The sequence below is a fragment of the Bradyrhizobium sp. 14AA genome (assembly GCF_054185205.1).
In genome coordinates this window covers 230,529-286,961 of record NZ_JAVAYM010000001.1, presented here as the reverse complement: position 1 = coordinate 286,961, position 56,433 = coordinate 230,529, and the positions used below count along the sequence as shown (strand labels likewise).

The window sequence follows — 56,433 nt, the reverse complement described above, 5'->3', positions numbered from 1 at the left end:
CACTCCGGATTGCGGACAGGAAGCATCGCCTCAGAGACTTGCGATGACCGGCGCGAGCTCGAGCGAGCCGCGATAGATCATCTCGAAGGCGACGTAAATGATGATGGCGAGACCGACATAGGCGATCCAGCGCTGCTTCTGCAACACGCGGCCGAGCAGGTCGGCGGCCACGCCCATCATCGCGACCGACAGCAAGAGGCCGAAGGCGAGGATGTAGGGATGCTCGCGCGCAGCGCCCGCGACCGCGAGCACGTTGTCGAGCGACATTGAGACGTCGGCCGCGACGATCTGCAACGCCGCCTGCCCGAAGGTCTTGCGCGGCGCCGCCTCAGGGCTTGCGCCGCCGGCGTGGCCGAACGCCAGCTCGCGCGAATGCGCCGCCTGCTCGCGCAGCTCGCGCCACATCTTCCAGCAGACCCACAGCAGCAGCACGCCGCCGGCGAGCAACAGGCCGATCACTTGCAGGAGCTGGGTCGCGACACCGGCAAAGACGATGCGCAGCGCAGTGGCGGCGGCGATGCCGACGATGATGGCACGCCGACGCTGCCCGGCCGGCAGACCCGCGGCGGCCAGTCCGATGACGACGGCATTGTCGCCGGCGAGCACGAGGTCGATCAGGACGACCTGAACCAGCGCGCTCAGCGCGTCTGCGGTGATGAACTCAATCATGATCGATCATTTTTCGATGCGGACGGATCGAGCCATTGCGGCTTCTTCCGCTCGATCCAGTCGAAGACTTTTGAACGGGAGGAACGCAGCGCGGGCACGTCCTCGGCGAGCAATGCCAGGCCCAGCGGCAGCATCCAGATGCCGAGCACCGGCAGGAAGGAGAACACGCCGCCGACGACGAGCAGCGCGCCGGAGGGAATCCTGACCCAGCGGCTGGACGGCTTCAGCAGATAGGTAACGGTGTCGCCCATGCGCGGTGGCAGGCGATGGACGAGCTTGTCGAGGCGCGGGTCCCCGCCGGCCATCTGGCCGGCACCACCCTCGGCTCCTGTCGTACGCTCGTCCGATGTTGCGCTCATGCTCACTCCGTTGCACTTGTGCGTTGTTCCGCACGCGAGGCGACCGGCTTTGCGCGCGGCAACACCAGCGTCAGCAGGCGCAACAGCTTGATGGCCTGCACTTCATGCGGATGCACGTCCTCGTCGGCCGCAGCAACGCGCTCCGACAATTCCATCAGATGGGATGACAGCGGCAGATCCGAGACCGGACGCAGCGTGTCGATCACCACATTGGCAAAGTCCGGCTCTTCGAGCCGTTCCGCCAGTTCGTCGAAAATCGCGAACAGCCGGTCGTCGCTCATGTGCGGCGCCAATCCGCGGTCGCGGATGAACCGGATCACCTCGTCGCGCTCGACCGGCGAGACGCGTCGGTCGGCGACAGCGACGAGCGCGCCGGCGATGACCAGCGCCACCGCAGCCTGCTCGTTGAGGCTGGACGGTTCCGTGATGTCGAGTTCAATCGGGTTGGAAGTGGTGGCGTCAGACATCGTTGCTCCTCAATTTGCGAAATGGCCGCACGGAGCTGCGATGGGGACGATTGGGTCGGAGAGAACATCAAAGGGCCCGACGATCGGCCGATCCATCCATTCGCGCGGGACAGGTCATCCGACATCGCGAGGTTTGCCGACATTGTCGGCGTCCTCGCCAGAGGGGCCCGGATTCTTGTTCGCCTCAGAGATAAAGATGGGTCTGTCGGAATCAAGGCGACGAGACTGCGACCAGCCGCCGCATCGGTTCCATGGTGCTGTTGTGGCGAGCGACGCTCATCGTCCCGCATCTTCATCGTCATCCCGGCGATGGTGGAAACGTTGGCGCAATGCTTCAATTCGCATTTACGCGCAACTACCCCGCCCGCTCGACAAGATGCGCGCGTGAGGGCGCCGGATCGAACCGGTCGCCGAAATATTGCGTCTCGTGCGACACCAGGCCGTCGCGGAATTCCATGATGCTCACCACGTAGGACGGCACCCCGTCATAGCTCAGGACGAACTCGCTCACCCAGAGATCGCCGCCGCCGAGAATCCGCCGGACCGTGAAGCGCTTCCTGTTCGGCTGCACGAACCGGCTCTCCTGGATGTTGCTGCGGCCACGGATGCGCTCGCCGGACTGCGGATAGTCGAGCACCGCGTCCTCGCGATAGATGTCGTGCTCGGCCTCGAAATCGTTTGCGTCCGAGGCCTCCCAATGACGCCGGAGCGCCACCAGCTTGCTTGCGTCATCCATCGTGAGCTCCGATCCCCCTTCCCACTTTAGCACCGAAGCCGGTCCTGGTCGCGCTCACGGAACACGCGTCGGGGAACAATGCGGCAGCCGGGACTGTTGGTGCTTCTCACGACCCGCCGCCTCACAGGAACTCCCATGTGCCGCTGGATCGCATACCGGGGCGAGACCACCTCGTTCGAGCCCTACGTCTCCGAGCCCGAGCATTCGCTGATCGCGCAGAGCATCCGTTCGCTTCAGTCGACGGCGGGCTCGAATGGCGACGGCTTTGGTCTCGGCTGGTATGGCGAGCATCCGGAACCAGGCCTTTTCCGTGAGACCCGCCCGGCCTGGTCGGATGAAAACCTGCGCTATCTCTGCCGCCATCTGCGCTCGCATTTGTTCTTCGCTCACGTGCGTGCCGCAACCGGCACGGCGGTGACGCGGCAGAATTGTCATCCCTTTGCCTGCGGCCAGTGGATGTTCATGCACAATGGATTCGTCGGGAGCTGGAATCGCCTGCGGCGAAAGGTCGAGGCGCTGATCCCCGATGCCTATTACCCCTCGCGGCTGGGCACGACCGACTCGGAGGCCGTGTTCCTCGCCATGATGGGGGCGGGCCTCGAGAGCGATCCGCTCGGCGCAACGCAGCGCGTGCTGCAAGCCCTCGTCGACCTCGTCAACGAAGGCCAGCTCCGCGAACGGCTGCGCTTCACCAGTGCGATCGCCAACGGCCGCGATCTCTACGCGTTCCGGATAGCGGTGAACGATGCCGCGAACACGCTCTATTTCCGCGAGGACGGCGGCCAGGTGATCGTCGTGTCCGAACCGTTCGACAAGGAATCGGACTGGACGGAAGTGCCGCCGAATCACGCCCTGATCGCACGCGCGTCCGAAAGCACGAAAATTGTTCCGTTCGATCTTGCAATTTCCGGTGCAGCCGACGCGGAACCCGCCATGGCCAGACGGATTATCGCTCGCAGGTAATTCCTTTGGCTGGGTGGGGACGATGACAGACGTTTTGAAACTGCTGCGACTCGACCCTTCCGAGGACAGGCAACACCTCGTCATTCGCTCCGCCGGCGGAGGCGGCAAGGCGGCCGAATATTCCTTCGGCATCGAGGAGGAATATTTCCTCGCCGATCGCCACAGCCTCGAAGTCGCGATCGAAACGCCCAACGAGCTGTTCGAGTCGGCGAACTGGTCGACCGGCGGCCAGGCCATGCGGGAGATGCTGCAATCCCAGCTCGAAGTCGCCACCAACGTCCATGTCGACGTCAACGACGCGCGCGAAGAGCTGCGCTTCCTGCGCCGCGAGGTCGCGGGCGTCGCCGCGCAGTACGGTTTCGTCATCATGGCCTGCGGCACGCATCCGACTGCGGTGTGGCGGATGTCGCAGCCGAGCCCGAAGCCGCGCTACGAGGAGATGATCGAGGATCTGCGCAGCATCGGCCATCGCAACATGATGTGCGGCATGCATGTTCACGTTCAATTGCCCGATCCCGAGAAGCGCATGGCGGTGATGCGGGCGATGCTGCCGCATCTGCCGCTGTTCATCGCGCTCTCGGCGTCCTCCCCGTTCTGGAATTCGCACAAGACCGGGCTGAAGGGTTACCGGCTCGCCGCCTATTCCGAGCTGCCGCGCACGGGTCTGCCGGAATTGTTCGAAAGCCGGCACGATTACGACGACTATGTCGGCGCCCTGCAGCGCTCCGGCGTGATTCCCGACGAGAGTCACATCTGGTGGGCGATGCGCCCCTCCTTGAAGCACCCCACGCTGGAGCTCCGCGCGCCCGATACATGCACCTTCGTCGACGACGCCGTGGCCATCGCCTCGCTCTATCGCTGCCTGACACGGCATCTCTATCGGCGCCCTCATCTGTCGAAGGAGGTCACGGCGGTCGAACGCGCGATCGCGGTCGAGAACAAATGGCGCGCCCAGCGCTACGGCACCGATTGCATCTTCGCTTCCAAGGACGGGCCCGTCACGATCTCCGAGCTGCTCGCCCGCGTGATCGACGACGTGGCCGAGGACGCAGCCGCGCTGAATTGCACCGCCGAGGTCGAGCACTGCCGGACCATCGTGGAACGCGGCAGCTCCGCCGAATTCCAGCTTCGCGCCTATCGCGAGAATGCGGAAGACATCGGGGCGGTCTCGCGCTGGATCGCAGCCTCGACGATCTCGGGCACGAGCGCGCCGATCGGAAGCGTTCGTGCGCCCTCATAGCGCCCGCGCAAGCTTGGTCGACGAAAATGCCGGTCCTGAATTCGCTGATCCCGGAGGAAAGCATGAATCGCGTCACGTCCTGCGCCGGCTGCGGCCACGGACTCATTCCGATGCTTTCGGCCAAAGGTCACGCGGAGCTCAGCTGCCTCTGGTGCGAACTCATCGACGCGCGGGCGGTGGAGATGGCGAAGTGGGCGGACAGCCCGTCCGGCAAGCCCGAGCGGACCGCCCGCCGGTCGTTCGAATGAGCGGCTTCGGACACCTGGTCGGCCTTTGCTGATCCGCGCGGCTGCACGTCCGCGCCCGGGCTTGCCGACAAATTAGACAGCACACGTCACTTCAGCGCAATTGCCGGCTCGGCGAAGAGAGCTGGGAAGGCCGGTGAAGCGTGTCATCTAACCTCCGGTGCAATCTCGATTTTTCTTCGTGCCGCTTGGGGCCGAGAGGTTGCGTGCCGCGCTGCACCTCAACTGGCCCAAAATTCGCAAGACGGCATCAGGCCTGATTCCCTGCCCTCCCACCGAGTGGAGCAGCAAGACGCGCGCGCCCAGCTCCGGGTTGAATGGCCTAGAAGCGGAGAATGCCATGAACGTGCATGCTGCGGGCGACCTCAAATTCACCGGCCTCACCCGCCCGAACGGTTCACCCCTTCGCCTCAATGATCAGGACTTCGTCGCGATCGATCGCGACCGCAACGCGAAGTTCGAGGCAACGTACCGGCCGCAAGCCCTCTACAACCGCGCCAACGAAGGCTTCCACGCCAACAACGAAACCTTCCTCCTGCACGAAGTCGCGACCAATTTGCCGATCTACCGCCCGGACACCGGCCCCACCGATTTCCATCTTCATCTGCCGCCCGGCGGCTTTCAGCTCGTGCTGGTGACCTCGGGCGCCTTCACCTTCGACTATGACGGGCGCTTCTACAATGTCGGCCCGGGCGCGGTGATGCTGCAAAGCGCGATCGTCCATCGCCAGCTCTTCTACACATGGTCGGGACTGTCGACCGAAGAGAATTTGAAGACGCCGCAGACCGTGGTGCCCGACCCGATCTCCATGGGCTATTCGGGGAAATTCCTCGAAGCCTTCATCACCGATCCCACGACCTTTCCGAACCCGACCATCGTCGGTCCGGACCAGATCGACGAGGCCGAGACGCCGCGTGTCGCCTGGAGCCACTCCCTGCACAATCGTCCGGCGGATGCGGGCTTCTGGCTTCAGGATCCGCTGGCGCTGGGTGCGCTGTACAAGCCGCTCACCGACGGCGCGGTCAAATCGGCGATGCCGGTTTACCTGCGCGATATCGGTATCGAGGCTCCGAGCGGCCATCTCGTCACCGGCCACATCATCGCAACCGACCCGCGCGGCCAGTCGCTGCTGCCGAAGAGCACCTCGGCCGCAGCCGATGGCACCTGTCTTGCCAAGGGCGAGGTTGCGATCTACCGCGTCATTCGCGGCACCGCCGAATTCAAGAACAAGGCCGGCGACACTTTTGAACTTGCTGCTGGTGACGTCGTGACGGCGGGCAAGAGCTCGATCAGCCTCATTGGCCTCGGCGAGAACACCCAGGTCCTCCGGCTCGGCCTTCTCAAGGGCATGAACGATCTGCGCGGCTGGACGGCGACGCAGCGCGACGAGATCGACGGCCTCGCCGGCCAGATCATCACGCACAAGGACATCCGCCCCCTGCGCACCGAAGGCAACCCGGTTGGGTATTTGTACGGTTAGGCGGTTTACAGCTAGGCGCCCGAGGTTTCTTCCTTCTCCCCTTGTGGGAGAAGGTGGCGCGAAGCGCCGGATGAGGGGTTCTCTCCGCTCGATACACCATTCGTGAGGAAAGATACCCCTCACCCGGCTTCGCCGTTCCGCGAAGCCCCCCTCCCCCACAAGGGGGGAGGGTTAGCACGCACCAATTAAGAACCGAACATCGTCCGGCAGACGACAATCCTACTCCGCCGCCTGACGCACGTGGCGCGCGGTCGGCGTGCGCATGGTGACGAGCTCTTCGGCCGCGGTCGGATGCAGCGCGATGGTCGCGTCGAAATCGGCCTTGGTCGCCTTCATCTTCACCGCGATCGCCACGGCTTGCGTGATCTCGGCGGCGGCATCGCCGACGATGTGGCAGCCGAGCACGCGGTCGGTCGAACCGTCGACGACGAGCTTCATCAGCACGCGGGTGTCGCGGCCGGACATCGTCGCCTTGATCGGGCGGAACGTCGCCTTGTAGATGTCGACGTGGCTGAATTGCGCGCGCGCCTCGGTTTCCGTCAGACCAACCGTGCCGACCTCCGGCTGCGAGAACACCGCCGTCGGGATGTTGGCGTGGTCGACCCTCACCTCGCGCTTGCCGAACACGGTATCGGCGAAGGCATGGCCCTCGCGGATCGCGACCGGCGTCAGGTTGAAGCGATGGGTGACGTCGCCGATCGCATAGATGCTGTCGACTGAGCTCTTCGAGAAATGATCGACCGCGATGCCGCCATTCTTCGGATTGATGGCGACGCCGGCGTTCTCCAGACCGAGATTGGCAACCGCCGGATGGCGGCCGATCGCGAACATCACCTGGTCCGAGGCGATGCTCGAGCCGTTCGACAGATGCGTGGTGAACTCCTCGCCGTGGCGATCGACCTTGGCCACCGTGCAGCCGGTGAGGATGGTGATGCCCTGCTTCTCCATCTCGGCGCGGACGTGGGCGCGGACGTCCTCATCAAAACCGCGAAGGATGTTGTCGCCGCGATAGATCACGGTGACGTCGGAGCCGAAGCCGGCGAAGATGCCGGCGAATTCCAATGCGATATAGCCGCCGCCCTGGATCACGATCCGCTTCGGCAGCTTCTTGAGATGAAACGCCTCGTTGGAGGAGATCACGTGCTCGATGCCCGGGATCGAGGCGCCGTGGTTGGGCGCGCCGCCGGTGGCGATCAGAATGTATTTTGCGGTGATCTTCCGGTCGTTCTCGAGCAGGCGGACGGTGTGCTTGTCTTCGATCACCGCGCGGCTCTTGACGACCTGCGCGCCCGACTTCTCGACATTGGCGGTGTAGGCCGCCTCCAGCCGCGCGATCTCCTTGTCCTTGTTGGCGATCAATGTCGCCCAGTCGAAACTCGCGGGCGGAATGGTCCAACCGAAGCCGGCGGCGTCCTCGAGCTCGTGGCGGACATGCGAGCCGATCACGAACAGCTTCTTCGGCACGCAGCCGCGGATCACGCAGGTGCCGCCCATGCGGTACTCTTCCGCGATCATCACGCGGGCGCCGTAACCGGCCGCGATGCGGGCGGCACGCACGCCGCCCGACCCACCACCGATGACGAAGAGGTCGACGTCGAATTCAGCCATTGTCCACTCCGACCTCTTGAATGACAGCCTAAAGCGCGACGACGCGCTTTAGGGGGTGCTGATCAGATAGTATCGATCAGATCTCCTTGCCACGCTTGCGCATCTCGGCGCGGAAGGCACCCATCACGGTCTCGGCGAAGTTCTGGGCCCAGGAGTTCATGAAGGCCATGCTGAGCCCGATGGCGCGCGGCTCGGCGTCGATCAGCTTCTTGCCCAGCGGCGACCTGTAGAAGGTGACGAGATCCTTCAGCTCCTGCTCGGTGAACTCGCTGGCATAGATCTGCGCCATGCCTTCGCCGATCTCGTTCTGGCGGCCGTTGAGCTGCTGGGCGACGATCTGGGCAACCTCGTTGAGGTCCTTCTGGTAGTTGAGGTTCTGCTGGGTCAGCGCGATCTTGGTCTTCTCGACGAGACCCGGCACGGCGCCGGCATACATCGCGGTGGCGTTCTTGATCTGCAAGATTTCCTTGGCCGCTGCAATCGCCGCCGGCGAAGCCTTGGGCTGAGCCGGCTGGGCCGGCGCCGCAGCCTTGGGCGCTGCCGGCTGCTGCGCGATGGCCGGAGCGGCCGAAAGCGCCACAGCGATAGCCGCGGCCGGCAAGAATTTCAAAACACTCGTCATTCCTAGTCTCCTTTCGGCTTACGCCGTTCAATCACGCGAATTCCCTCGCCGCCCGCCAGAACGGCCGAGCTGGCCAAGCCGATGAACAACCCATGCTCGACCACGCCCGGGATCACGCTCAACGCCTTGGCGAGGCTGGGCGGATCCACGATACGTCCGAGCTGGGCATCGAGGATCCAGTGGCCGCCATCGGTGACGAAAACGTGGCCGTCCTTGTCCCCACCCTTGGCCTTGCGGACCGCCATTTGCCCGGAAACGCCGCAGTCCGCAAACGCCTTCTCGATCGCCCGGCGTGTCGCGCCAAGCCCGAACGGGATGACCTCGATCGGCAGCGGAAAACGGCCGAGCGTCGGCACCCATTTGGTGTCGTCGGCAATCACGATCATGCGGTCGGATGCGGCCGCCACGATCTTCTCGCGCAGCAACGCCCCGCCACCGCCCTTGATCAGGTTGAGCTCGGGATCGATCTCGTCGGCACCGTCGATCGTGATGTCGAGATGATCGACCTCGTCCAGCGTGGTCAGCGGCACGCCGCAGCGCTCCGCGTCAGCGCGCGTCGCTTCCGAGGTCGGTACGCCGATCACCTTGAGCCCGGCGGCGACGCGCTCGCCGAGCAGCTCGACGAAATGCTTGGCGGTTGATCCGGTGCCGAGCCCGAGCTGCATGCCGTCGCGCACCTCCTCGAGGGCGCGCGCCGCAGCCTGCCGCTTCAACTGGTCCATGTTCACGTTTGCACCCGCCTCTGAATCAAGAGTGTGCCGCCCTGATGGCCGCTCGCGGCGGCCTATGTAGCCTCGTTTTCCTCGCGGGAACAGGCCTCTGGGCCGATCTTATAAGGTGAACTTATGGCTTCGGCCCTTGCGCCGATCCGGCCGGCCCGATAGCGCTGGACCATGACCTCCCCCTACACCCTCGTCTTCGATCTCGACGGCACGCTTGTGGATACGGCGCCCGACCTGATCACCGCGCTGAATCACGTGCTCGACCGCGAAGGGCTGCCGCCCGTGCCGATGGCCTCGGCCCGCAACATGATCGGCGCCGGCGCCCGCAAGCTGATCGAGCGGGGGCTGGAGGCCGAGGGCCGCAGCGTGACGCCCGCCGACATGGACCGGATGACGGCGGATTTCATCGCCTATTACGCCGACCATATCGCGGTCGAATCCCGCCCCTTCGAGGGGCTCGAGGCCGCGCTCGACCATTTTGCCGCGCAGGGTCATCGCCTCGCGGTCTGCACCAACAAGCTGGAATGGCTGTCCAAGCGCCTCCTGGACCAGCTCGACCTGAGCCGCCGTTTCGCGGCGATCTGCGGCGCGGACACTTTTGGCGTCCAGAAGCCGGACCCGACCATCTTCCGGGAGACGGTGGCGCGCGCCGGCGGTGAGGTGAAAGCCAGCATCATGGTCGGCGATGCCGGAACCGATGTCGGGGTGGCCCGGCGGGCCGGGGTGCCCGTGATCGGGGTGAGCTTCGGCTATACGGACGTGCCGATCGCCGAGCTGAAGCCGGACCGGCTGATCCATCACATGCGTGACCTGCCGGATGCAGCCCACAGCCTGATGACGACCTAGGCGCTCTCAAGGCACTGACATAGCTCGGTTATTCCGCGGAACCCTGCATTAACCATCTATTATCTATGCGCAGCCCGCCGGTTGCCTGCCCTAAACGACACTCCTAAGGTCCGCCTGGGTGTGGCGGTTCGTCGCAGTAGATGTGGGTGGTTCATGCGTCGTGTCATCGCGATTGCGCTCGCGGGAGCGAGCATCCTGGGGGCAACAAGTCTTGGCGGCTGCTCCTCGATGTCTTGGGACGTTTTCAAATCAGCCCCGCCGACCGTCCAGGTTCGCCTCGAATCCAATCCGCCGGGCGCCGACGCCAGCACCTCGCTCGGGCCGGGATGCAAGACCCCCTGCTCCGTCTCGGTTCCCGCCCCCGACGCGCCCTTCACGGTCGCTTTCGCGCTGCCAAAATACCAGCCGGCGAGCGTGCCAGTGAACGTGATCAGGAACCCCGGCGATTTCACCACGCCCGCCTCGGTCGTCACCGACCCGAATCCAGTGTTTGCGGAGCTTCAGCCGGCGGCCCCGCCGAAGCCCGTCCGCAAGCCGCACCGGCCGAAGAAGCCGAAACCTGCGGCGGCCGCCGCTGCTCCGGCTGAAGCCGCACCGGCCGCAGGCTCTCCGTTCCCCGATCCCAATGCCGGGAAGCGTTGACCTACGTATCCAACCCGATTGTCCTAGCCGCATCCGATGCTTAGATTGCTTCTACGGCGCCGCTGAAGCAAAGTGCGCCCGTCGCCGTAAGTGACAAGGCATTTGCTATGAACGGATCTTCTGCGAATCCCCGCACCGCGCTGTCGAGCGCGATGACTGATCCGTTCGGGCGGACCATCAGCTATCTGCGCGTCTCCGTCACCGACCGCTGTGACCTGCGCTGCTTCTATTGCATGTCGGAAGACATGACGTTCCTGCCCAAGGCGGATCTGCTGACGCTCGAGGAACTCGACCGGCTCTGCTCGGCCTTCATTGCCAAGGGCGTGAAGAAGCTGCGGCTCACCGGTGGCGAGCCGCTGGTCCGCCGCAACGTGATGACGCTGGTGCGCTCGCTGTCGCGGCATCTTTCGAGCGGCGCCCTGAACGAGCTGACGCTGACCACCAACGGCACCCAGCTTGCGAAATATGCGCAGGAGCTCGCCGATTGCGGCGTCCGCCGCATCAACGTCTCGCTCGACACGCTCGATCCCAGGAAGTTTCGCGAGATCACCCGCTGGGGCGAGATCGACAAGGTGCTGGAAGGCATCGAGGCCGCGCGCGCCGCAGGCCTCGCCGTCAAGATCAACGCCGTGGCCCTGAAGAACCTCAACGAGGACGAGCTGCCCGAACTGATGCGCTGGGCCCATGGCAAGGGCATGGGCCTGACCCTGATCGAGGTCATGCCGATGGGCGAGATCGGCGCAGGCCGGATCGACCAATATCTGCCGCTGTCGCTGGTGCGCGCGCGCCTTGCCCAGCAGTTCACCATGACGGACCTCGCCGAGAGCACCGGCGGGCCAGCCCGCTATGTCAGCGTCGCCGAGACCGGCGGCAAGCTCGGCTTCATCACGCCGATGACCCATAATTTCTGCGAATCCTGCAACCGGGTGCGCATTACCTGCACCGGAACGCTGCACACCTGCCTCGGCCACGAGGATGCTTCCGACCTGCGCAAACCACTGCGTGCATCGAGCGAGGATGTGCTGCTTGCGGATACGATCGACCGCGCCATCGGGCTGAAGCCCAAGGGCCACGATTTCATCATCGACCGCCGCCACGACCGCCCCAGCGTCTCCAGGCACATGAGCGTCACCGGCGGCTAGAATCGGCACGGCTGCGGCCTTATTCCCCTTAACTATCAACAAACTTCCAATTGACTGAGGGCACGCCCGCTGGTTTGGTGCGGCTGCCTCATGCCTGCGCGGCGAGACAAGCCAAGCGCCAGATCGGTGCAGTCAAGACGGCCGGGGCACCAATCGGGGGAGGACCTATCGTTGCAAGCGCTCCTAAAGCTGAGCCAGGGGATTGACGCGTTCACGCGCTGGACGGGCAAGCGTTTGGCATGGCTGATCGTGCTCGCCGTCATCATCTCGGCGGTCAATGCGATCGTCCGCAAGACGTTCGACACGTCCTCCAATTCGTGGCTGGAGCTGCAATGGGTGCTCTTCAGCATGGTCTTCCTGCTCTGCTCGCCCTGGACGCTGCTGGACAACGAGCACATCCGCATCGACATCGTGAACAACGCGCTGCCGAAGACGGCCCGCAACGTGATCGACGTGATCGGTCACCTGTTCTTCCTCATGCCGCTCTGCATCGTCATGATCATCACCGGAGTGCCGTTCTTCCTGCGCTCCTTCCAGATCAACGAGCAGTCCGGCAACGCCGGCGGTCTGCCGCAATGGCCCGCCAAATCCCTGATCATGATCGGGTTCGCTTTCCTGCTCGTCCAAGGCGTCTCCGAGCTCATCAAGCGAATTGCGGTCATGCGCGGATTGATTCCGGACCCGCATGAATCCCAGGTGTCGGCGCTGGAAGCGGAAGTCGAGCACCTCGTCGAAGCGATCGAGAAGAAATAGCCGTTGGCGACGGTTTAGGGGGAATCATGACCGCGTTTATTATCGCCAATCTGGCGCCCATCATGTTCGCGTCGCTGGTCGTCATGCTGCTGCTCGGCTATCCCGCGGCATTCTCGCTCGGCGCCGTCGGCCTGTTCTATGCCGTGGTCGGCATCCAGCTCGGCGAGTTCCGCCCTGACTTCCTCCAGGCTCTTCCGGAGCGGGTCTACGGCGTGATGAACAACGACACGCTGCTCGCCATTCCCTTCTTCACCTTCATGGGACTGGTGCTGGAGCGGTCAGGCATGGCCGAGGACCTGCTCGACACCATCGGCCAATTGTTCGGAACCATCCGCGGCGGCCTTGCCTACGCGGTAATCTTCGTCGGCGCGCTGCTTGCCGCGACGACGGGCGTGGTCGCGGCTTCCGTGATCTCGATGGGGCTGATTTCGCTGCCCATCATGCTGCGCTACGGCTATGACCGCCGCGTGGCAGCCGGCGTCATCGCCGCCTCCGGCACGCTCGCGCAGATCATTCCGCCCTCGCTCGTCCTGATCGTGATGGCCGACCAGCTCGGAAAGTCGGTCGGCGACATGTACGAGGGCGCCTTCATCCCGGGCCTCGTGCTCGCAGGCCTCTACGCCGCCTACGCATTCCTCGTCAGCATCGTCTTCCCGAAAGCCGCGCCCGGCCTGCCGAAGGAAGCCATCGGTTTCCGCGAGGAGGATGGCAGCCGCGGCCTCGGCTCGCTCGGTCTGCTCTTCATCGCCAGCTGCGTGTTCGGCTGGTTCATGATGCGCAACTCCGAAACGCACGGTGCCGATTTCGTCGTGCTCAGCATGTTCAACGGCATCATTTTCGCGTTCGTCGTCGCCGTTCTGAACTGGGTGATCCATAAGTTCACGGGCTTCCGTTTCCTCTCGAAGATGGCCCAGCAGACCACCTTCGTCATGGTGCCGCCGCTGTTCCTGATCTTCCTGGTGCTGGGCACGATCTTCATCGGTATCGCGACCCCGACCGAAGGCGGAGCCATGGGCGCCGCCGGCGCCCTCATCCTCGGTGCCGCGAAGCGGCGGCTGAGCTGGGACCTGATCCGGCAGGCCACCGAATCGACCGCCAAGCTGTCGGCCTTCGTCGTGTTCATCCTGGTCGGCGCCCGCGTGTTCTCGCTCACCTTCTACGGCGTCAACGGGCACGTCTGGGTCGAGCATCTGCTCACCTCCCTGCCCGGCGGCCAGGTCGGCTTCCTGATCTTCGTCAACGCCTTCGTCTTCGTGCTGGCCTTCTTCCTCGACTTCTTCGAGCTGGCCTTCATCGTGATTCCGCTGCTCGGACCTGCCGCCGAGCACCTCGGCATCGACCTGATCTGGTTCGGCGTCATTCTCGGCGTCAACATGCAGACCTCGTTCATGCATCCGCCGTTCGGCTTCGCGTTGTTCTATCTCCGGTCGGTCGCGCCGAAAGACCGATACACCGATCGCGTCACCGGCAAGCGAATGGATCCCGTCACCACGGGCCAGATCTATTGGGGTGCGGTGCCATTCGTCGTCATCCAGGTCATCATGGTCGGTCTGGTGATCGCGTTCCCGTCGATGGTCATGCACTACAAGGGCGTGCAGTCGAACATCGATCCCAACACGATCAAGATCGAGGTGCCGCAGATCGAGCTGCCGCCGCTGGATCTCGGCCCGCCGCAGAAGTAGCGGCAAACGCCAGCACCGGTGCCCTCTTCCCTTCTCCCCTTGCGGGAGAAGGTGCAGAGTCAGTGCCGCGCCATCTTCGACTCCACGTCGCCGGCCTTCTCCGCCAGCCGGAACCGCAGCGTGAACTCTGCGCCGCCGCCGGGAAGATTCTCCACCGCGACCGTTGCAGCATGATCGTCCGCCACCCCGCGCACGATCGAGAGCCCGAGGCCCGCGCCGTCGCTGCGCTGACGGTCGGCGCGCCAGAAGCGCTGGAAGATCAGCTCGCGCTCGGCTTCCGCGATTCCCGGACCGCAATCGCGCACGCGCACCGAGCCGTCTTCGCCCACCTCGACGTCGACCGAGGTGTCCTTCGCGGTGAACTTGATGGCGTTTTCGGCGAGGTTGAAGATCGCGCGCTGCAGCATCTCGGAATTGCCGTGGATCAGCACCGGCGCGTCAGTGCCCCTGAGCGCGATGTCCTTGTGCTGCGCGATGGCGAACGGGGCGATCGAGCCGACCACCTCGGCACAGACGGCGCGCAGATCGGCGGTCTCGCCGGGATCGAGCACCAGCGTGTCGAGCTCGGCGATCTCCAGGAGCTGGGCAACGATGCGGCTCATGGCTTCGATGTCGGCATGCAGCGCCTCCCTTGCACCACCGTCGCCGAGCGTCTCGATCCGAGTGCGCAGGATCGCGAGCGGCGTGCGCAATTGATGCGCGGCGTCGGCGGTGAACTGCCGCTGCACCCGAAAGCCGTCCTCGAGCCGATCGAGCGCCTGGTTCACCGCGGTGACGAGCGGCATGATCTCGCGCGGGATCTGCTCCGTCGGCAGGCGGATATGGGTGCGCGCCGGGCCGATATTGCTGGCCTCCTCCGAGGCCTTCCACAGCGGTGCGATCGCGCGACGGAAGATGATGATGTCGATGGCGAGCAGGATGAAGAGGATCGGGATGGTGATCCATCCCACCCGCCGGAAGAAATTCGAGACGATGTCGTCGATGATGACGTCGCGATGCGCAAGGTCCTCGGCAACGCGAATGCGTATCACCTTGCCGTCGATGGTGCGGGTGACGCCGGCGCCGGAAATCGTCTCGGAGAGTGGCGGCGCCGCTGCTGCACTGCCCGTCCTGCGGCGCGACGAAAACAGCAGGCGGCCGTCGGCATCGCGAATGTCGTAGAGGTAGCGGCCATAGGCTTCCGAGTAGAGGCCCTTGAGGCTGTCGGGCAGATTGAACGTCAACGTGCCGTCCACCTGCGGGACGATCCGCTCGGCCAGCACCTCGGCCTGCGCGCGCATGGCGTCGCGGTGCAACTGATCGATCTCGGAATTGAGCAGCCAGAACAGCACCAGCGGCAGGAAGATCGCGACCACCGCGACCGCCACGATGTGCAGGAACACGATGCGCCAGATCAGCGATTTGAATGTCGGCGATCGCGCATAGATCCCGGCGTAGGATCCCGACCGGCCCACGCTACTTCTCCTCGGCTATGAGGTAGCCGACGCCGCGGATGGTGTGGATCACGACCTTGGCGCCGTGCTCGGCGAGCTGCTTGCGCAGCCGCGAGACGTAGACCTCGACCGCGTTGGAGGCGACCTCGCCTTCGAGCCCGAAGATGTGGTCCTCGACGTTCTTCTTCGGCACCACCCGCCCCTGCCGGCGCAGCAGGATCTCCAGCACCGAGGTCTCGCGCGCGGAGATGATCCGCGGCTGGTCGTCGACGAAGATCTGGCGGCTCTCGGTGTCGTAGACGAGGTTGGCGAGGCGCAGCGAGCGGCCGAGCAACTGCCCCGGCCGGCGCAGGATCGCCTCCAGCCGCGCCACCAGTTCCTCCATCGCGAACGGTTTTGCGAGATAGTCGTCGGCGCCGCTGCGCAGGCCGTTGACGCGATCCTGCAAACCGCCGCGCGCGGTCAGCACCAGCACCGGAAGCGGTTCCATCTGGCGGCGCAGCTCGCGCAGCACCGACAGGCCATCGCCGTCGGGCAGGCCCAGGTCGAGGATCATCGCGGCATAACTAACGCTGCTCACCGCCTCGCGCGCCTCGGCCGCACTGCTCACGATGTCGCTCTCATAGCCCGCCGCCGACAGCCCGCTGGCCACGAGCCGCGACAGCTCCGCATTGTCCTCGACGATCAGAAGGCGCATCGATATCCCGGCATCACCGCACGGCTGGCGCCGCATCTGCGCTCTTTTCCAGCATTCCGGGGGCCGCGGCCAGCGAAAAAGCACCGGGCGAACTGATCACATGTCAGGTTCGTGTAAGCCAATCAGGTATGCACGCGGAAGGCGGGACGGTGGAGGCTCGCAAGCCGCTGGCCAGTCTAGCTCCGCCCCTCGAAATAGGCGCACAGCAAGGTCGTATCCTTTTGGGCCAGGGATTTCCGAAAGAGCCGGCACTTGAAATGATGGCCCTTCCCTTCGCCGCTCTCGATCAGGAACATGCATTCACTGCAAACGTCGGCATGGTGACTGTGCTTGGCAACATCAACACCACCCAGGACGCGGCGGAGCGTATCGCGCAGCTGAGATCGATCGGTGACATCGAGTGCCACGAGCTGATCCCGCAGGGCGTTGATCGGATCGCGCTCCAGGAACCTTTCGCCTTCACCTGTAATGCAGAGCGCGATCGAGCGCTTGTCTTCTGCAGACGGCTTGCGGACCATCAAGCCCTTGCTCTGCAGCACGGCGGCAATCTGCGTTGCAGCGCTGCGGGTCGTGCCCAGAAAGCTGGCGAGAGCAGTCGGCGTCCGCGAAAATCTGTTTGCGCGGGCGAGAAAGCGCAAGGCCATCCATTCCCGATCACTCAGACCCGCAAGACTCCCTTCAAAAAGCCAAGTGTCGGCCGATTGCACCAACAGTTGTATGATTTCAATTGCCATTCTCATCGATAAGTCCCCACGGGAAACGGCCGCCCTGGAATCCCGGTCTGGGATCGAGAGCCGTGTTCGTTGCTTGCATTCCCGTCGGGACTGGTTGAGTCCGGTATACCGTACCGTAAAGTCGGATCAGCGGCGATCTCACGCCGCCGCAACTTCAGCCCGATTGCCGGATTCCGATAGCCTGATCGTTCCGTAAAAGGAACACCGAAGAACTACGTACCGATCAGGTCGAGATGGCTGACACGAGATTTCGCGGGCCGAACCAATCCGGCTCATCGAACGACCGGGCAGCAATCTCGCAAGCTCACGCGCAACCGTCTTCAGCCTGATGACAACGCTCGTGCAGGCGGTCGTTTTTCATTTCAACACCGTGCCGGCCTGGCCTGGGCCCACTTTCCGGCGCTCCGCGCATTGCCTCCGTCCCCCGAACCGATCGGCGAGGTCGAGTTTCGCGCAATCACGCTGCCCCGGACGCAGAACCGTGTCGTATCAGGTGACAAGCGGCCATTGATCGTCATCGCGCATGGCTACGGCGAAGACTTCGCAGACACGACAACGCGCTGAGGCGCTCGCGGATAGCGGGGTTATCGCCGCACTCAATCACCCGGTCGACGCGGCGATGTTCATTCCAGTTTCATCCATGAACGTCGTCTATTGGCCCGAACGGGCACGACGGCTCAGGGCCATGTCGGCCTCCCAGCTTGGGTCCCCTTCGAATGCTCGGCTGATCTGATCCACATCAGTGGCCCGCGAGGACTCGTTTGCTAATCTGGCAGATATAGGCAAATTACTGCCCAAAAGACGGGAGGGACGAGCTTCATGAGCAGGCCGGTCAAGACTGAAGGCGAACTGATCGCAATGGCGAGGGCCGAGTTGAAGGTTCACGCCGACTGTCCCGATGGGATGGCGATTTCGATCGTCCGCGATGGCGACTCCTGGGAGTTTCGCGCCAGTGCCGATCAGGCCACGTCCGATCGCCCCGGCTACCCCGAATGTGTCGCCATGCTGGTCCAGATCGGCGATCACCTCAGCAAACAGTATGACGTCGGAACTGCGAAGTGATGCTGCATCGCCCTCGGGCTCGAATGACGGTGCCGCCACCAACTGACAGATCAGGCGACGGTTGGCTGGATAAATTCGGCTAATCCGCATGCCGTCGCGCGGCATGGTGTTATTGGTGGGGTTCCAAATCTCCCGCCTGAGGTTTAACCTGCTACATTGAGCCCAAATCAGCGGGAGTAGCGGTGGTTACGGCGCGCGTTGAGAGACGGTTAGCGGCGGTGTTGGCAGCGGACGTTGCCGGTTATTCGCGGTTGATGGGCGCTGACGAAGTCGGCACGCTCGAAGCCCTCAAGGCCATCCGCCGCGAAGTCGTTGATCCGGCCGTTGCGGGGCACAAGGGCAGGATCGTCAAGACAACTGGCGACGGCCTCTTGGTCGAGTTTGCAAGCGCAGTCGAAGCGGTGACCTGCGCCATGGCTATTCAAGAGAAGATGGCCGACCGCGAAGGACAGATTGCCTTTCGCATTGGCATCAACATCGGGGACATTATCAGCGACGAAAACGACATCTTTGGTGATGGCGTCAATGTGGCCGCACGCGTTGAGAACGAATGTTCGCCGGGGGGCGTGTGTTTGTCGGGAAGTGCATTCGAACAAGTTAGTGGAAAAACGAAATTCGAGTTCGACGATTTGGGCGAACGATCGCTGAAGAACATTGATCGGGTGGTTCGACTGTATGGAGTGAGGTCCGGTAACGCGCCCAAGGCAACGATTTCCGACAGCAATCGACCGCTGCCGCTACCCGACAAACCTTCAATCGCCGTTCTACCGTTTCAGAATATGTCAGGTGACCCTGAGCAAGAATACTTCGCTGATGGCATGGTGGAAGACATTATCACCGCGCTATCCCGCTTCAAATGGCTGTTCGTGATCGCCCGCAATTCGACCTTCACGTACAAAGGGCGGTCCGTTGACATCCGGCAGGTTGGACGGGAACTGGGCGTTCGTTACGTGCTGGAAGGCAGCGTGCGGCGGGCAAGCGACCGGGTACGGATCACGGCACAGCTCATTGACGCCGAGACCAGGGCCCATATTTGGGCGGATCGCTACGACCGCGCCGTCGACGACATCTTTGCCTTGCAGGACGAAATTACCGTAAGCACTGTCGCCGCGATCGAGCCCAGCCTGCGTCAAGCCGAAATTGAACGAGCGAAGCGCAAACGGCCCGAAAATCTCGACGCCTACGATCTTGTGCTCCGTGCGACGCCTCTGGTGGATACCGGGATGCCGGAGGGCGCGTCCCAGGCAGTGGCACTCCTTGAGCGCGCGCTTCGGCTTGAGCCGAACTACGCGCTCGCTCACGGCCAGACGGCATTTTGCAATGAAATATTGTATCTTCGGGCGGGAAGACGAGAAGACAATCGCACGGCCGCGATACGGCATGCGCATACTGCAGTGGCGCTTGGCCCCGACGATGCCCCGGCACTTGTCTACGCTGCAATCGCGATCGGCCTTGTCGAACACAACCGTTTCCTGGCTCTGGAAACATTCGACGCCGCCCTTGCAATCTCTCCATCGGCAGCGTGGGCATATTCGTGGGGCGCGTTGATTTTGGGCTGGGGAGGCGAAGCCGAGCGTGCCATCGAATGGGGCGAGCGGGGTATCCGGCTTAGTCCGCTCGATCCGTGGATCACGGCGGCGCTGCATGGCATTTGCATGGGTCATTTTCTTCGCGGGCGCTATGAAGATGCTGCGGCGGCAGCGCAACGGGCCATTCGTAGCAAACCGGGTTTCAGCGTCTCGCACATGTTTCTGGCAGCGGCGTTTGCTAAACTCGGACGAATGGAAGATGCCAACGCGGCTGCCCAGCGCGTCCTGCAGCTTCAACCCAACTTCAGCAGCAATGGCCAGTGCTCCGCCATCGGTTGCGCGCCGGTACTCGCAACACCTCTTATCGAAGCGATGCGCGCTTCAGGTCTTCCTGAATAATCGACATCGCCACTTCAGTGCCGATGTCGCGTCGGCTTTTTCTCCCGCACTTTCTCGCATTCATTGTCATCGCTGACACGATAGCCGGCGCGGCAGGCGACGCAATCGCAGCAGCGCCCCGGAGCCTTCACCCCGGGGCGCTGTATGCGAGAGACGACGCGATCAGCTCTGCGAGCGCCGTGCCATGAAGATGTCGTAGCCGACCTCGGCGACCTGGAACCAAGCGTAGCCGTCGCTCGTGAACTTGGCGAGGGAGTCGTGGACCTTCTTGAAGTTGGCGTTGGTCGCGCCGACTTCCGCATGCAGCTCCTTGGCGGCCTTGTAGCAGGCATCCATGATCGGCGGCGAGAAGGCGTGCAGCTTGGTGCCGGCCGCGAGCAACTTCTTCAGCGCCAGCGGGTTGGCGGTGTCGTAGCGCGCCATCATGTAGTTGTTGGCATAGTGGCCGGCCTGCTCCAGCACGCTCTGGTAATATTTCGGCAGCGCATTCCATTTGTCGAGATTGACGAAGGCCAGCAGCATCGGCCCGCCTTCCCACCAGCCGGGATAGTAGTAATGCGGCGCGATCTTGTAGAAGCCGAGCTTCTCGTCGTCATAGGGGCCGACCCATTCGGCGGCGTCGATCGTGCCCTTCTCCAGCGCCGGATAGATGTCGCCGCCGGCGAGCTGCTGCGGCACCACGCCGAGTTTCTGGAGCACGCGGCCGGTGAAGCCGCCGATGCGGAATTTCATCCCCTTGAGATCGTCGGGCGTGTTGACCTCTTTCCTGAACCAGCCACCCATCTGGCAGCCGGTGTTGCCCGCGAGCAGCGAGACGACGTTGTAGCTCTTGTAGAACTCGTTGAGAACTTCGCGCCCGCCGCCCTGCATGTACCAGGCCTGGTTGATGCGCATGTTGGGACCGAACGGCACGGCCGAGCCGAAGGTGAAGGTCGGGTCCTTGCCGAAATAATAATAGGATGCGGTGTGGCCGATCTCGCAGGTGCCGTTCTGCACGGCGTCGAGCACCTGAAGGCCCGGCACGATCTCGCCCGCGGCAAAGATCTGAATCTGGAATTTGTTGTCGGTCGCCTCCGCGACCATCTTGCACATCATCTCGGCGCCGCCAAACAGCGTGTCGAGCGATTTCGGCCAGCTGGTCGGCATGCGCCATTTGATTTCCGGCATCGACTGCGCGATCGCGGGAGCCGAGAGCGTGGCGGCGCCGGCCGCACCAAGCCCTGTGACCTTGATGAAGTCTCTTCTTTTCATGATTTCCTGCCCTGATGGATCGTGATTGTGGGGCCTTCTTGCCGAGGCTTGGTGCCAGCATGACCGAAGGGCCGGCCGAAAGCCATCCCGATCGCACTGCGGCAAAGAAAAAGCCCGGCCTCGCGCACGAGGCCGGGCTTCCCACCCGCTGCAAGCCGACGCCCGCGCCGTAGTGGCAGGAATGCGTGTTGGGGGAGCAGCCTGCCCCGCGGCTACGAGCCGCTCATGGACGCCCTAACCTGACTCAGTACGGCGCTGAAAAGCAGCCCTCAGTTCAGCCAGCTGGCCGTTTGTTGCGCCCTGCACCGCATCGGCCCGATTTGTTGGCAGGTCCACGTAAGCGATCGGCTGATCGAACTGGCTCGCTGTGAAGTCATAGCGCCGGCCCCCGATCCGATTGTAAAAATGGTCGCCGGCCGGCAGCGGCGTCTTCAGCAGGTCGCCGCCGAAGAGTTCGTGGATCAGCAGCGAGGTGACGTTGCATTGCCCCGCCGCGGGATTATTCGCGGTCCATTGGCTGGATGTCGACGACGACCATGCCTTGCGCAGCGCGCGTTGAACCTCATCGGGATCGAAGCGCATCGTCACTCCAGGATCAACGCGGCAGCATCAATTCGGATTTTTCGACATTGCCGTTATGCCACTGTTTTGCCCGACGTGTCAAACGGCGGCGCTGGTTTCAAATCTATCCACTCGTCATTGCGAGCGCAGCGAAGCAATCCAGAATCTTTCCGCGGAGGGGCTCTGGATTGCTTCGCTAGCTCGCAATGATGACGAGGAAGCAGACGCGCGCAAAACGCCAACGCAGTCCAGAGCGAGCGGATCGGTCGATTTCGTCCCGTCGGCCTCGGCCGGGCGATCACGACCTCATCCCGCCGTTTTGCCTAGACGCTGTTGGCGGCATTCACGGCGCAAACGCGCCCTCACCCGTTTCTACTGTGCATGGGGTTGTTTTTCATATTTTTGATGTGACCACCCCCCAAGCGAGCCTGCGGCAAAGAAAAAGCCCGGCCTCGCGAGCGAGGCCGGGCCTTTCGGTCTTGCGACCCCAAGCCGTAGATCAGCCGCGGGTGCGCGAGCGGATCATGAAGCTGTCGTAGGTGTATTCGGCGACCTGCCACCACAGATATTCGTCGGAGCGGTAGGCCTGCATGGCGTCGATCGACTTCTTGAAGTCGGCGTTCTTGCCTGAGATCTCCGCCCACAGCTCGTTGGTCGCCTTGAGGCAGGCTTCCAGCACCTCGTTGGTGAACGGACGAAGCTGGGTGCCGCCGGCAACCAGACGCTTCAGCGCCGCCGGGTTCTGCATGTCGTAGCGCGCGGCCATCCAGCTGTTGGCATTGGCGGTCGCGTTGGTGAGGATCGCCTGGTAACTCTTCGGCAGCGAATTCCACTTGTCCAGGTTGGTGAAGGCATGGACGGTCGGACCGCCCTCCCAGAAGCCCGGATAGTAATAGTACTTGGCGACCTTAGCGAAGCCGAGCTTCTCGTCATCGTAGGGGCCGACCCACTCGGCCGCGTCGATGGTGCCCTTTTCCAGCGCCGGATAGATGTCGCCGCCAGCGAGCTGCTGCGGCACCACGCCGACCTTCTGGAGCACCTGGCCGGCGATGCCGCCGATGCGCATCTTGAGACCGGAGAGGTCTGCAACGGTCTTGATCTCCTTGCGGAACCAGCCGCCCATCTGGGTGCCGGTGTTGCCGCAGGGGAAACCGATCACGTTCGACTTCTTGAAGAACTCGTTGGCGAGCTCGTTGCCGCCGCCCTGATAGAGCCACGAATTCTGCTGGCGCGCATTGAGGCCGAACGGCACTGAGGCGAAGATCGCGAAGGTTGGGTCCTTGCCGACATAATAGTAGGAGACGGTGTGACACATCTCGACCGTGCCGCTCGAGGTCGCGTCGAGTGCCTGCAGACCGGGGACGATTTCGCCGGCCGCGAACACCTGGATCTGGAATTTGTTGTCGGTCATCTCGGCGACGTACTTCGCCACCTGCTCGGCACCGCCATAGATGGTGTCAAGTGACTTCGGGAAGCTCGAAGTCAGGCGCCACTTGATCTCGGGCGAGGACTGCGCGATCGCCGGCGAGGCCACCGCGGCGGTTGCCGCTGCGCCTGCTGCCGACACTTTCAGAAAATCACGACGCTTCATCTTCAGGTCTCTCCTTGCTGGGGCGTTTCCCCTAACCTTCTCTTTTGCCGCCGCTCATTCCGGCGACGCGTCAAGGCCGCGTCGAACCGAAGGGGCATGACTGCCGTGGCCTTTAACACGGAAGGCCCCGTTGCGGAACGCGACATTGGAATGACGGGGCGCTACAAAAGTCGCATGTCCCCAGGGAACGTGGAGGCGCGGCCGCACCGGCCGGATCAGGCCGCGGCGATGACGCCCTTGAGCTGGTCCCGGACCTGCCCCGCGATGGCGCGGTAGATCGCCGCATGAGGGCCGTCCGGCTCGCTGTCGACGACGGGATTGCCGGCGTCCGAGGTGGCGCGAATCGCCATGTGCAGCGGGATCTCGCCCAAGAACGGCACTCCGAGTTTCTCGGCCTCGTGCCGCGCCCCGCCATGGCCGAAAATGTCCGATTTCGTGCCGCAATGCGGGCACTGGAAATAGCTCATGTTCTCGACGATGCCGAGCACGGGCACATTGACCTTCCTGAACATGGCAAGTCCCCGTCGGGCGTCGATCAGGGACAGGTCCTGCGGGGTCGAGACGATCACGGCGCCCTTCAGCGGCACGTTCTGGGCCAGCGTGAGCTGGGCATCGCCGGTGCCCGGCGGCATGTCGACGACGAGCACGTCGAGGCTACCCCATTCGACGTCGCGCAGCATCTGCGTCACCGCCGACATCACCATGGGACCGCGCCAGATCATCGCGGTCTCCTCCTCCACCAGGAAGCCGATCGACATGATGGCGAGGCCGAAGCGCCGGAGCGGAATCATCTTGCGCTCGGCGTTCAGCTCCGGCTTGTCGTGCAGGCCCGTCAGGCGCGGCACCGAGGGGCCGTAGATGTCGGCATCGAGCAGCCCGACCTTGAGGCCGAGGTCGCGCAGGCCGAGCGCCAGGTTGAGCGCGGTGGTCGACTTGCCGACGCCGCCCTTGCCGGAGGCGACCGCGATCACGGCGGCGACGCCTGGAATCTCCGACTGCCGCGCCATCGGCGACCCGCCGCCCTGCGGCGGCTTGTGAGCATGGACCGGCTGCACGCCCGGCGTGCCGCGGCTGGGCTGCGGGGGTGGCGGCGGCGCGGAGCCCGGCTTGCGCTCGGCGGTCAGTGCCACCATCACGGTGGTGACACCGGGAATGGCGCGCACCGCGGCCTCGGCTTCGCCCCGGATGGACTCCCAGGCCCGCGCCTCGGCGGCATCGACATTGATCGAGAAGAACACCTTGCCGTCGGAGGCGCTGATCGCGCTCAGCACATTGGCATTGGTGAGCGCGACCCCGCGGGGCGATTTGATCCGGGCGAGGCTGTCGAGAACCTGTTGCTGCGTCACGCTCAAAGCGCATCTCCTGAAGTTCAAGATGCCCCATTAGAGCGGAAACGCCCAAAAGGCTACTGCCTGCCGATATCGTCAGCCATCTCGGCGGGCGCGGCTCCCTGCTCCAGGGCCGCCTCGTAGTTCAGCTCGATCATGACCCCGTTGGGGTCGTGGACGAAGATCTGCCAGAGGTCGCCGCCGGGCACCTGGCGGGAGTCGAACTTCATCCCCTTGGACGCCAGCCGCTGCTTCATGCCGTCAAACCCGCGGCTGACGAAAGCGACATGGTGGACAACGCCGGAATCCGGCTTTTGTGGCTCGGCGGTCGGCGAAATATCGACGAGGTGCACCACCGCCTTGCCCTCGCTGTACATCCAGGCGCCGGGGAACGCGAAATTCGGCCGGGCGCCTTTTTCCAGGCCCAGCACGTCCTCGTAGAAGCGGACCGTCTCGGCCAGATTCCGGGTCCGGATGTTGAAATGATCGAGGACGCCAACGCTCACGCCTCCCATGCTTTTGCTCCCTTGTTTTGAAGTCCTTGAGGTCCGCCATCCTAGCACAGGGGACCGCCAAACGAACCCGTTGCCCTCCGGCCTCAAGAGTTTATGGTGCGCCTCCAATCCGCCCCCATGCGGAACCTGGGCGCCTCCCGCCCGGCAATAACCGTAAAACCCGAACTACGGACAAGGTACCACACATGGCTAAAGTCGCTTTCCTCGGTCTCGGCGTCATGGGCTTCCCCATGGCCGGACACCTCGTGAAAAAAGGGGGCCATGAGGTCACCGTCTACAACCGCACCGCGGCCAAGGCGAAGGAATGGGCGGACAAGTTCGGCGGCAAGACCGCAGCGACCCCGAAGGCCGCCGCAGAGGGCCAGGATTTCGTGATGTGCTGCGTCGGCAACGACAACGATCTGCGCGCGGTCACGATCGGCCCCGACGGCGCGTTCGCCGGCATGAAGAAGGGCGCGACCTTCGTCGACCACACCACCGCCTCCGCCGAGGTCGCGCGTGAGCTGGACGCCGCCGCCACCAAGGCCGGCTTCAAGTTCATCGACGCCCCGGTCTCCGGCGGCCAGGCCGGCGCCGAGAACGGCGTGCTGACGGTGATGTGCGGCGGCGCTGAGGACGCCTATGCCGGCGCCGAGCCGATCATCTCAGGTGCCTATGCGCGGATGTGCAAGCTGCTCGGGCCCGCCGGAAGCGGCCAGCTGACCAAGATGGTCAACCAGATCTGCATCGCCGGCCTCGTGCAGGGCCTCTCCGAGGGCATCCACTTCGCCAAGAAGAGCGGCCTCGACGTTCCCGCGGTGATCGAGACCATCTCCAAGGGGGCCGCGCAGTCGTGGCAGATGGAGAACCGCTACAAGACCATGAACGAGGACAAGTACGATTTCGGCTTCGCGGTCGAATGGATGCGCAAGGACCTCTCGATCGCGATCGCCGAAGCCCGCCGCAACGGTGCCAATTTGCCGGTGACCGCGCTGGTCGATCAGTTCTACGCCGAGGTCGAGAAGATGGGCGGCAAGCGCTGGGATACGTCCAGCCTGCTCGCACGCCTCAATCGCTGACACCAGCCGTCTGTTACCGCCTTGTTGATCGCGATCGCCGCCATCTTCGTCCTCGCCTATGCGGCGATCGCGCTCGAGCACCCGCTTCGCGTCAACAAGAGCGCCTCCGCGCTGCTCGGCGCGGGGCTGCTGTGGACCATCTACGCGGTCGCCACGGGCGACCCCACGCTGGTCGGCCGCCAGCTCGACGAATCCGTCGCCTCCACCGCGCAGATCGTGTTCTTCCTGATCGGCGCCATGACCATCGTCGAGGTGATCGACGCCCATGACGGCTTCGAGGTCATCACCTCCCTGATCCGCACCACGAGCCAAGTCGCCCTGATCTGGCTGGTCGGCTTCGTCACGTTCTTCCTGAGCGCGATCCTCGACAACCTCACCACCACGATCGTGATGATCTCGCTGATCCAGAAGCTGGTCGGCGCCCGCGACGACCGCCTGGTGTTCGCCGCCATCATCGTGATCGCCGCCAATGCCGGCGGTGCCTGGACCGTGATCGGCGACGTCACCACGACGATGCTGTGGATCGGCGGACAGATCTCGCCGCTGAGCATCATGACCTCGGTGTTTGCGGCATCCCTCGTCAACCTCCTGGTGCCGCTCGCGGTGATCAGCCATTCGCGGCGGGGCAAGACCATCGCGCCGCCGCGCAAGGAGGACCGCGATGCCGTCGCCCGGTTCGAGCGCAACCTGATGTTCTATCTCGGGCTCGGCACGCTGATCGCGGTGCCCGCGTTCAAGGCGGTCACGCATCTGGCGCCGTTCATGGGCATCCTGTTCGGGCTTGGCCTGCTCTGGCTGGTCGGCGAGATCGTGCATCGCCACAAGGACGAGCACGTGCGCCATCCCCTCACGCTGGTGCACGCGCTGGCACGGATCGACATGAGCTCGATCGTGTTCTTCGTCGGCATCCTGCTCGCTGTCGCCTGCCTCGCACACGCCGGCCTGCTCTCCTTGCTGGCCAAATGGCTCGATGCCACGCTCGGCCGCCAGGACATCATCGTCGTCGTGCTCGGGCTGCTCAGCGCCGTCATCGACAACGTGCCGCTGGTCGCCGCCACCATGGGAATGTACGACCTCGCCCACTATCCGCCGGACAGCTTCATCTGGGAGTTCATCGCCTATTGCGCCGGCACCGGCGGCTCGATCCTGATCATCGGTTCGGCCGCGGGTGTTGCCGCCATGGGGCTCGAACGCATCGAGTTCCTCTGGTACGCCCGCCGCATCGCGCCTCCGGCGCTGGCGGGCTATCTGGCGGGAGCTGCGGTCTACGTCGCCCAGTACGCGGCGCTGCATTGACGGGGCCCGGACGGCATCCAAAATTAACGCCGGGTTAACGTAATTCTTTAGCTCCTTAAGTCACCTCTTAAGGATTTCTTGCCAGAGATAGACAATGCAGAAGGCCCGCGTCCGGCGCGGGCAGGAATCGTTGTTGTTCGATGAGTAACCCCGCTGAAAAGCCTGAGGTTGTCCAGCTTCCGGCCGAGCCGGTAAGCGCTCCATCGGCGAGCAGCCGAAGGGCTGCGGCGCAGCGGGTGCGCGAGGCCCGCGATAAGTTAACGTCGACCAGTGGAACCCGGCCGGCTTTCGACGCCGAGATGCTGCGCCAATATGCCCAGACGCGGCTGTCGGCCTCCTACGTCGTGATGCTGCTGGTGGTCGCCACCGGCGTGCTGTTCGGGTTGTGGATGCAGCCGATTCCGGCCGCGGCCTGGACCGCCGGCATGCTGTGCATCCACAGCGCGATGATCCGCAGTTGCCGGCGTTTCCTGACGGAGCCCGCCTCGCCCGCCGCGACGCGCGCATGGCGGACGCGCTTCGTCGTGCTCGACCTGCTCTATGGTCTGTGCTGGATGGCGATCCTGATCCATCCCGTGCTCGACATGGTCACGGAATCGCTGATGATGTTCCTGATGCTGCTGGTGATCGCAGTATCGAGCATGCTGGCGGCCAATCTGCCGATCGCAGCCCTCGCCGCCACCGCGCCGGTCGCGGTCGCGATGGCGCTGAGCTTTGCGATGACCGGCTCGCTGGACAATTACATCCTGGCCGCGCTCGCGATCGCGGCCGAAGGCTATTTCGTGCTGCTGGCGCACCGCCTGCACTCCTCGACCTTCGCCACGCTGGAAGCGCGCGCCGAGAAGGATGCGCTGATCGGCGAGCTGGAACAGGCGAAAGCCATCTCGGACGAAGCGCGCCATCGCGCCGAATCCGCCAATGTCGCCAAGTCGCGCTTCCTCGCCCAGATGAGCCACGAGCTGCGCACGCCGCTGAACGCCATCCTCGGCTTCTCCGAGGTGATGAAGAGCGAAATCTTCGGCGCGCATGCGGTGCCGGTCTACAAGGAGTACTCAGCGGACATTCACAATTCCGGCGTGCACCTGCTCAACCTCATCAACGAGATCCTCGACCTGTCGCGGATCGAGGCCGGCCGCTACGAGCTCAACGAGGAAGCGGTGTCGCTGGTCGGCATCGTCGCCGACTGCCATCATCTGATGAAGCTGCGCGCCTCGAGCCGCGGCATCACCATCCACGAGGTGTTCGAGCAGGCCATGCCGCGGCTCTGGGCCGACGAGCGCGCGATCCGCCAGGTCGTGCTGAATCTGGTCTCCAACTCGATCAAGTTCACGCCGCAAGGCGGCGAGATCTGGCTCAAGGCCGGCTGGACCGCCTCAGGCGGACAATATCTGTCGGTGAAGGATACCGGCTCTGGCATCCCCGAGGACGAGATCCCCGTCGTGCTCGCCTCGTTCGGCCAGGGCTCGAACTCGATCAAGTCGGCCGAACAGGGCGCGGGCCTCGGCCTGCCGATCGCCAAGAACCTGATCGACCTGCATGGCGGCACGTTCACGCTGAAATCGAAGCTGCGCATCGGCACCGAGGTGATCGTCACCTTCCCGCCGGAGCGCGTGATGAGCGCGCTGGCGCCGCTGTCGGACGATTCGCCGCCGCTCCAGCCGGAAGGTTCCATCGTGCCCGACGAGAAGCGCCGGCCGCGCCACAAGCCGATCATGAGCGCAGGTACGGGCTCGTAACGAGATGCTTGCAGACATGCCCGACGATCCCCCACTATGCCGAAATGAGCAAAGAAACGCCGTGCGTCGCCGTCTGCATGATCGATCCCAGGACCAAGCTGTGCTTTGGTTGCGGCCGCACCTTGCCGGAGATCGCGCGCTGGCATGCCATGGAGAGCGCGGAACGCCTGTCGGTCATGGCGCTGCTGCCGACGCGCATGACCGACGCCGGCTTGCAGCCGATCGCGGGATCGCCGAAGCGCGCTTGACCAGCTTGCGTGCATCTGGAGGCGCCCGATGATCCGCTTCCTGCTCGTCCTCGTCATGCTCGCCGGCACGGCGGGCGCCGTCGTCGCCTATGGCGACCCCGATCAGATCGTGCGCGCAAGCAACAAGGTCTCGCACATCTTCCGCGCGCAGAGTACCTCGCCCGCCCCCGCCGTGCAGATCCAGCGCGGCCAAGGCGGCGAATTCGCGCTGCGTGCGAAGATCAACGGCGTCGCCGCGCCGATGGTGATCGACACCGGCGCGACCTCGGTGGTGCTGACCTGGGAAACCGCAAAAGCCATCGGGCTGCCGCTCGAGATGCTCGAATACGACGTCGATCTCGAAACTGCGGGCGGCCATACCAAGGCGGCCCGGCTCACGATCGACCGCCTCGCCGTCGGCCATCTCGTCGAGAAATCAGTGCCGGCCCTCGTCGTGCAGCGCGGGCAAATGAAGACCAATCTGCTCGGCATGAGCTTCCTCGACCGCCTGGAGAGCTGGGGTGTGCGCGCCGACAAGCTGATGCTCACGGGCTATCCCGAACTCCAGAGCGGTCACCGCCGCTCGCGCACGGCGCTCGACTAGCTAGACCGTCCCACGAAAACTGCCCCGTGTCGCGAAAGCGCACAAGTGTGGCATTTGCGCTATTTACAAACCGCCCGGTCGGTTTATAACCATCCCATTCCCGGAACGGGGTTGGACGAGCGCCGCTCCCTGACGGAAGCGGCCAAGTGGGAGATTGAGAATCATGACTGCAACAGCCGCCCTGCGCCGCACGATGCGCGCCCTGCCTTTTGCCGCGGCGGTCGCCGCTGGCAGCGCCAGCGCCGCGGATCTGTCGCCGCGTTACGCAGCGCCTTCCTCCGCCTATACGGCTCCGCAGCCGGTCTATTCGTGGACGGGTCTCTATGCCGGTCTCAACGCCGGTTATGCCGAGAGCGGCGACGACGCCTTCAACAATCTGGTCGGCACCAGCGGCGGCAAGGTCAAGGGCGCCTTCGGCGGCGTGCAGGTCGGCTACAACTACCAGATCTCGCCGATGTTCGTGGTCGGCATCGAGAACGACTTCGAAGGCGGCGACATCAAGAACCACGACGCGCTCAACAGCGCAGCGGTCAGCCTGCCCTGGTACATGACCGGCCGCGCTCGCGCCGGCATCGCGACGATGGATTCACGCCTGCTGTTCTTCGGGACTGCGGGTCTTGCCGCCGGCGAATTGAAGGACGGCCCGATCAACAAGATGAAGATGGGCTGGACGGCGGGTGGCGGCGTCGAATGGGCGTTTCTGCCGAAATGGTCGGCCAAGGCCGAATATCTCTACACCGAGTTCAAGCACGACGATCTGCCGGACTGGAATGCCGCGAAATTCCACACCTTCCGCGTCGGCGTGAACTATCACTTCGATCTGTTCCGCTGAGACCGATCGGCGAAGAGCCGGATTTCGCGATCCGGCTCTTCGTGGTGAAGGCAACTAGGCAGCCGCCTCCGCCGGCGCCCGCGCACCGACCCGCGCGATCGCATCGCGCAGCACGTCGAGACCAGCGCCCGGCTTCACGCCCTGCTCGGCAAGATGCCGACGAAAAGCGCGCGCGCCGGGCACGGCGTGGAATGCGCCGACGAAGTGCCGCGTCATGGCATGCAGCCGCGTACCGCGCGCGAGCTGCTGCTCGATATAGGGCATCATCGCCTCGAGCGCGTCCTGCATGGTCGCGTGCGGCGCGGCTTCACCGAAGATGTCGGAATCGACGGAGAGCAGCCGCCACGGCTCCTGATAGGCGGCGCGGCCAAGCATCACGCCGTCGACATGCGCAAGATGCGCTTTCGCCTCGTCGATTCCAGGGACGCCGCCATTGATGATCACGGGCACGTCAGGCATCGCGCGCTTGAGCCGATAGACACGATCATAGTCGAGCGGCGGGATGTCGCGGTTCTCCTTCGGCGACAAACCGTTGAGCCAGGCCTTGCGGGCATGCACGATCAGCGCGTCACAGCCGGCAGCCACGACCGCGCGCGCGAGCGTATCGAGCGCAACTTCCGGATCCTGATCGTCGATGCCGATGCGGCACTTCACCGTGACGGGAACGCCGACCGCCTGCTTCATCGCATCGACGCACCTCGCCACCAGTTCCGGCTCTGCCATCAGGCAGGCGCCGAAGCGGCCATCCTTCACGCGATCGGAGGGGCAGCCGACATTGAGGTTGATCTCGTCATAGCCAAACGCCTCGCCGATCCGCGCCGCCTGCGCGAGCTCGCGCGGATCCGAGCCGCCAAGCTGAAGCGCCAGCGGGTGTTCGCACGCGTCGAAGCCAAGCAGCCGCTCCCGGTCGCCATGGATAATGGCGCCAGTGGTCAGCATCTCCGTATAGAGCAGCGCCCGCCGCGTCAGATGACGGTGGAACACCCGGCAATGCCGGTCGGTCCAATCCATCATGGGGGCTACGGAAAATTTCCAATCCATCTCAATTGCTTAACCGCAACACCAGCTCAAAGCAACAAGACGCTTTTGGACCCCGTCCGCGGAGGCATGTCCGATCCAACTCAAATATCGAAAACAACCCCATACAAAGTAGCATCGCGATTGTGCGGACGCTTCCGACGACCATGGCACGAGCCCGGGTCCCGATGAACGCATTCCCGGAGTGCGGCCGATACGGACTTGCCGCTCGCCTCGAGCTCCCGCTACTGCTTCAACAATGCACACTTGCTTTCTGAAAGCGGAATCGCTGTTTGATCTCCAGGGATCGTTCGGACGATGCGATAATAATCCCAATCGCCCTTGGAATCGGATGGAGATTTGACTTCCACCAGATACATATCCCGGATCACCCGTCCATCTTGCCGCACAAGGGCGTTCTTCGATACCGCATCCTGGACCGGGAGCCTTTGCATTTGGGCAGCGACGGCCTTGCCATCCTGAGTGCCAGCGACCTGCATGGACTTCAGATAGTGCAGTACTCCCGAGTAGACACCCGCTTGAATCATGCCTGGCTTCTTGCCAGTCCGAGCCTGGTACTTGCTCGCAAACTCTCGACTACTTTCGTCACGATCCCAGTAGTAAGCGGTCGTTACCAGGAGGCCCTTGGAACTGCTTAATCCAAGCGCCCTGATATCGCTTACCACCACAACGAGACCAACCAGCTTTTGACCGCTCCCGGCGAGGTTGAACTCGGCCGCCTGCTTGATCGAATTGATCGTGTCGGCTCCCGCGTTTGCCAGCCCGACAATCTCAGCCTTGGATGCTTGCGCTTGAAGGAGGAAGGACGAGAAGTCACTGGTGCCGAGAGGGTGACGAACGCTTCCAGTAACAATGCCGCCGTGTTCCTGGACAGCCTTGGATAGCTCCGCGGCCATCTGATGGCCGAAAGCGTAATCCGCGGCCAGGATGAACCACTTCTTGCCGCCGTTCTCCAAAACCGCGCGGGCGGTGCCAGCTGCTTGGGAGTACGTGTCCCACATCCAGTGAAATCCTGTCGGCGAGCAGTCTTCATTGGTGAGCCGCGTCGTACCGGGACCAACGGCGATAGTTATCTTGCCGCGTTCTTTCGCCAAGTTCTGAACGCCGATTGCGATTGCCGAATTGGTCAAGTCAGTGATCATGTCGACGTTATCGGCATCAAACCATTTCCCTGCCGTCGAGAGCCCGATATCGGTCTTGTTTTGATGATCGGCTGCCACAATTTCGATCTTCTTTCCAAGCACTCGGCCACCGAATTCCTCGACAGCTAATTTCGCAGCTTCCATGGAGCCCAGGCCACCGAATTCCGCGTAGAGGCCAGTCTGATCGTTCAGGACGCCGATCCGTATGACGTCGCCCGATGCGTATGTTGGGCTCGCAGAGATCATTGCTGTTGTTAGGAAGAGTGCCGACGCAAGCTTTGACATCTGTTGCCCCCTGGTTTGTTCTTGACGTTTGTATTCGCAACGATGCCGTGCGCTGCGTGATGCAGAGCTTGAACTCTTTGATCGGCCGTCTCCACGGTCAAAGATGAAAAACGATTTTGCAGTTCCGCTGGCAGCCATGGCCCATACGGTTCTGGAAGCCGGGGGATCCGAATGGCAAACTTGAGCGCAGGCCGCTTTTGGCGCCCGCGCTCGTTGCCCGTGACACGGTTCATGAAAAAAGCGCGCTCGGCAACTGAGCGCGCCAGAACGCCACTACTTTGGCGCGTCTGCCGTAGCTGCGAGGATCACCTTTGCAATCTCGGCCGGCTGCAAAATCTGTGGCGTGTGCCCCGCTGGCAAGCTCACAACATGAGCCGAGATCTTCTCGGCCATCGCCTTCTGCAGAGCGGGCTGAAGCATGCGGTCTTGCTCGCTTACGACATACCACGAAGGCCTAGTCTTCCAGGCGGCGGTGGTGACCTTCTCCTCGAAGTTCTTTCCGCGCGTAGGGGTTTGCGTCGCGGCCATCAGGCGAGTTTGATCAGCCGAAACGTCCGGGGCGAGGTGTTTCGACACTCCTTCAAGGCTGAGCGTCAGGAATCCCTCCTTGTCTGCGAGAATGTGCTCGAAACCTGAGGGAGTCGGGTAATCTTTGGACACGTCCGCTACCGACTGTCCTTCGGACGGAGCGAATGCGGCGACGTAGACAAGCGCTTTGACGCGCTCGTGCTTGCCGGCTTCCGTGATGACGACGCCACCCCACGAGTGTCCCACAAGAACAACGGGTCCGGTCTGATTGTCGAGCATGCGTCGCGTGGTCGCAACATCGTCGGCCAGCGAGGTCAGCGGGTTCTGCACGGACACGACCGTCAGCCCTTTCTCTTGAAGCAAAGGAATGACCTTGTTCCAAGCCGAGCCGTCGGCAAACGCGCCGTGGACAAGCACTACAGTGGGCTTCTGCTTATCGGGAGTTTGAGCCGAGGCTCCCGTTGAAGCTAGCGCCGCGCCGCCCAAAGCGGCAGCAAAGACGGCTCTCTGTGTAAACGATCGCATTGGATTTTTCTTCCAGGTTTGAGCTGGCCGGGGCCAGCGGAGGGCGTAGTGCCGATTGCAATGCCGCGACTGTAAGATATAAAACAAATTGGGATAAATCGGCGAACACGATAGATACAACAAACGGTTTGTTTCAAATGGATCGATTGGTATGCATGCGAGCTTTCGTAAGGGCGGTCGAGCTCGGCTCCATTTCTGCTGCCGCGGCCGAACTTGACTTGTCCTCGCAGCTGGCGGGCAAGCAAATACGGGTGCTCGAGCACGGCTTGGGGATTAAGTTGCTGAACCGCACGACCCGTCGGCAGAGCCTGACCGACGGCGGTCGCGTGTTCTACGAGCGGGCGAAGAACATCTTGGCGGAGATGGAGGCGGCCGAAGCGCTGATCGCCGAAACCCGCTCGACACCACGCGGACGACTTCGAATCAGCGCGCCCATTACTTTCGGAAGTCACGCGCTTGCACCTGAAATCCCGGCATACCTAAAGCAACATCCGGAGGTGTCCGTGGACATCAGTCTTACCAATCGGACGGTCGATCTGGTGGACGAGGGTTTCGATGTTGTTTTCCGCACTGGACCACTTTCAGACAGCGCATTGCTGGCGCGACATCTGGCCTCGCTTCGAATGGTTCTTTGCGCAGCGCCGGACTATGTCAAGTCAGCGAAAAAACTGCGCAAACCAGAGGATCTGCGACAGCACGAATGCCTCGTATTCTCGCACACGTCGCTTCGCACGCAGTGGTCGTTCGAAGGACCGCTCGGTCGGGAGACCGTCCCGATCACGGGCAGATTCTCCACCGATAGTGGCGAAGCGCTTCGTGCGGCTGCCGTGGCAGGTATGGGTGTGCTTCTGCAGCCGCACGAACTCGTGGCCGACGAGATCAAAACGGGGCGCCTCGTGAGGCTCTTGCCAAAATACGCCCCCCCTGCCCGTCCGTTGCACGCACTGTACGCTCCCGACAAACGAATGACACCGAAGCTGCGGAGCTTCCTGGACTATGCAGTTCAGAGGTTCGGCGAGAAGCAGCGGAGTGTTGATGCGTGAGCATCTGACGAGCGGCCGAATGACTGCGCCAAAAGACTAGCAACATGGCCATGGCTAGAGGTTGTCTTAGCAAGCCTGAATCGACGTCGTGATACCGTTGAGCGCCGAGTAGGAAACACCATACTGTGGCGTGCGGGGCAGCTTGCGCATCAAATTGGATGCGACTTGTGAAGCTGCGACAATCTTGCAAGACGGCTTTGCGGCCTTGCGATATCGTCGGCGTGGCCAACAGCAGGACCTTTTGCTGCAGCGCACGATCAGCTGCTGTGAGGTGCGACAGAATCGATCTTCGATGAAATCCAACAGGAGCCAAGCTTGGATTGGAACGATCTCCGATACTTTCTCGCGGTGGCGCGAGCGCACAGCCTAACGGAAGCTTCGAGGGAGTTGCGGGTAAGCCAAGCAACCGTAGCCCGGAGAATTGCCGCGCTCGAGAGTTCAATCAAGACCACATTGTTCGCCAAACGACCGGACGGATATGTGTTGTCGGAAGCCGGCGAAGCCTTCTTTCCTCCTGCAGAAGCGGCCGAGGCCCAACTGCTCTGGCTTGAGAGAGGCGCCACGGGGCCGACCGAACAATTGACGGGTATTGTCCGCCTGGCCATCCCTGAATTGCTGGGACAATACCTGATCATCCTAGGCCTTGCCGGATTTCAACAGCGGTATCCGCAAGTGCAACTGGAGGTGATAGCCGACGTCCGACCGCTGCGGCTCTCGCAGCGTGAGGCTGACGTCCTGGTACGACTGGTCCGGCCAACGCGTGGCGACTATCTGGTGCGCCGCATCGGAAGCATCACGCTGGGATTGTATGGTTCGCGCGCCTACGTCGAAGCCCACGGGGCCCCCCGAACGGCAGCAGACCTCGAAAAACATCGCTTGATCGGATGGGATCCTGTCCTGGCATTTCTCCCGCTGGCACGGTGGTTGTCGGACATCGCTCCTGAACCGAACTTCGTACTTCGCGCCCATACGATGGGCGCCCAACTGGTCGCAGCGGAAGCCAGCCTTGGTTTGGCCGTGTTGCCTGCCTTCATCGCCAATCGACTTGGCCTGGTACGCGTGCTTGAGAGCGAGCGGCCTTTCATTTCCGACATTTGGCTGCTGCAGCAATCGGAATCCCACGCGTTGACCCGCGTTCGCTCTCTCGCCGACCACGTCGCAGAGACGATCACCGATGCTGCGCCGCAATTAATGAACATAGCCGGGCCGCCCGAGGCTGCTGTCAGTTCCGGCTAGGCCAACGGCCCTCCAATAAGGCCGGCGGGCAATTTTCCAATTGTGAAAAACCACTCTGCAATATTGGTGCTGGCTCTCCTTTGATGGGGTTTGGATAGAGTTCGCCGAACTCTCCTCTTCCAAATCAAAGGGAACTCAAATGCCAGTGACGGCACATGCACTGAAATTCTCGAAGGTTGGTTCTCCGGATGTTCTCGAATGGACGACGGAAGAACTTCAGCAACCGGCAGCCGATCAGATCCAGATCACTCAGCGCGCGATCGGCGTCAACTATATCGACATCTACCACCGGAGCGGCCTCTACCCGCTGCCCTTGCCGAGCGGTGTGGGCGTCGAAGGCGTCGGAATCGTCGAAGCTGTCGGCGAGAACGTCAAGAACTTCGTTCCTGGTGACCGCGTGGTCTATGTCGGTGGCCCGCCCGGTGGCTACGCCTCGGCCCGCAACGTTCCGGCCGCTCGCGCTCTGAAGCTGCCCGACGACATTCCGACCGAAGTCGCTGCGAGCCTCATTTTCAAGGGACTGACCGTCGAGTATCTCATCCGCCGCTGTCACGAGGTGAAAGAAGGCGACACCGTCCTCTTCCATGCCGCAGCAGGCGGGATCGGACTCATCGCGGGCCAATGGCTCAAGCATATCGGCGCAACGGTTATCGGGACCGTCAGCTCGGAAGAGAAGGCCAAGCTCGCACGTGCCAACGGATATGATCATACAATCATCTACACCAAGGAAAACTTCACGGAGAGAGTCCGCGACATCACTAGGGGTGAGGGAGTCTCAGCGGTATACGATTCTATCGGCAAGGATACCTTCGCAGGCTCCCTGGATGCTCTCCGTCCCCGCGGCACCCTGATCAGCTTCGGAACGGCCTCTGGCCACGTCCCTCCACTTGATCTCGCTCAACTCGGCGCCAAAGGCTCACTCTTCGTCACCCGACCGTCAATCGCCCACTATACAGCCAAGCGCGAAGAACTCGAAGCCGCCGCAGGCGCCCTCTTCGATGCGATCCGCCTCGGACATGTAAAGGCAATCGAGACGAAGACCTATCCTCTTCGGGAAGCGGCGCAGGCCCACCGCGATCTCGAAGGCCGCAAGACTGCAGGCTCACTCATCCTCGTACCGTGAATCCGGCGTGACGGCGGGCTCTCCCGCTGTCACGGAGGTGTCAACGCTGAAAACTGCACAGCACCCAATGAGCCGGAGGAAACAGTTGGCCGAGAACAGCGGATTCTACGACTACATCATCGTCGGCGCGGGAACCGCTGGCTGTCTCCTTGCAAACCGACTTACCACAAGCGGCAAGCACCGCGTTCTTCTGCTGGAGGCAGGAGGCAAAGACGACTACCTCTGGATCCACATCCCGGTCGGATATCTATATTGCATCAACAACCCGCGAACCGACTGGTGCTACAAGACGGCCCCCGAAGCCGGCTTGGGCGGACGCCAGATCGGTTACGCGCGCGGCAAAGTGCTCGGTGGATGCTCATCGATCAATGCCATGGTCTACATGCGAGGACAGGCTCGGGACTACGACCTCTGGAGCGAGCTGGGAAACGCCGGCTGGAGTTGGAAGGACGTTCTGCCCTATTTCATGCGGCACGAAGATTTCGTTCACGGCGAGGACGATGAGCATCATGCCGGCGGCGAGTGGCGCATCGAGGAGCAGCGCCTCCATTGGCCGATCCTTGACGTTTTCCGGGATGCCTGCGTCGAGGTTGGAATCCCCGCAACTGCTGATTTCAACAGGGGTAACAACTCGGGGGTCGGCTACTTTCAGGTCAATCAACGTCGCGGCGTTCGCGTCAACGCAAGCAAGGCCTTCCTCAGACCGGCGAGGAATCGATCGAATCTGACCGTCGTTACACACGCGCATGCGAAACGGATACTCTTTCGATGCGGGCAAGCAACGGGCGTCGCTTTCGATCAATCCGGTACCGATGTCATCGCGCACCTCAATGACGGCGGCGAGGTCGTCCTTGCGGCGGGCGCGATTGGATCCCCCCAGCTTCTCGAGCTTTCGGGCGTGGGCCAAGGGGCCCGCCTCCAGAATTACGCAATCCCCGTTGTGCTCGATCGGCACGGCGTTGGCGAAAACCTTCAAGACCATCTTCAAGTGCGACTCACTTACAAGGTGAGTAATGCCCTGACCTTGAACCAATTAGCCTCGAAGCTAAGCGGCAAGGCGCGCATCGCGCTGCAGTATGCCTTTTCGCGGCGGGGTCCCATGAGCATGGCGCCAAGCCAGCTTGGTGCCTTTGCAAAGTCGGATCCGTCTCAGGAAATGCCGAATCTGCAATACCATGCTCAGCCCCTCTCTCTGGATCGCTTCGGAGAGCCCCTTCATCGCTACCCAGCCATTACCGCGAGCGTATGCAACCTGCGACCGGCAAGCAGAGGCTCGGTGCATCTCGTATCGCCAGACTTCCGAAATCATCCTTCGATTCGGCCAAACTACCTCGACCATCCTCGTGACCGCCAGGTCGCCGTGGACGCCGTCCGACTTACTCGGCGGATCATGGCGACGCATGCCTTTAAGCCGTACATGCCGGAGGAGGTCTTGCCAGGCGCGCATCTCGATACCGACGAGGAACTCGCGCTTGCCGCTGGAAACATAGCAACAACGATTTTCCATCCGGTTGGCACAGCGCGAATGGGTCAGGACCGGAATTCGGTAGTGGACGAGCGCCTCCGTGTGCACGGCATAGACGGCCTCCGAATTGTCGATGCTTCCGTCATGCCGACGATTACTTCGGGCAACACCAACGCCCCGACACTCATGATCGCTGAGAAAGGAGCTTCCATGATCCTCGATGACCGACGCTCGGCGATCTCGGTGTAGCGACACGCCCTTCAGGTCCTACGCCACCACAAACGGAAAGGCCCACAGCGATGCTCTTCGCCATTCACTGCCTCGACTATCCCGATTCCGTCGACCGACGGCTCGCACTATACGACAAGCACAAGGCCTACCTGCAAACGAGCCCGATGAAGATCGTTATTGCGGGACCCATTTTGGCCGCGGACGGCGAAACGCGGATTGGAAGCATGCAACTCGTCGAGGCCGACGACATCGAGAAGGTCCGCCGGTTCAACCAGGGGGATCCGTTCTTCAAGGAAAAGGTGTGGAACGAGATCAGGATCAACGGCTTTCTGAAGCTCACTGACAACAGATGACCCGGGCACCTGCCGTGGGCCAACCAACCCTGTGCCAAACGATCTGCAGCTTGAACGTGCCACCCCACCTCCTAGCGGTTCGCAATATCATCCTCAAGATCGCGTTTTTGCGCAATCGGTTTGAAGATCGCAGCCGCCACGAGATAGCAATCCCGATCACAAATGCAGCAACTGGAAGAAGCTTTATCCCGCCTCAGCACGGATCGTCCAACACATCAACACCGGGTGAGCCGCTAACTCACATTAATCAATTTCGCCATGCTGGAACGTCGGGGTGTCGTCGGCTGTCAACCGTTGGTGATTAGACGCCATCGATGTTCGCAAGCGTGTTGCTCCCGGTCGCCAGATCAAGCCTGTTGTTGTCGTCGCCAAGGTTGCTGACGTCGTTGAGAGCAGGTCATCGGAAGGCTGTGGGCTTCCGAAAATCGCGACCATTGATGTTCTCGACATCGAGGGCGTTAAACGTTGGCAAGAAACGTTGGCAAGGCCCGGATCAATTATATCCAAGCGACCGTCAGCCGCCAAATCGCTTGACCAGTTTTGAGCCCTTAGCTGTCTCAATTTGCTGCTTGGTCAAGTCGCCGCCCACGCTCAAGCCTTTCGTCATGAGGTTGCTGCGCAGTGCCGCCGCCTGCCTCTCGTTGCTGTAGTCTATCTCGATATGATCAACACTCATCAGGTGACCAAGTTCATGGGCCCAAGCTCGCCCATTGGCGAAATCATCGCCGTACCATTGGACGAAGCTGGCCGGTTCTGGATCGCTATGAAGGTATGAGCTGCCGCCTGCCGAAAGGTTCGGAATCGGATTGACCAAATAAATATGGACCGCATTATCCGGAGCATGGCGGAGGCTAAGAACGTCCAGCACCCGCTGGTCATTGTTGCGGGCGTTTTTTTCCATATCGAGCGGCTTGTCGATCAAGCAATCATTGATCGCGAACGAAACCTTGGCCTTCGACCAGATCGTGTTGACAACGTCCACCGCCTTTTTGGCCGTGCCGCAATCCCATTTTCGAGACTCCGGAACACCCTTCTCGGCAAATGGGGTGATGTAGATTTTCAGCGGGATGGGCATAAGGTTCTCCAAGTTGGATTTCGAAGTCATCTCCCAGACGGTCTTCGCGCTCCGATGGAGCGAGTTCCAAGCTGGGCAACGCGTCCAGATCTCATTCGATCGAACGACGACAAACCATCGATCAGCCCTGCTCTTGCTTCGTTCGAACCGAGAAGGCTTTTTGAACCTCGTCCAAGCAAAACCGCACAAAGAAACAAAGAACAAGGCGGCAACATCCAGTTCCAAGTTGGTTGGCGGCCGGAGGCCTCAATAGGTTCAAATCTGGAGATATAAGATGGCCGTGCAGCCGTTGCGGAACGAGAGGCGCCCCCAGAAGCCGCTGCAGCCCTGGAGCCAGCCGGACGACACCTTCAGGTACAAAGTGAGGACCGGAGACAGCTGGCTCACGCTGGCGGCGCGGAACCACCATCAGTTCTCCGAGCACACACTCATCTGGCTCAATTTCCGCCTCAGCCCGCTCGACCGCTTCTACACCGACCAGGTCAATTGGTACCTGCGTGAATATGTCGGTTGCCGCCACAGCCTCGACGGAGGACGAAACTGGGCTTTTACGGACGACGCCGACCCCGGATATATCTTTCTGCCGAACCTGACTTACAATGAGGATGCGATCGCCATAACCGGCAGGGTGGGCGTGGGTGGAGTAAGCGCTCCCGGATACAACGATAAGAACGCGTACGACACGATCTCCAAGGCGCTGGACATCTATGGCGTCGCGGATATGGGCATCAGCATGTCGGAAATTCCGCTTGGCGCTCTTGTCGAGGGTGGAATGATCGTGACCGGCGCGATCGCTGCGATTGTGGGTCCATTCGTTGCATTGGGCGCACCTTATAACGACGCTCTGAAGTACAAATCGAGACAGCATTTCTTCGGTGGATTCTGCCCATCCTTCGTCATGCGGGCCGACGGCTGGTCGGCAGCGAAGGTCAGCGACTTCTATCCTCCACTCGCCTACCCACCGCTCGACAGCGTCTTTCCCGAAAAGCGCGAAACGTTCCGTAAGCTTTATAACTTTGGACTTCAGGCCGGCCGTCTGCAGGGCTCCCGGCTGAATACCGTAGACCAGAGAAACCTGTTTGTTTTGCTACGCTCTCGGCTCAGCGACGCGGATGCGCGATATTGGAACGGCGACGTCAAGGAATGGCCACTCCAGAAGAAGAAAGACTACTACGACCGCCTCGGCGCAATTCTCAAACAGATGATGCTGGACAACGATTTGCAGATCAAGCTGCGGTGATTTTCTCCCGTCGACGTTCGTGACCCGGCATTTCGGCATGAATGCAGGCACGATATGAGCCTCCTGCGCGCATTGGCGCAGCCCCATCGCGAGCAGGGATACACCCCAGGGGTTCTGCACGGTTTGTTTCCGCTCCCAGCCCGGAGGTGGGCGGTTCCCGTCCCTTCACGCGCGGCTCGCCGACATGTGTTTCGAATGCCGCGCGCACTGCCCTGCAGCGGGTCGCGATCAGAGACAAACCGACATTATATCAACATCTTACGCTGAATGGACGGCCACCATGGAGGATTGCCCCCTCGTCGGAGCAAAGTGGCCTGCCATAAACCCTCGGTGCGAACTTGAACGCATTCACTCCTCGGAACGACAACATGAGGAATGGATCGAGCTCGAAATTGTTACTGTACGGAAATAGGTGGCCACCGGTAGCGTACTCATAAATCGAGTGAGCATTTTCTACGCGGCCATCTTCGCGATGCTACCGTTCTTCGGGCAAATGCTGGATGTTTCGCCATGACATTATACAGGCGCCTCCGAATCTATCTTTTTCTTGCTGCTTCGCTGTTCCTGGCCTCTCAGCCAGCTTGGGCGACAAAGCGCGTGGCCTTGGTGGTCGGCAATTCCAGCTATCAAAACGCCCCACTGCTTCCGAACCCAGCTAACGATGCTGCCGCCATCGCCGCAACCTTGAAGAGCGCCGGCTTTGATGTGGTTGACTCGAGGCTTAACCTCGCCGCCAGCGACATGCGGCGGGCACTGAGAGATTTCGCCGATCAAGCGCGCGATGCCGACATTGCCCTGGTGTATTATGCAGGTCACGGCATCGAGATCGATGGAACGAACTATCTGATCCCGACGGACGCGAAACTTGAACGCGATACGGATATCTATGACGAGGCGTTCTCGCTCGACCGTGTCTTGCTGGCGATCGAACCTGCGCGGCAACTGCGTGTCGTGATCGTCGACGCGTGCCGCAACAATCCTTTTGCCGACACGATGAAGCGAACCGTTGCCTCGAGATCAATCAGCCGCGGGCTAGCGAGGGTCGAGCCCACCGTGTCCAACACACTGATCGCATTTGCGGCGAAGGCCGGATTAACGGCACTCGACGGCAACAGCAGGAATAGTCCATATGCAACGGCTCTCGTGAAGTATATCGCAAAGCCGGGACTCGACTTGCGCAGGGCTTTCGGCTTCATCCGCGATGACGTCTTGCAGGCCACGGGCAACCGACAGGAACCCTATGTCTACGGCTCGCTGGGCGGCGAGGACGTTGCGCTGGTTCCTGCTCCCAAGGCCGAGGCGGCGGCGCAAGCGGTCAACCCCCAATCGGAGATTCGTCGTGATTACGAGTTGGCCTTGCAGCTGCGCAACAAGGCTGCCCTGAATGCATTCTTGACCCAGCATCCCGACGGATATTACGCAAATCTAGCCAAGTTGCAGCTTAACCAACTCGACGCCGAGGACGCACGCGTCGCAGCGACCGAGAAAGCGCGGCAGGCCGAACAGCAGCGAGCCCGGCTTGTGTCCCAAGGTGCCCAGCGCGCCGATCAGGAGAAGGCTGCTGCGGATCTCAAGGCCGCGGAAGACGCCCGCATAGCCGCCGAGAAGACCAAGCAAGCAGCGCAGGAACAGGCGGCAGAGGCCGAGCAGAAGCGAACTGCATCCGAAACTGCAATAGTGGCTGCGCTCTCCGGCAACCCGGCGACTGAGAATACTGTCGCGGACAATGCTGCGACTACCGCGCCCGTCCAGGACGACCAGGGCGCCAAGCTCGCTGCGCTGAGCACGGGGCCGCAACAGACTGATATCGCCAAGGCCGATATCGCGAAGTCCGTCCAAAGCGAATTGAGCCGCGTTGGCTGTTTCACAGGTACCGTCGACGGCCAATGGAATGCGGCTTCGCAGCGTTCGCTGGCCCTCTTCAACCGGCACGCGGGAACCAAACTCGACGCCAAGCTTGCAAGCCTCGACGCGCTTGACGCGGTCAAGCTCAAGCAGTCGCGGGTCTGCCCACTGATCTGTGCCCATGGCTACAGGGCTGACGGCGATCAGTGCAGCAAGATCACCTGCGCCGCGGGCTCGTTCCTTAACGACGACAATGAATGCGAGAAGCAGCGCGGTAAGAAGCCAGTTGCAAAGCGCAATACCGATGAGCGCCCGTCACGCGCGGATCGTTCGGCCCGCGACCGGCCAGAGCCGACAGCGGACGTTCCGCGGCGCCAGAGTGCGAAGTCCGGCGGCGGGAGCAGCGGTCAGATCGTTTGTGATCAGAGTCTGTGCCGTCAGGTAAGCCGCGGCTGTAACCTCGACTACCGCGGCGGCGGCGGTCCCGGCGGCAACACTGGTAACGTCGAGGTCTGCCACTAGCACGGCGCGAGGCTGCCGCGGCGTCATCGGGAGCCGTTGAGCCATGCAGGTCTGGTATCGAGTACGCAGCGGGCGGGCCGACCAAGCTCTACCTGAAATGGCGCAAGCGGAGCGACCTGCGTGACGGCGTGTGAGCTTGAGCAGAAGGACGTCAAAGCCTTTCCGGGGATAACCCTCTTCACGAAGCGGCTGGCGCCCGGCATGAAGCCGACGGCGGTCTATCTTCCGCCCAAGCACGCAACCGCCGCCACCAAGTTCGATGTCGTAATCTGGCTGCACGGATTTTACGTCAAAGACCATGAGTTCCTGTTCCACAACGATCCCGCGCGGCTGCGCGAACAGGTGCGGGACTCTGGCAAGGACGTGGTGCTCATCGCGCCATTCCTGGGCTACGAATATGCCGACGGCGACCACTTCGCCGGCAACTACAACGTGAAGGACCTGGCAGCCCCGACATGGGGCGAGCGCTACCTCGACGAGATCCTTGGAGCTCTTGCCAACTTCCTGGGCGCCTCCTCGACGTCCATTCCCCAGCTCCAGATTGGCAAGCTCATCATCGCATGCCACTCCGGCGGCGGTAACGGCATGCGCAACCTCGTCGGGAGCCTCGGAAAGTATCAGTCGAAGCTGACGGCATGTTGGGGATTTGACTGCCTCTACGGCGCCAGAGCGCAGCCCGACGATGCGACGTTCTGGTACCAGTGGCTGTCGGGACAGAACAGCCGCACGCTCGAGATCGTGTACGGTCCGTCGACTCTCCCGCAATCGGTGAAGCTGAACCTGATCGGACGAGGGCTGGCGACGACAGAGGGCAATCAAGCTCAGCCCCAGCGCCCTGCCCTCAAGAACCTCACCGTGAGCCCGGGTCACTACGACTTGTTTCCGGCGTTTGGCCAGATGGTCAGGGTCAACGATCTGGATCCGGCTTTCGTGGATCGCTTCATGATTCCGCAGGTCGCCGACCAGCCTCGGCTCAACCATAAGCCAACGCCACAGCACGGGGAATTCCTGCAGCACGCGATTTCCAACGTTCGCAGCGCTTTCTCCTTTCCGCAGGACATTCACTACATGATCGCCCGGGGCGGCTTCTTCAGCCGGCTGAGCAAGCTGTAGCCTTCACAGGCTTTAGCCTCCGGGCCTTACTTGATGGAATAGGTTTTGATGTCGAACGACCAATTGTTCGTCACCAGCTTCCCGCTGCCATTGTCCGGCACGCGCAGCTCACTTGTCCAGGCCGATAGATAGTTCAACGCCTCGACCTGGCCTTGCAGCTTGCGAGGCAAGTCCGGCAAGTCGAGCAATTGCACACGCCGCTCGCTCAGGATCGCAACCATCACAGCGGCCCCGATAGGCGGTGAGACGACATACTCAAACCCACGCTGCCGTGCCGCGGGGGTCGGAACGACGAATTCGACGCCAGGCTTGACGAGATTGACGTCGCGTCCGTCCGACTGCGCCAGCAGCTCGGGCGTCGGAAAGATCTGGGACATGCGCCCTTCCGCGTCGACATCGACCAGAATGAGATATCCGGGCTTCCTGACAGTCACACCGAACGAGACCTTACCGCCGACGTTGACGGTCTGGCCCGGCAGGATTTGAAGGGATACATTTGTGGTGTTGGTCTGCCCGCGCGCTGCCCGTACGGGCCAGAGCCAAGTAGCGTACGTCGTGCTGACATGCAGCGATGCCGATGGCAGCGGCGCTGCGGACGCAGCCCCGCTACCCGCCAGCAGCAGGAGTGCGAGCCATGATCGTTCGTGGCGGATCGGCTTCGACAGCGGCATGGCCTGCCCTCTCAGAAGTCAGGGAGCGCTAAAGAAGCCGATCGAGGCGATCCGCGCGTCCGCGGGCAAGTAACGCTCGAGGCTTTTGATCATCTGCCCCGAGGCACGGCGCCGGTTGAGCTGCATCAGGACCGTCTCAAGATCGACCATGCGCTGCTGCGAGGTCACTGCAACGATCTGCTCCGCACCGAACGGCTCGCCCACCCTGAGCGGCAGGCGCAAGCTTGCCGTTCGGGCCAGAGCCGCATCAGACCCCACCGGATACAACATCTGGATAGTGCCATCGCCGGATACATTGAACAGCAATACCGCCCTTGATGCCACATCAGACAGGTCAACCTCGACGGTCTGGCCGGCGCGCTGCTGACGATCGTCCGGCCAAATGCGCATCGTCTGCGGCGACCGGGTCGCGATGCGCTTGAGTTCACGAATTGCTGCTGTCCGGTCAACCACCGTCGGCAAGCTGGCAACGTCCACGCCATAGGCGACCACATCACCCCACGCGATCACATCGTGGGACACAGGATCCCAAATCAAGTCGGGATTGTCCGTCGGTTGAACGGTCTTTACCGTGACATCCTTCGGCGCCACGCCCGCAAAATAGTTCGTCTTGCCGTCGAGCGCCGCCAGTCGGATCGGCGCTGCGAGGCGGAGGGGTGACGGCGTGGCGCTGGTCGAGGCTGCACTCGTCGGTGCTGCATTGGTCGTGGCGGCAAGGGTCGGAACCGTTGGGGCCTTGGCCGTGGCAGCCGGCGGCGCAGGCGCCTGGCTCTCGGCGGCCGCTCCGGCCTGACTGGAGCCTGTTCTCGCGGCCGGCCCCTGGATCAGCACTACACCGCGCGTCAACTCGAAGGCAACGTCGGTATCCGGCGTCTGAGCCTGCGACGATATCGTCACGATATTCTGCCGCTGGTCCGAGAGCTGATAGACCACCTGCCGAACATTGCTGAAGAGCTCCTTAAGAGTCACCCTCCCATCGTGATTGATGTCCGCGCTGCCTTCCACCGCCCGCGCGACCGCATAGCTGAGGGCCCCGCGCAGGCCATCGATGCCGGGAATCCGCACTTCCGGTGCCTTGGTATTGCGATCAACCGCAGCCAGGAACGCCGTGTGGTCGAGATCGAGCTCCGACTTCGGATCGCTGCTGTCCGACACCGGCTTCAGTTCATCGACCAGCAACGTGTAGCGCGGTACCTGGCGGAAGCTCATTTCTGCGGCACGCGGATCGATATCGCGCACCATTCCGCCACCATGGCAGGTGTCAGCCACGAAGATCACCTTCGCACCGCGCAGCTCGAACTGCCGGATGAAATGGTTGAACTCGCTGCCGAGAACGCGCTCAACCGACCCGGTTGGCGTGGTCTCGAAGGCCGGCAGCAGGAACACGTTTTCCATCCCGTCCGGCTCGGAGCCCTTGACGCGCTCCGGCTCCTGGGTGCCATGACCGGCGATCGACAGAAAGATGAGGTCGTTGGTCTTTGTCCGTTCGACCAGTGCGCTGATCTCGCGCAGAACGCTTGCCCTGTCGGCCTGGGCGTTGCTCAGTTCCACGACATCGCCAACTCCCATGGACTTCAAGCTGGTCACGATGTCGGTGGCGTCGGCGACCGCGCCCTTCAGTTTGCGCACGTGCTGATAGTCGTCGATCCCGATCACGAGCGCGCGCACGGCCGCCCCGTCCGGATTGCTGATCGACAGGCCGCCTGCCGCGTAAGCGTGCGGGGTTGTCAGGCCGATCAACGCGGCGAGCCCGATAGTGGCGCATAGCCGCCCGATCTTGCAGTCAAGTCCTCTGGGCATCCGCATCGTGATCCACCTCGACTTCATGCCTACCCATTGTGTAGCACCAACGACACACCGGGTTCAGCGCCTCTTGCTTGCCGTTTTGCGTCCCGCCGGCGGCTCGGTCTCTTGATAGGCGCTCGCTGAAACTGTCGTCTGATCATCCGCAAAGGCGCGAAAGCGGACCGGAGCGTAGCCGCGCGCGAGCAGGCTCGCCAGCGGATAGACGTTGCGGCAGACGCGGCCGTTGCAGCCACCGGTCGAGGACTCCATCACCTCCGCTTTGCGATCAGGCGTGAACCGCAGGAACAACATCACGTGCGAGCCCGGCTTGTTCAGCGCATCGCCGGGCTTCAGGTCCCAGGGATTTGCCACGGGCGCTGCGATCGCCGGGATGGCTGCGGTCGTGTAGTGGACGCTGAGTCCCCACGCGGCGCTGACGAATGCCGAACAGTCGACGCCCGCCACATCGGGCCGCGGCGCGTTGCGGGTGCAGACATTGCCAGCCAGCGTGCCGCCCTCGATCCGCTGCCGGAAGTTCGCGAGCGAACCGTGGCAGCCCCAGCAATATGGTACGCCGCGGACCTCCTGGTTCACCTTGCCCTGGAGATACCATGGCCGGCGAATACGACTGAAGCCGCTGCATTGGCTATCCGGATCGCTACCGTAATTCGCCTGTGTCAGCTTCCATTGGATGCCCTCGAATGCAAACGCGGTTTCGATCGCCTGCTGGCGATTGGACGGCCGCACGGCGGCTGTCGCATTGAATTTGACGTCGGGCTGCGCCGGCGCGGCTGCTGTTCGCGACGGCCGCACATCGATAATCGAAGCGTTGGCCAGAGGCCGGAAGCCGACGCCAACCACTTCGATGCCGTCCGGCTTGGTCCGCAGGAAATAGACATCGCCATCGCCCGAGACCGTAACGAACCGCCTGGTCAGCGGGGTCTCTTCCAAAGGCAGCTCGTAGATTCCTTCGAGACGCCCGTTCGCGGCGTAGCGCGCGACGAATGTGGAGGCGTTCTTCCCCGACGGAGGAATGTCCTCGGCCAGCACGTAGAAGCGGTCGCTGTTGTCTATCTCGAGGAACTCGACCGTGCCGAGCTGGTTGCGCACCCGCAGGCCGAGCTGGCCAATGGTCTCGTTGGTGACCATGGTCTGGATCTCGACCCGCACGCTGGCATTGCCCTTGTCCGGAATGATATCGGCGATCACCGAGCCTTTGCTTCGGGAAGCCACATATTGCCGGTCGGGTTGCCGCGTCGTCTTGATGATGGCCGCGCGGGTGTTCTGATCCAGCAAGTCGGTCGCACTGCCGGGCGACTGCGATCCCATCTGGGCGAAAGCCGAGACGGCGACCTGATCGTCCGCACCACGGCTTGAGACCTCCTCAAGCTGGATCACATCGCCGCCGAGTCCGCGCGTGGATTGTCCCGGCGCCGCCTTGAGCGTCCGGACGCCGCCGTCCCAAACCATAATGTCGTCGTTGTGGACGACGAGGTCGGTTGGCTGGACGTCCTTCGGCATCTTGAGGACGTCGGGATCAGAACTGGGCTGTTTGGGATCAAACTGGAGAATGCGGCCGTTGATCTGATCGAGCACAAAGAGGTTGCCCTGCCCATCGGCGCTGAGCGCTTGCGGACCTGCGAGTTCCACGTCCTCGCTGGCCGGCACGATGCCGACCATGGACGCAGCCGAACCGCCGGCAAAGCTGCGTACGACAGTATCGTCAGCATGCGCCCTGGTTACGAAAATGCCAGCGCCAACGATGAATACCCAGATCCAAAAAATTGGACGAAGCATGTTCGCCTCAATGTACCCCGAACCGATCGCCGCGTCGGATCGACTAATCCGAGATGCCGGTAATGCGGCACGTCAATTGGTGGTGAGCAATCTCAATCGCGTTCAATCTATCACTGGACGGTGATAGTCCGAACCTCTTCAGCTTGCGGTGCAAAACCATGGCCAGGAATAGATTTGAGCAGGTCAACGAAGTCCAGCCCGATGCGATCACGTTGGTCCTGAAACGTGGCAACGACGGCGCCTCAGGGTCGATCGTGCTGCCGGCCGCAGCGAGTGGGGGACGGCTGGCCACTGACCAGGTCAGCGCCCAATTGCCCGCTCAGGACGCCTTTCGCGGCGCGATCCGGCTGGCAAACGACGTGAGGCTCGCGATCGTAGTGTGCGATCCAGACGGGGTCTGGAAGTCCGAGTGGGGCGATCTTTATCAGCCGATCGATTAATCCGCACCGGATGGAACCGGCATATGCTGCGACGCCGCATGGAGACTAGTCTGGTGAACGGACCGTCCTTCTCGCCATCGTTCCGGATACGGGCGTTGATGGTCGCACTATTGGTTGCGGCCGGCTGGCCAGCGCGGGCCAACGACTCGGCTGCGGAATTGTCCATCGGCGGGCTTCAGTTCGTTCGCACCAACGACGTGGCGATGGAGAGCGAAGACCTTCGTATCGCGCTCGACAGGATCAGCGTTCGCTACCAATTCACCAATGTCACCACCAAGCCGGTCACGCTCACGGTTGCCTTTCCGCTGCCCGACATCGACCTGTCGGAGGCCGAGAACATTGCGCTGCCGTCGAACGATCCAATCAACTTCGTCGACTTCGAGACCAAAGTCGACGGTAACCCGGCGCCACTGACCATCGATCAGCGTGCCATGGTCGGCAGCAAGGATGTCAGTGCCCTGCTCCGCGATCTCAAGCTGCCGCTGCTGCCGATCGGCGACCGCGAGATCCGGGTGGCCGACCTGACCGCGGCGACCCGAACCCGGCTCGTGGACGACGGGCTTCTGATGCCTGCCGGCATGAGCGACAACGGTCGCCAGCAATATGCGCCGGGCTGGGTTATCAAGACCTCGGCGGTGCGCAAGCAGGTGTTTCCGCCCACGCGCACCGTCATCGTCGAACACCAGTATCGGCCGAGCGTCGGCTCCAGCCCTGACACCATCCTGCGCTCGACCCTGCGCGGTAGCAGCGCACTCAATCAGGAAGTCGCGCGTTACCGGAAGGAGTATTGCGTCCAGGATACTTTCCTCGCCGAGCTCGACAAGCGCGCGGGCAACAGCCAAGCCAATACCGCCAAGCTGCAGGAGCGGCGCATATCCTATGTGCTCAAGACCGGTGCGAATTGGGCCGGGCCGATCCGATCGTTCAAGTTGACCATCGACCCGGGCGGCAGCGACCGCTTGGTGAGCTTTTGTCCGGGGCGGCTCAAGGGATCCTCCGGAAACACGCTCGAATATACGGCAAGCGACTTCAAGCCGGATGCCGACCTGAAGATCCTGGTGATCGGAAAGTTCTGAGCAGCCGATCAGTTGGTGAGCAGCACGTAGCGCGCGGCCGCGATGATCGTAACCTTGTTGCGCTGAGCCTCACTCAGCGCCTGCAGAAAGAATGTATCGGCAGCCGTCGGACGCGGCTGGCGCAGCGAGTCCAGGACCTGCGGGGTCGCCACGACCAACAGCAGTTGCGGACCGCTCGCGCGCGCTGTCGGGAGCGTGAACGAAAGCGAGTCGATGCCCGGCTTCAGAAGATAAGACAGGCTCTGAACCTCGCCGCGATCCGACACGATGAGCAGCTCCACCACGCGGTTGGCGAAGTTCTCAATGGTGCCGTTGAGGGTTTCGCCGGCCTTCAGCTCTGTCGCTGACAGGGTGATGCGCGGCGCTCGTGCCTGATCGCTCCCGACCTCGCTCAAGAACTTGACGGCCGGGCATTGTGCCTGGGTCACCTGCCTGACGCCGACCGAAGCCTCGAATCCCTGCTCACGCCGGAACGCCTTGTCGAAGGTGTCGAAAGGCGCGGTCGAGGCGCCAAAGCCTTCGATGACGGCGGCGTTTTGGCTCACGGCAACCGGCAGGATGAAGAAGCAGTCACCACCAGCATATTGGGCCACATATTTTCGGATGCGCTCGGCTCGTCCCGGCGCGTCGAGTGCCGGAGACGGCGTCATCGTCGGTTGCGCGGGCAGCTTCACCGGCTCCTGACGTCCCGACTGTGGTCCAGCAGGCTCGACCTTCGGCGGCGACATTGTGCCGGCGAGTTTCGGAGGTGGCGGCAAGGCCGCGGAGCCGGGCGCTGACCAGACCAGCTTGTAGAAGGCATATCCGCCCCCGCCGAGCAGGAGCAGCACCGCCGCCACGCCTGCCCCCAGCCAGAGATTGCGCGGGCTCTGCGTGGTCGACGGCATCCTGTCCTTCAGCGTCGGCGCCGCGCTTTCCGGCCGCCGCAGCGCATCGAAGCCATATAACGGCGCGGCCGGCGTTTGAGCCGAACCGGTCGGCATCCAGCTGGCGACTTCCCCCATGGTCGGGCGCAACGCCGGATCGGGCTGCAACATCCGCTCCAGCAAAGGCCGGATGCGCATGTCCACCGCGCCCAGATCGGGCACACGCCGGCGCTTCTCCACCAGCTGAAACTGGCTGCCGCCCATGTCGAGCTTCTGTCCGGTCAGAGCATGGAACAGCACGAGACCGAAGCTGTAGACATCGGATTTCGCGGTGACCTCATTGCCGTACAAACCTACCTGTTCCGGCGATGCGTAATTGTCCTTGCCGGCGAAGCCCGAGCCGATGATGGTCTTGTCACCCATCTGGGTCGACCGAGCGATGCCGAAATCTATGATCTTGGCCCGCCTGACGTCGTCGAGCGGCACGATGATGTTGTCCGGAGAAACGTCGCGATGGATGATGCCGTGCTCATGGGCGGCCTCCAGTCCCGATGCGACGCGCTGCATCAACTTGATCAACGCCTCAAAGGTCAACGGTCCGTCGTCGAGCATGTTCGAGAGCGAGCGGCCATTCACGAACTCCATCGCGAGATACGGTCGCTGCAGCGCGGGCTCCACGGTGAACAGGAAGTAGCGAACGATCGCATCGTGCGGAAGATTGTGGAGTGCCGCGGCCTCCCGACGGAACAGCGCGAGCGCCGCCTCGTTCTCGACCATGTCAGGCAGCAGCATTTTCACCGCCACCGGCGATCCGGTCTGGATCTCGCGGCATTTGTAGACCTCACCCATGCCGCCCGCGCCGATCACCGCCTCGATCTCGTAGATGCCGTTGAGCCGGGTGCCGGGCGGCACGCCGTGGTAGGATGATCGGAACGGCTCGTTCGGGGTCATGGTTGCGGCTCCCGATTGAGCGGCGATCGCGTCGGCTCCTTGGATCGCGGCGGCAGCAGCCGCACGATCACGATCGTCACATTGTCGAGCCCGCCGCGATCAAGAGCCAGCGCGAGCAGGTCGTCGCAGGCCGCTTGGGCGCGCCGCGTGGCCGCGTGTTGCAGGATCTCGTCGTCCTGCAAGTGCCTGGTCAGGCCATCGCTGCAGATCACGAAGATGTCCTCCGGCTCGGCCGGGCCTGTCACCACCTCGAACTCGGGATCATCGGCGACGCCGACGGCCCGGGTAATGGCATTGCTCGCCCAATCCTTCACGTCTTCGCGCGACAGCGCACCTTCGGCGATCAATTCCTCCAGTTCGCTGTGATCGTGCGACACCTGGTTGATGCCACCGCGGTTGATCAGGTAGACTCGGCTGTCGCCCGCCCAAATGCAGGCATAATAGCCCTCGCGCACGAGCAGAACCGCCGCGGTGGTCCCGACGGTGGCCCCCTGTCGTTCCTGACTAAGCGCCAGGATCTGCTGGTTCGCGCTGAATAGCCGCTCCTCGCATTGGGCAAGCAGGTCTGCCGCCGACTCCGGCGTACCAATCGCATCCAGCGACTGCACCACAATGCCACTGGCAAGATCGCCGGCCTCATGGCCGCCCATACCATCGGCGACCGCCCACAGGCCCACGTCGGTTCGCACCAGACATGAATCCTCGTTTCGTTCCCGCACCCGTCCGGTATGGGTGACGCTCCCGACATCGAACAAGGACAGGGTGTGTACCATCGCGCGTCATCCCGTCCCGGATGCCACGCGGCCGAGATCGCCGGTCAAGAGCGTGGCGTAGTGAAACGGGTCCGGCAATCCGCGGCAACACAGCGCCATAGGCGGAAAGCCTTCGCCTCCGGCGGTCCACCAGAAGCTGGCCGCGGCGTAGACCTGTGGATTGGCGGCGCAAAGTGCGGCAAACGACCCGGCGAATGCGTCGACTGTCGAAGCCCGTTCGATTGCTGCGGCACCCAGCGACGTGATCGGCGAACCGTCGGCGACCGTCGCCTGCAGGCGCGGCACCGCGAGACGATCGAGGGCCTCGGAGATCTGCTCAAAGGTTGCGGCCCGATCAAGGGTCGCGAGCAGGAATGCCTCCGCTTGCCCGAACCATTCATCCTGCGGATCAATGTTCGGCGACGGCAGCGATGCACCCTCGCCGGTCACCGCGTGCAGCGTCAATGGATAGTACCGCCCGACCCCATCGAGCGAGGGCATGATTGCACCTGCCACCGTGGTGCCGCAGATCGCGGCACCGAGCCAAAATCGCCAGACCGGCGCGGTCAGGAAGGCCTGCTGCCAGCCCGAGCCAAGCTGATGACGACTTGCCGACAGCGCAGCCTGCACCCATGGCTCCCAAGCTTCCAGGAAACGGCGCGGAGTCGCGATCGCGATGAAATCGCGTTTCGCGCCGATCTTGCCGAATAAACCGCAACGCATGGTCATATTCCGGTCGGGCAACGAAACTCGCGGAGCACTGACAGGTTCAGCGGATTGCGCAACGATCCGGTCGAAATCTGATAGTTGAGCTCGCGCCCGGCGACGATGAAGGTCGCGCTGGCAGTTTCCGCCTTCGCCACCAACGAGCCCGCCTCCAGCATCCGGAACAACGACCAGGGACCGATGCGCTCGAGCACGGATGGCGGACCGGTGTCGTTGCTGACTGAAATTGCCGTCCGCGGCGATGGCCCCGGCCAGAGGACGGTCGTCGGTGCATTGCTCTGTGGCTGGGGCGGTGGTGGTGGCGCAGGTTGCGGCCCGCCGAACATGGACGAAGCGGAAGCGGCTGGCCCGGGAGTGATTGGGCTCGTAATCGTGGTCCCACCAATCTCGGTCTTGACGGTCACGCCTGGGCCGGCTGCCCCAGGTGGCCGAATCGCGAATGATACCGCCGGCACACCGCCGCCGGTCTGAAAGAAGGCATCGCGGATATAGGCCGCATTCTGGAATTGCTTGAGTGTGTCCGGCGAGAACGACCGGCCGACCGGACTCTCCTTTCGCCAGACCCAGTCCGACCGCGACGTGTCGGCGTAAGGTGCCAGGTACTGGGTGAAGAACTTGTCCATGACGCCATTCGGACTGAACAATTTGGCGAAGTCGGCGAGCGGGACCTCCTGGCTGCTGCTGCGGACAAACGGATAGCGGTTGGTCACCGCCTGCTGGCAGACCGGCGTGACCTGATCGCGCAAGGTCTGCAGGATCTGTCCGGCGGTCGAGGCCGCGATGCTGCCCTCGAACTCCCCGGCTGCCGCTCGCAGCATGTCGGAAAATGGCGGCGGCATGCGCGAGGCGTTGTTGCGGAGCGCTGCGACCTGGGTCTGAAGCGCAGCAGTCGCCTGCGCGGTCAGTTGCGGATTCTCGATGATCAGCGTCAGGTTCTGCGCGATATCGTTCAAGTTGGCGATGGTCGAGTCGATCGGCCGGCGGGTGCTCTCACCCTCGAGCACCGCATGATAAGGTTTGAACTGTGCCTCGATCGTCGCGCCAGGCGGTCCATCCTGGGCATTGGTGAAGAGTGCCGGCGCCGGTGAAGCGGCAGGGGCGCCAGCGTTTGCCGGCTTCGCCCGTTCCTTTGTCAGCATCGTCTCGTCGCGCACCGATTCCAGGATTTGCCGCATCGGCGAGGTCGGTGCCGACAGCGCCCTCAGCACCTCGTATTTCGGCTTGTCGGCGAGCAGCTTCTTCAGGCGCAGGCTACCGAGCGCCGTTCGCCAGGTCGTGACAAAATCGTTGGAATAGATGCTGAGCAGATCACCGGCCAGATTGTCGTACTGCTGGTCGATGGCCGACTGCTGACCGGCATCACCCAGGACCCACCGCTCCCGCTTCATGCGCTCCGACAATCCGGACAGCCGGGCGATGAACTTCTGATGGAAGCCGTTGTACGTAAAGAACTCCGGTACCCGCACGTCGTCCAACGGACGCCCCGCCGTGGTTTCGAACACGACGGCCATGTCCGGACCGCCGCGGCGGCCGGCGATCCAGTCGCCAGCGGTGGATGCACGCGCCTCCGATTTCA

Annotated in this window: 53 protein-coding genes (1 of these 53 cut by a window edge); 27 read left to right on the top strand and 26 right to left on the bottom strand. The window is 62.8% G+C overall.

The window, feature by feature from the left end:
- Positions 1–30: 30 nt before the first annotated feature.
- From RAD15_RS01195 to RAD15_RS01180, 4 genes are all read right to left on the bottom strand, one after another.
- Positions 31–669: a TerC family protein gene (locus tag RAD15_RS01195; RefSeq protein WP_458173571.1), complete on the bottom strand. Its 639-nt coding sequence runs from the start codon at positions 667–669 to the stop codon at positions 31–33.
- The gene (locus RAD15_RS01190; protein WP_458173569.1) at positions 666–1,028 is read right to left on the bottom strand and encodes a hypothetical protein; all 363 of its coding nucleotides are present in this window, start codon (positions 1,026–1,028) and stop codon (positions 666–668) included. Before RAD15_RS01190 ends, RAD15_RS01195 begins: the two co-directional genes overlap by 4 nt.
- 2 nt (positions 1,029–1,030) lie before the next feature.
- Positions 1,031–1,495, bottom strand: a complete 465-nt coding sequence (locus RAD15_RS01185) for a TerB family tellurite resistance protein (protein ID WP_458173567.1) — start codon at positions 1,493–1,495, stop codon at positions 1,031–1,033.
- Positions 1,496–1,850: 355 nt separating this feature from the next.
- Positions 1,851–2,231 carry a nuclear transport factor 2 family protein gene (locus RAD15_RS01180; RefSeq protein WP_458173565.1) on the bottom strand — a complete coding sequence of 127 codons (381 nt, stop codon included), beginning with the start codon at positions 2,229–2,231 and terminating at the stop codon, positions 1,851–1,853.
- Positions 2,232–2,366: 135 nt separating this feature from the next.
- Here RAD15_RS01180 and RAD15_RS01175 point away from each other — a divergent pair, with 135 nt between their 5' ends.
- The 4 genes from RAD15_RS01175 to RAD15_RS01160 all read left to right on the top strand — a co-directional run bounded on the left by RAD15_RS01175 (position 2,367) and on the right by RAD15_RS01160 (position 6,159).
- Positions 2,367–3,194 carry a class II glutamine amidotransferase gene (locus RAD15_RS01175; protein WP_458173563.1) on the top strand — a complete coding sequence of 276 codons (828 nt, stop codon included), beginning with the start codon at positions 2,367–2,369 and terminating at the stop codon, positions 3,192–3,194.
- Positions 3,195–3,216: 22 nt separating this feature from the next.
- Positions 3,217–4,434 carry a carboxylate-amine ligase gene (locus RAD15_RS01170; RefSeq protein WP_458173561.1) on the top strand — a complete coding sequence of 406 codons (1,218 nt, stop codon included), beginning with the start codon at positions 3,217–3,219 and terminating at the stop codon, positions 4,432–4,434.
- A gap of 62 nt (positions 4,435–4,496) precedes the next feature.
- Positions 4,497–4,682, top strand: a complete 186-nt coding sequence (locus tag RAD15_RS01165; RefSeq protein ID WP_458173559.1) for a hypothetical protein — start codon at positions 4,497–4,499, stop codon at positions 4,680–4,682.
- Positions 4,683–5,019: 337 nt separating this feature from the next.
- Complete coding sequence (locus RAD15_RS01160; protein WP_458173557.1) at positions 5,020–6,159, top strand: hypothetical protein; 1,140 nt, start codon at positions 5,020–5,022, stop codon at positions 6,157–6,159.
- Positions 6,160–6,378: 219 nt separating this feature from the next.
- Here RAD15_RS01160 and gor read toward each other — a convergent pair whose 3' ends face one another.
- The 3 genes from gor to rpiA form a co-directional block, all read right to left on the bottom strand.
- Positions 6,379–7,767 carry a glutathione-disulfide reductase gene (gor, locus tag RAD15_RS01155; protein ID WP_458173555.1) on the bottom strand — a complete coding sequence of 463 codons (1,389 nt, stop codon included), beginning with the start codon at positions 7,765–7,767 and terminating at the stop codon, positions 6,379–6,381.
- Positions 7,768–7,843: 76 nt separating this feature from the next.
- Complete coding sequence (locus RAD15_RS01150) at positions 7,844–8,389, bottom strand: DUF2059 domain-containing protein (protein WP_458173553.1); 546 nt, start codon at positions 8,387–8,389, stop codon at positions 7,844–7,846.
- Between the two features lie 2 nt (positions 8,390–8,391).
- Positions 8,392–9,117, bottom strand: a complete 726-nt coding sequence (rpiA, locus tag RAD15_RS01145; protein WP_458173551.1) for a ribose-5-phosphate isomerase RpiA — start codon at positions 9,115–9,117, stop codon at positions 8,392–8,394.
- A gap of 165 nt (positions 9,118–9,282) precedes the next feature.
- Here rpiA and RAD15_RS01140 point away from each other — a divergent pair, with 165 nt between their 5' ends.
- From RAD15_RS01140 to RAD15_RS01120, 5 genes are all read left to right on the top strand, one after another.
- Positions 9,283–9,957 carry an HAD-IA family hydrolase gene (locus tag RAD15_RS01140; RefSeq protein ID WP_458173549.1) on the top strand — a complete coding sequence of 225 codons (675 nt, stop codon included), beginning with the start codon at positions 9,283–9,285 and terminating at the stop codon, positions 9,955–9,957.
- A gap of 153 nt (positions 9,958–10,110) precedes the next feature.
- A complete protein-coding gene (locus RAD15_RS01135) occupies positions 10,111–10,599 on the top strand; it encodes a hypothetical protein (RefSeq protein ID WP_458173547.1) in 489 nt (162 codons plus the stop codon).
- Between the two features lie 107 nt (positions 10,600–10,706).
- Positions 10,707–11,741: a GTP 3',8-cyclase MoaA gene (gene moaA, locus RAD15_RS01130; protein ID WP_458173545.1), complete on the top strand. Its 1,035-nt coding sequence runs from the start codon at positions 10,707–10,709 to the stop codon at positions 11,739–11,741.
- Between the two features lie 171 nt (positions 11,742–11,912).
- A complete protein-coding gene (locus RAD15_RS01125) occupies positions 11,913–12,494 on the top strand; it encodes a TRAP transporter small permease subunit (RefSeq protein ID WP_458173543.1) in 582 nt (193 codons plus the stop codon).
- Between the two features lie 26 nt (positions 12,495–12,520).
- The gene (locus tag RAD15_RS01120; protein ID WP_458173541.1) at positions 12,521–14,176 is read left to right on the top strand and encodes a TRAP transporter large permease; all 1,656 of its coding nucleotides are present in this window, start codon (positions 12,521–12,523) and stop codon (positions 14,174–14,176) included.
- Positions 14,177–14,235: 59 nt separating this feature from the next.
- Here RAD15_RS01120 and RAD15_RS01115 read toward each other — a convergent pair whose 3' ends face one another.
- From RAD15_RS01115 to RAD15_RS01105, 3 genes are all read right to left on the bottom strand, one after another.
- Positions 14,236–15,630, bottom strand: coding sequence for an ATP-binding protein (locus RAD15_RS01115; RefSeq protein WP_458173539.1), 1,395 nt, complete (start codon positions 15,628–15,630; stop codon positions 14,236–14,238).
- Position 15,631: 1 nt separating this feature from the next.
- Positions 15,632–16,306: a response regulator transcription factor gene (locus RAD15_RS01110; protein ID WP_458173537.1), complete on the bottom strand. Its 675-nt coding sequence runs from the start codon at positions 16,304–16,306 to the stop codon at positions 15,632–15,634.
- Between the two features lie 176 nt (positions 16,307–16,482).
- On the bottom strand, positions 16,483–17,046 hold the full coding sequence (locus RAD15_RS01105) for a MarR family winged helix-turn-helix transcriptional regulator (protein ID WP_458173535.1): 564 nt from the start codon (positions 17,044–17,046) through the stop codon (positions 16,483–16,485).
- 813 nt (positions 17,047–17,859) lie between these two features.
- On the opposite strand from RAD15_RS01105, the gene RAD15_RS01100 reads away from it, so the two are divergent.
- Positions 17,860–18,102 carry a hypothetical protein gene (locus RAD15_RS01100; RefSeq protein ID WP_458173533.1) on the top strand — a complete coding sequence of 81 codons (243 nt, stop codon included), beginning with the start codon at positions 17,860–17,862 and terminating at the stop codon, positions 18,100–18,102.
- A gap of 182 nt (positions 18,103–18,284) precedes the next feature.
- The gene (locus tag RAD15_RS01095; protein WP_458173531.1) at positions 18,285–20,030 is read left to right on the top strand and encodes an adenylate/guanylate cyclase domain-containing protein; all 1,746 of its coding nucleotides are present in this window, start codon (positions 18,285–18,287) and stop codon (positions 20,028–20,030) included.
- A gap of 162 nt (positions 20,031–20,192) precedes the next feature.
- Here RAD15_RS01095 and RAD15_RS01090 read toward each other — a convergent pair whose 3' ends face one another.
- The 5 genes from RAD15_RS01090 to RAD15_RS01070 all read right to left on the bottom strand — a co-directional run bounded on the left by RAD15_RS01090 (position 20,193) and on the right by RAD15_RS01070 (position 25,276).
- Complete coding sequence (locus RAD15_RS01090; RefSeq protein WP_458173529.1) at positions 20,193–21,281, bottom strand: TRAP transporter substrate-binding protein; 1,089 nt, start codon at positions 21,279–21,281, stop codon at positions 20,193–20,195.
- A 234-nt stretch (positions 21,282–21,515) separates the two neighbouring features.
- Positions 21,516–21,863 carry a YunG family protein gene (locus tag RAD15_RS01085; protein ID WP_458173527.1) on the bottom strand — a complete coding sequence of 116 codons (348 nt, stop codon included), beginning with the start codon at positions 21,861–21,863 and terminating at the stop codon, positions 21,516–21,518.
- Between the two features lie 478 nt (positions 21,864–22,341).
- On the bottom strand, positions 22,342–23,433 hold the full coding sequence (locus RAD15_RS01080; RefSeq protein WP_458173525.1) for a TRAP transporter substrate-binding protein: 1,092 nt from the start codon (positions 23,431–23,433) through the stop codon (positions 22,342–22,344).
- A 215-nt stretch (positions 23,434–23,648) separates the two neighbouring features.
- Entirely contained in the window at positions 23,649–24,785 is a 1,137-nt protein-coding gene (locus tag RAD15_RS01075; RefSeq protein WP_458173523.1) for an Mrp/NBP35 family ATP-binding protein, read from the bottom strand.
- Between the two features lie 53 nt (positions 24,786–24,838).
- The gene (locus RAD15_RS01070) at positions 24,839–25,276 is read right to left on the bottom strand and encodes a VOC family protein (protein WP_458173521.1); all 438 of its coding nucleotides are present in this window, start codon (positions 25,274–25,276) and stop codon (positions 24,839–24,841) included.
- Positions 25,277–25,461: 185 nt separating this feature from the next.
- On the opposite strand from RAD15_RS01070, the gene RAD15_RS01065 reads away from it, so the two are divergent.
- The 6 genes from RAD15_RS01065 (at position 25,462) to RAD15_RS01040 (ending at position 31,029) form a co-directional block, all read left to right on the top strand.
- Positions 25,462–26,334, top strand: coding sequence for an NAD(P)-dependent oxidoreductase (locus RAD15_RS01065; protein ID WP_458173519.1), 873 nt, complete (start codon positions 25,462–25,464; stop codon positions 26,332–26,334).
- 21 nt (positions 26,335–26,355) lie between these two features.
- The gene (gene nhaD / locus RAD15_RS01060) at positions 26,356–27,630 is read left to right on the top strand and encodes a sodium:proton antiporter NhaD (RefSeq protein ID WP_458173517.1); all 1,275 of its coding nucleotides are present in this window, start codon (positions 26,356–26,358) and stop codon (positions 27,628–27,630) included.
- Between the two features lie 140 nt (positions 27,631–27,770).
- Entirely contained in the window at positions 27,771–29,366 is a 1,596-nt protein-coding gene (locus RAD15_RS01055; RefSeq protein ID WP_458173515.1) for a sensor histidine kinase, read from the top strand.
- Between the two features lie 44 nt (positions 29,367–29,410).
- Positions 29,411–29,614 carry a DUF1289 domain-containing protein gene (locus tag RAD15_RS01050; RefSeq protein ID WP_458173513.1) on the top strand — a complete coding sequence of 68 codons (204 nt, stop codon included), beginning with the start codon at positions 29,411–29,413 and terminating at the stop codon, positions 29,612–29,614.
- Positions 29,615–29,642: 28 nt separating this feature from the next.
- Positions 29,643–30,197: a TIGR02281 family clan AA aspartic protease gene (locus RAD15_RS01045; protein ID WP_458173511.1), complete on the top strand. Its 555-nt coding sequence runs from the start codon at positions 29,643–29,645 to the stop codon at positions 30,195–30,197.
- Positions 30,198–30,360: 163 nt separating this feature from the next.
- Positions 30,361–31,029: an outer membrane protein gene (locus RAD15_RS01040; RefSeq protein WP_458173509.1), complete on the top strand. Its 669-nt coding sequence runs from the start codon at positions 30,361–30,363 to the stop codon at positions 31,027–31,029.
- A gap of 54 nt (positions 31,030–31,083) precedes the next feature.
- Here the strand turns inward: RAD15_RS01040 and dusA are convergent, their stop codons facing one another.
- From dusA to RAD15_RS01025, 3 genes are all read right to left on the bottom strand, one after another.
- Positions 31,084–32,070: a tRNA dihydrouridine(20/20a) synthase DusA gene (gene dusA, locus RAD15_RS01035; RefSeq protein WP_458173507.1), complete on the bottom strand. Its 987-nt coding sequence runs from the start codon at positions 32,068–32,070 to the stop codon at positions 31,084–31,086.
- Positions 32,071–32,291: 221 nt separating this feature from the next.
- Positions 32,292–33,494, bottom strand: a complete 1,203-nt coding sequence (locus tag RAD15_RS01030) for an ABC transporter substrate-binding protein (RefSeq protein WP_458173505.1) — start codon at positions 33,492–33,494, stop codon at positions 32,292–32,294.
- 273 nt (positions 33,495–33,767) lie between these two features.
- A complete protein-coding gene (locus tag RAD15_RS01025) occupies positions 33,768–34,547 on the bottom strand; it encodes an alpha/beta fold hydrolase (RefSeq protein ID WP_458173503.1) in 780 nt (259 codons plus the stop codon).
- Between the two features lie 155 nt (positions 34,548–34,702).
- On the opposite strand from RAD15_RS01025, the gene RAD15_RS01020 reads away from it, so the two are divergent.
- The 5 genes from RAD15_RS01020 to RAD15_RS01000 all read left to right on the top strand — a co-directional run bounded on the left by RAD15_RS01020 (position 34,703) and on the right by RAD15_RS01000 (position 39,998).
- The gene (locus tag RAD15_RS01020; protein ID WP_458173501.1) at positions 34,703–35,590 is read left to right on the top strand and encodes a LysR substrate-binding domain-containing protein; all 888 of its coding nucleotides are present in this window, start codon (positions 34,703–34,705) and stop codon (positions 35,588–35,590) included.
- Between the two features lie 315 nt (positions 35,591–35,905).
- Entirely contained in the window at positions 35,906–36,826 is a 921-nt protein-coding gene (locus tag RAD15_RS01015) for a LysR family transcriptional regulator (protein WP_458173499.1), read from the top strand.
- Positions 36,827–36,965: 139 nt separating this feature from the next.
- Positions 36,966–37,949, top strand: coding sequence for a quinone oxidoreductase family protein (locus RAD15_RS01010; RefSeq protein WP_458173497.1), 984 nt, complete (start codon positions 36,966–36,968; stop codon positions 37,947–37,949).
- 67 nt (positions 37,950–38,016) lie between these two features.
- On the top strand, positions 38,017–39,663 hold the full coding sequence (locus RAD15_RS01005; RefSeq protein ID WP_458173495.1) for a GMC family oxidoreductase: 1,647 nt from the start codon (positions 38,017–38,019) through the stop codon (positions 39,661–39,663).
- Positions 39,664–39,713: 50 nt separating this feature from the next.
- Entirely contained in the window at positions 39,714–39,998 is a 285-nt protein-coding gene (locus RAD15_RS01000; RefSeq protein WP_458173493.1) for a YciI family protein, read from the top strand.
- 514 nt (positions 39,999–40,512) lie between these two features.
- Here the strand turns inward: RAD15_RS01000 and RAD15_RS00995 are convergent.
- A complete protein-coding gene (locus RAD15_RS00995) occupies positions 40,513–41,073 on the bottom strand; it encodes a hypothetical protein (RefSeq protein WP_458173491.1) in 561 nt (186 codons plus the stop codon).
- A 274-nt stretch (positions 41,074–41,347) separates the two neighbouring features.
- Between RAD15_RS00995 and RAD15_RS00990 the strand changes: the two genes are divergently transcribed.
- From RAD15_RS00990 to RAD15_RS00980, 3 genes are all read left to right on the top strand, one after another.
- Complete coding sequence (locus tag RAD15_RS00990; RefSeq protein WP_458173488.1) at positions 41,348–42,313, top strand: hypothetical protein; 966 nt, start codon at positions 41,348–41,350, stop codon at positions 42,311–42,313.
- Between the two features lie 510 nt (positions 42,314–42,823).
- A complete protein-coding gene (locus tag RAD15_RS00985; protein ID WP_458173486.1) occupies positions 42,824–44,680 on the top strand; it encodes a caspase family protein in 1,857 nt (618 codons plus the stop codon).
- A gap of 120 nt (positions 44,681–44,800) precedes the next feature.
- The gene (locus RAD15_RS00980) at positions 44,801–45,793 is read left to right on the top strand and encodes a hypothetical protein (protein WP_458173484.1); all 993 of its coding nucleotides are present in this window, start codon (positions 44,801–44,803) and stop codon (positions 45,791–45,793) included.
- Positions 45,794–45,819: 26 nt separating this feature from the next.
- On the opposite strand, the gene RAD15_RS00975 is transcribed toward RAD15_RS00980, so the two are convergent.
- Genes RAD15_RS00975 through RAD15_RS00965 form a run of 3 tightly spaced genes read right to left on the bottom strand, consistent with a single transcriptional unit; the run spans position 45,820 to position 50,046 of the window.
- Positions 45,820–46,464, bottom strand: coding sequence for a DUF4384 domain-containing protein (locus RAD15_RS00975; RefSeq protein WP_458173482.1), 645 nt, complete (start codon positions 46,462–46,464; stop codon positions 45,820–45,822).
- Between the two features lie 18 nt (positions 46,465–46,482).
- A complete protein-coding gene (locus tag RAD15_RS00970) occupies positions 46,483–48,270 on the bottom strand; it encodes a caspase family protein (protein ID WP_458173480.1) in 1,788 nt (595 codons plus the stop codon).
- A gap of 57 nt (positions 48,271–48,327) precedes the next feature.
- Positions 48,328–50,046: a hypothetical protein gene (locus RAD15_RS00965; protein ID WP_458173478.1), complete on the bottom strand. Its 1,719-nt coding sequence runs from the start codon at positions 50,044–50,046 to the stop codon at positions 48,328–48,330.
- A 158-nt stretch (positions 50,047–50,204) separates the two neighbouring features.
- Between RAD15_RS00965 and RAD15_RS00960 the strand changes: the two genes are divergently transcribed.
- Positions 50,205–50,486, top strand: a complete 282-nt coding sequence (locus RAD15_RS00960; RefSeq protein WP_458173476.1) for a hypothetical protein — start codon at positions 50,205–50,207, stop codon at positions 50,484–50,486.
- 98 nt (positions 50,487–50,584) lie between these two features.
- A complete protein-coding gene (locus RAD15_RS00955; RefSeq protein WP_458174967.1) occupies positions 50,585–51,562 on the top strand; it encodes a DUF4424 domain-containing protein in 978 nt (325 codons plus the stop codon).
- Between the two features lie 8 nt (positions 51,563–51,570).
- On the opposite strand, the gene RAD15_RS00950 is transcribed toward RAD15_RS00955, so the two are convergent.
- The 4 genes in view from RAD15_RS00950 to tssM are tightly spaced (at most 6 nt apart) and all read right to left on the bottom strand, a layout consistent with a single transcriptional unit that may run on beyond the window.
- Positions 51,571–53,379, bottom strand: a complete 1,809-nt coding sequence (locus RAD15_RS00950; protein WP_458173474.1) for a serine/threonine-protein kinase — start codon at positions 53,377–53,379, stop codon at positions 51,571–51,573.
- A complete protein-coding gene (locus tag RAD15_RS00945; RefSeq protein WP_458173472.1) occupies positions 53,376–54,152 on the bottom strand; it encodes a PP2C family protein-serine/threonine phosphatase in 777 nt (258 codons plus the stop codon). Before RAD15_RS00945 ends, RAD15_RS00950 begins: the two co-directional genes overlap by 4 nt.
- A gap of 6 nt (positions 54,153–54,158) precedes the next feature.
- Positions 54,159–54,860, bottom strand: coding sequence for a type VI secretion system-associated protein TagF (gene tagF, locus RAD15_RS00940; protein WP_458174965.1), 702 nt, complete (start codon positions 54,858–54,860; stop codon positions 54,159–54,161).
- Positions 54,857–56,433: the 3' portion of a type VI secretion system membrane subunit TssM gene (gene tssM, locus RAD15_RS00935; RefSeq protein WP_458173470.1), read on the bottom strand. 1,972 nt of this gene lie beyond the right edge of the window; 1,577 of the gene's 3,549 nt are visible here — the last part of the coding sequence; its start codon lies beyond the right edge, outside the window; it ends in the stop codon at positions 54,857–54,859. The genes tagF and tssM overlap by 4 nt, the downstream gene beginning before the upstream one ends.

What these genes read in the sequence shown, in the direction of transcription:
- RAD15_RS01110 (WP_458173537.1), bottom strand. Translation starts at nt 16,306, where the DNA reads ATGCGCCTTCTGATCGTCGAGGACAATGCGGAGCTGTCGCGGCTCGTG.
- RAD15_RS01020 (WP_458173501.1), top strand. Translation starts at nt 34,703, where the DNA reads ATGCGAGCTTTCGTAAGGGCGGTCGAGCTCGGCTCCATTTCTGCTGCC.
- RAD15_RS01085 (WP_458173527.1), bottom strand. Translation starts at nt 21,863, where the DNA reads ATGCGCTTCGATCCCGATGAGGTTCAACGCGCGCTGCGCAAGGCATGG.
- RAD15_RS00970 (WP_458173480.1), bottom strand. Translation starts at nt 48,270, where the DNA reads ATGCGGATGCCCAGAGGACTTGACTGCAAGATCGGGCGGCTATGCGCC.
- RAD15_RS00960 (WP_458173476.1), top strand. Translation starts at nt 50,205, where the DNA reads ATGGCCAGGAATAGATTTGAGCAGGTCAACGAAGTCCAGCCCGATGCG.
- RAD15_RS01045 (WP_458173511.1), top strand. Translation starts at nt 29,643, where the DNA reads ATGATCCGCTTCCTGCTCGTCCTCGTCATGCTCGCCGGCACGGCGGGC.
- RAD15_RS01025 (WP_458173503.1), bottom strand. Translation starts at nt 34,547, where the DNA reads ATGCGATCGTTTACACAGAGAGCCGTCTTTGCTGCCGCTTTGGGCGGC.
- RAD15_RS01040 (WP_458173509.1), top strand. Translation starts at nt 30,361, where the DNA reads ATGACTGCAACAGCCGCCCTGCGCCGCACGATGCGCGCCCTGCCTTTT.
- RAD15_RS01170 (WP_458173561.1), top strand. Translation starts at nt 3,217, where the DNA reads ATGACAGACGTTTTGAAACTGCTGCGACTCGACCCTTCCGAGGACAGG.
- RAD15_RS01000 (WP_458173493.1), top strand. Translation starts at nt 39,714, where the DNA reads ATGCTCTTCGCCATTCACTGCCTCGACTATCCCGATTCCGTCGACCGA.
- RAD15_RS01105 (WP_458173535.1), bottom strand. Translation starts at nt 17,046, where the DNA reads ATGAGAATGGCAATTGAAATCATACAACTGTTGGTGCAATCGGCCGAC.
- RAD15_RS00955 (WP_458174967.1), top strand. Translation starts at nt 50,585, where the DNA reads ATGGTCGCACTATTGGTTGCGGCCGGCTGGCCAGCGCGGGCCAACGAC.
- RAD15_RS00985 (WP_458173486.1), top strand. Translation starts at nt 42,824, where the DNA reads ATGACATTATACAGGCGCCTCCGAATCTATCTTTTTCTTGCTGCTTCG.
- RAD15_RS01140 (WP_458173549.1), top strand. Translation starts at nt 9,283, where the DNA reads ATGACCTCCCCCTACACCCTCGTCTTCGATCTCGACGGCACGCTTGTG.
- RAD15_RS01165 (WP_458173559.1), top strand. Translation starts at nt 4,497, where the DNA reads ATGAATCGCGTCACGTCCTGCGCCGGCTGCGGCCACGGACTCATTCCG.
- tagF (WP_458174965.1), bottom strand. Translation starts at nt 54,860, where the DNA reads ATGACCATGCGTTGCGGTTTATTCGGCAAGATCGGCGCGAAACGCGAT.
- RAD15_RS01100 (WP_458173533.1), top strand. Translation starts at nt 17,860, where the DNA reads ATGAGCAGGCCGGTCAAGACTGAAGGCGAACTGATCGCAATGGCGAGG.
- dusA (WP_458173507.1), bottom strand. Translation starts at nt 32,070, where the DNA reads ATGGATTGGAAATTTTCCGTAGCCCCCATGATGGATTGGACCGACCGG.
- RAD15_RS01065 (WP_458173519.1), top strand. Translation starts at nt 25,462, where the DNA reads ATGGCTAAAGTCGCTTTCCTCGGTCTCGGCGTCATGGGCTTCCCCATG.
- RAD15_RS01010 (WP_458173497.1), top strand. Translation starts at nt 36,966, where the DNA reads ATGCCAGTGACGGCACATGCACTGAAATTCTCGAAGGTTGGTTCTCCG.
- RAD15_RS00950 (WP_458173474.1), bottom strand. Translation starts at nt 53,379, where the DNA reads ATGACCCCGAACGAGCCGTTCCGATCATCCTACCACGGCGTGCCGCCC.
- RAD15_RS01135 (WP_458173547.1), top strand. Translation starts at nt 10,111, where the DNA reads ATGCGTCGTGTCATCGCGATTGCGCTCGCGGGAGCGAGCATCCTGGGG.
- RAD15_RS01175 (WP_458173563.1), top strand. Translation starts at nt 2,367, where the DNA reads ATGTGCCGCTGGATCGCATACCGGGGCGAGACCACCTCGTTCGAGCCC.
- RAD15_RS01160 (WP_458173557.1), top strand. Translation starts at nt 5,020, where the DNA reads ATGAACGTGCATGCTGCGGGCGACCTCAAATTCACCGGCCTCACCCGC.
- RAD15_RS00995 (WP_458173491.1), bottom strand. Translation starts at nt 41,073, where the DNA reads ATGCCCATCCCGCTGAAAATCTACATCACCCCATTTGCCGAGAAGGGT.
- RAD15_RS01190 (WP_458173569.1), bottom strand. Translation starts at nt 1,028, where the DNA reads ATGAGCGCAACATCGGACGAGCGTACGACAGGAGCCGAGGGTGGTGCC.
- RAD15_RS01005 (WP_458173495.1), top strand. Translation starts at nt 38,017, where the DNA reads ATGAGCCGGAGGAAACAGTTGGCCGAGAACAGCGGATTCTACGACTAC.
- RAD15_RS01120 (WP_458173541.1), top strand. Translation starts at nt 12,521, where the DNA reads ATGACCGCGTTTATTATCGCCAATCTGGCGCCCATCATGTTCGCGTCG.
- RAD15_RS00945 (WP_458173472.1), bottom strand. Translation starts at nt 54,152, where the DNA reads ATGGTACACACCCTGTCCTTGTTCGATGTCGGGAGCGTCACCCATACC.
- RAD15_RS01070 (WP_458173521.1), bottom strand. Translation starts at nt 25,276, where the DNA reads ATGGGAGGCGTGAGCGTTGGCGTCCTCGATCATTTCAACATCCGGACC.
- RAD15_RS01055 (WP_458173515.1), top strand. Translation starts at nt 27,771, where the DNA reads ATGAGTAACCCCGCTGAAAAGCCTGAGGTTGTCCAGCTTCCGGCCGAG.
- moaA (WP_458173545.1), top strand. Translation starts at nt 10,707, where the DNA reads ATGAACGGATCTTCTGCGAATCCCCGCACCGCGCTGTCGAGCGCGATG.
- RAD15_RS01080 (WP_458173525.1), bottom strand. Translation starts at nt 23,433, where the DNA reads ATGAAGCGTCGTGATTTTCTGAAAGTGTCGGCAGCAGGCGCAGCGGCA.
- RAD15_RS01030 (WP_458173505.1), bottom strand. Translation starts at nt 33,494, where the DNA reads ATGTCAAAGCTTGCGTCGGCACTCTTCCTAACAACAGCAATGATCTCT.
- RAD15_RS00990 (WP_458173488.1), top strand. Translation starts at nt 41,348, where the DNA reads ATGGCCGTGCAGCCGTTGCGGAACGAGAGGCGCCCCCAGAAGCCGCTG.
- RAD15_RS01150 (WP_458173553.1), bottom strand. Translation starts at nt 8,389, where the DNA reads ATGACGAGTGTTTTGAAATTCTTGCCGGCCGCGGCTATCGCTGTGGCG.
- RAD15_RS01180 (WP_458173565.1), bottom strand. Translation starts at nt 2,231, where the DNA reads ATGGATGACGCAAGCAAGCTGGTGGCGCTCCGGCGTCATTGGGAGGCC.
- gor (WP_458173555.1), bottom strand. Translation starts at nt 7,767, where the DNA reads ATGGCTGAATTCGACGTCGACCTCTTCGTCATCGGTGGTGGGTCGGGC.
- RAD15_RS01090 (WP_458173529.1), bottom strand. Translation starts at nt 21,281, where the DNA reads ATGAAAAGAAGAGACTTCATCAAGGTCACAGGGCTTGGTGCGGCCGGC.
- RAD15_RS00975 (WP_458173482.1), bottom strand. Translation starts at nt 46,464, where the DNA reads ATGCCGCTGTCGAAGCCGATCCGCCACGAACGATCATGGCTCGCACTC.
- RAD15_RS00965 (WP_458173478.1), bottom strand. Translation starts at nt 50,046, where the DNA reads ATGCTTCGTCCAATTTTTTGGATCTGGGTATTCATCGTTGGCGCTGGC.
- RAD15_RS01195 (WP_458173571.1), bottom strand. Translation starts at nt 669, where the DNA reads ATGATTGAGTTCATCACCGCAGACGCGCTGAGCGCGCTGGTTCAGGTC.
- RAD15_RS01050 (WP_458173513.1), top strand. Translation starts at nt 29,411, where the DNA reads ATGAGCAAAGAAACGCCGTGCGTCGCCGTCTGCATGATCGATCCCAGG.
- RAD15_RS01185 (WP_458173567.1), bottom strand. Translation starts at nt 1,495, where the DNA reads ATGTCTGACGCCACCACTTCCAACCCGATTGAACTCGACATCACGGAA.